The following is a 57,671-nucleotide window of genomic DNA, read 5'->3' on the forward strand; positions in this document are numbered from 1 at the left end:
TATTCCTTTAAGCTTGGTTGACACCGCTTTTGTTCATCTCATACCCCCTATAAAATTTATCGTAATATCATTTATTATAAAGAAATACACCCTGTACAATGCAGCAGCATTCATACCTTAGTGATCGAACGGGGCATGCTGTTAAAGAATATCAAAACAGATCAGGAAGATATTCCTATCAATAACATGAAGTTTCTTCAAGGAGATGTTCACAAGTTGATTTATGAGTTGTTAAGCATTAACAAAACTAAGCGTGTAAGGACGATTGACAGCTGGGATGAATGGAAGGAGAAGGGATATTTAAAGATTGCATATAAAGTAAACACAGGAATCCTTGCATTTGCTTTAATAGCTGTAATAGCCCATATAATATTTAAGGGGTTTGATTCAAGCCAACTGCTCTTCATGCTGCTGTTAATTCTGCAGATGTTTCTCTACCAGTTACAGATGAAGGGAAAATTAAAAACAACTGGAGGTAACAAAGTTTAGCAGTACGGCTTGCTAACGCTGCGCCATTCTGCTACACAAATACCGTTGGTAAAAATAGTAATTAATGATTCCCAAGAAGTTGTTAAAAGAAAAATGGTCCCTATTAGTACTAATTATATGGGTGCTAATATACTCTTTCGTCTTACCTCATGTTGTAAATTTCGAGGAGATAATTAATAACATGGTTAACAAAGATAATTGTGAAGAAGAACAAAAATTACAAAGAGAGTTTATTAATGGCGTTGTCACAGACAAATTTGAGGACAGTAGAGGTATAAGGTACTTTAGATATTACAACGGACAGGACACTTTATTGAGTCATTGGGCGCTTTTGAAGCCAACCTTTTATAACTACTTAGAGGTAGGAGATTCAGTAGTGAAAAAGGAAGGTAGCCTTATTTTCCAAATTAAGAGAGGAAGCATAGATACCACACAGGTTATTGACTTTGAATGTAAATAAAAAAGGAATGTTAAGTGTCAAGAAACTTAAATCCTTAAATAAATCACTTTGACCAACAACACCTAAACATTAGCTACGCCACAGACTTCGGCTGCACAAGTCCGTTAACTTAAACCAAACATCCATACCATACTACCGTTCTTGTACCAAACGAGGAAAAGTGTATGACAAACCACATTTATCCCTGCCTGTAGTTTGACGGACAAGCTCAGGAAGCCGCACCTTATGGTGCTTTCATGCAGATGAAAAAGTTCGCTCTCGAAAAGCTGAAACTGGCTTAAATGGCAATGAACGAGGAAGGCAATAGCCCCTCGCTACTGCCCAAAATTAATCTCCGTACTGTCGCCGATGTTGAGGCTGTGGCTGAAGCCCTTGAAAATGGCGTCGCTGCCGATGATGGAATCCTGCATCACGGCGTAGCGCAGCTCGGCATACGACCCGATAATGGAGTTGCTCAGAATACAGTTCTCGATGGTGGCGTTGTCGCCGATGGCCACGTTAGGACCGATAATGGAATTATAGATCGCGCAGTCGGTGCCGATGCTCACGGGTGGTATAATGATACAGCCTGGGTATGTGTTGCCTTTGTTCTGATCCTTAGATTTTTGCCGGTTCAACAGCGTGGCGTTTGCCTCCAGCAGCGTTTCTTTGCGGCCACAGTCAAACCAGTGGTCCACGCTCCAGGTCACCATCTTCTCCCCTCGCTTCACCATGTGCATCAGGGCATCGGTCAGTTGGTACTCGTCCTGGGTGCGGATGTCCTCTTCGATGATATAGCCGATAGACTCAATCAGTTTCTTCGGCTGCATTATTTTGTAGAGCCCTACCAGCGCGAAGTTAGATTTCGGGATCTTGGGCTTCTCCACCAGTTTGGTGATAAACTCGTCGTTGCCCACCTCCGTCACGCCAAAAAGCGAGGGCTTGGCCACCTTCTTCACGCCCAGCACCGAGTAAGGCGCTTTGATGATCGCCTGCAGGTCCACGTCCACAATCGCGTCGCCGAGTATAATCAGCACGCTCTCCTCCTGCTCAAAGGTATGGCGGGCCACCCACAGGGCATGGCCCAGTCCCTCACGCGGCTCCTGCACCACAAACTCGGCGTTTATCTGGGGGTACTTGGCGCGCACATAGCTTTCCACTTTCTCGCCGAGGTAGCCGATGATAAACACAAAATCCTGTATGCCCGCTTCCAGCAGTTTTTCGATGATGTGGCCAATAATCGTGTTATCGGCCACAGGCACCAGCGATTTAGGCTGCGTGTGCGTGTGTGGCCGGAGCCGTGAACCTACGCCTGCTACCGGGATGATTGCTTTCATACACTTTACATTTATGGCAATATATCAAAAGATGTCTGTAACTTCAACAGCTGCCGCCATATGCCGGGCAGTCATTTGGTGGCCTCTTCGCACCGCAAACATCCACCCTGCCGTAGCTCGGAGCCTTGTGCCGCACATTGCCTGCAGCAGCATCGATAAAGCAGGTATGGATTTGTTTTCATAACCACAGTTGCCGGACTTCAGATTCGTGGTATAGATAGTTTGCAGCCTAAAAGCTGAGTTTTATACATGCTCTTAACAGGAAACAGCGCGCAAATGTTAATTTCTGCCTGTTTTGCTGCGTTGCTTAACGTTGCTTTCTTAAATTCGTACTCATATCGCCTGCATTAGCGGAGCGCAACGTATAAAAAACCATACAACCCCCACTTATGAAAAGACTGTTTTTTTACCTGATCGGATTTGTAATACTGGCATCGCAATCGTCGTGCGGCTATAACACGATGGTGCAGAAAGACGAGTCGGTAGAGACGGCCTGGGCCAATGTGCAGAACGCTTACCAGCGGCGCGCCGACCTGGTGCCCAACCTGGTGAACACCGTGAAGGGGGCCGCCAACTTTGAGCAGGAGACCCTGACTCAGGTGATTGAGGCCCGCGCCAAGGCAACCAGCGTCAACATCAGCGCCGACAACCTGACGCCAGAGAACATTCAGAAGTTTCAGGCGGCGCAGGGGCAGCTGTCCGGGGCCTTGTCGCGGCTGTTAGCCACCGTAGAGGCCTACCCCGAGCTGAAGGCAAACCAGAACTTCCTGGAGTTGCAGGCGCAGCTGGAGGGCACGGAAAACCGCATTGCGGTGGAACGGCGCAAGTTCAACGAGGCCGTGCAGGACTATAACACCACGGTCCGCTCCTTCCCCAATAACCTGATGGCCGGCATCTTCGGATTCGAGCGCAAAGGCCACTTCGAGGCAGAGGCCGGCGCACAGACCGCTCCTACTGTACAGTTTTAAATTGTTGGTTGTTACTTGTTGATTATTTTGATAAACGCAGTCAACAAGTAACAACCAGCTATCAACAATCAGATTTATGCCCAAAGACACGATAACCCCAGCCGACGAGCAGCAGATTATGGCAGCCATTGCCGAAGCCGAGCAAAACACGTCGGGAGAGATACGGGTGCACGTAGAAACCAACTGTAGCGGCAACGTGCTGGACAGAGCCACCGAGGTGTTCGCGGACCTGCACATGCACAAGACCCAGCTGCGCAACGGCGTGCTGTTTTACGTGGCCATCGACGACCACCAGTTTGCCGTTTTGGGTGACGCTGGCATAAACGCTATCGTGCCCGAGCACTTCTGGGAGGACATTACCGCTGAAGTGGTCCGGCAGTTTAAGGAGAAGAAATACGCGGAGGGGCTGTCGAAAGGTATCCTGATGGCTGGCGAGCAACTAAAGTCCCACTTCCCTTACAACCCCAAAGGCGACATCAACGAACTGAGCGACGACATCTCGTTCGGCGACTAACCCATCCTTATGAAGCACTTCCTAGTACACTACCTTTTTTTGCTGAGCTTCGCGGCGTTGGCACAGAGCAATGACTTCCCTCCCAGGCCCAACCCGCCACGGCTCGTAAACGACCTGGCCGACATGTTGAGCGCCCAGGAGGAACAGGCACTGGAGCAGAAGCTGGTCAATTACAACGATACCACTTCAACCCAGATCGTGATCATCACCGTTACCTCCATTGGCGACTACGATGCCAACCAATATGCCGCGGAACTGGGCGAGCGCTGGGGAGTCGGCACCAAAGACAACGACAACGGCCTGATTATACTGGTAGCCAAGAACGAGCGCCGTGTCGCAATCCAGACGGGGTATGGTATGGAGGCCTACGTGCCGGACGCCATCGCCAAGCGGATCACGGAGAACACGCTTAAGCCCAACTTTAAGCAGGGCGCCTATTTCAAAGGGCTGAACGAGGCCACAAACCTGATTATTGGCCTGGCCAGCGGCGCCTACCAGTCTGACCCAACCGCTGATACCGGCGACGGCGAGGGAGGGCCTTCCCTGATGTTCATTGTGATTATCGTGATCATCGTACTTTTCATCATCTCCAGAAGAGGCGGTGGGGGTGGCCGCAAAGGCAACAGATACTCCCGAACGTTTGGCGGCCCTGTCATTGTACCCGGCGGTTTCGGCACTTTCCGCTCAGGCGGTGGTATGTTTGGCGGAGGCGGAGGCGGTGGAGGTTTTGGTGGCTTCGGCGGAGGCTCTTTCGGGGGCGGCGGAGCCAGCAGCAGCTGGTAGCCATACCCTACGGCGAGCCGGGAAGGCAGGCAGCACGCCTGAATTACTTTTGCAACGGAGCTATACACCAGAGGCGGCAGCATGGAAGGACCACGCTGCCGCCTCTGGTGTATAGCTTCGGCAACTGCCTCTCAGCGACTGGCCCTGCGCATGGCCAGAACTTAAAGCCGATCTGCAATCATTTCGGTTATTTTGGCGTTATAGGAACTTCGCAGCTTTTAAGGCACAGCACATTACGCATGAGGATATTCGGAGATAGCATAAAATCGAAAGTGATCGTGGGCTTTTTACTGGCGCTGGGCATTGTGCTGGCCGCCATATACCTCACTTATACCAGCTTCACCAAACTGCTTGGCTCCGTCGACGTGCTCTCCAGGCCAAACAGCAAACTGGCCGAGATGCAGTATACGCTGGCCACGATCTCCACAGCGGAAAGCTCGATAAGGGCCTATACCCTGACCACGAAGCAGGAGCACTTTAAAGATTACCTCGATCACCTCGGCTCTATTGAGAACCAGATTGGCTCGCTGCGCCAGATGATGCAGGACAACCCCCAGGAAATAGCCCAGCTTGACTCGATTGCGACGCTGCTGGACGCCAAGCAAAAAAGCCTGGAGCAGTACGTGGCCCTGAAGAAAGAACAGCAAAGCCTCGACTACTCGGGCAAGGCCATGCGCCAGATTGCCTCCACCGTGCAGGAGCAGCCGTTGTCCACCACCATCAAGCAGCATACCACCACCACCATCTCCGACAGGCTTACCATCAACCCGGAAGAAACCGAAGAGGAGGAGGCCTCCCCGCAGGAAGAGGAATCCACAAAATACGAAGAGCCCAAGCGCGGTTTTCTGAACAAGCTGTTTTCCAAAAAAGAAAAGGAAGACCGCAAGACCGCGCCGCCGCCTAAAGTAATTGTGCCGCAGCTGAACGTGACCCAAGAGATCAAGATCGATACCAGCGCCACAGCCACCCGGGTAGCCCCGCTGGCCAAAGTGCGCCGCATCCTGCATAACGTGCAACGGGAGTCTGATGAGAAAAAAGAGCTGCTGCAAGCCAAGGAGCTCACCCTGCTGCAGCAAGACAAGCACATCATGGACCAGGTGCGCAGCATGATGTATGCCCTGGAGCGCAACGAGCAGGAGCAGATGCTGCAGAACTCGCGGCAGGCAAGGGCTGTGGCCAAGGAAACCTCCGGGGTGCTGCTGCTGATCGGCGTGCTGGGGCTGGGTGCCGGGCTGGCCTTTATACTGGTCATCCTCCGCGACCTTACCCGCAGCAACAACTACAAAGCCAAGCTGATAAAGGCACAGAAGGACGCCGTGCAGCTGGCCAATGCCAAAGAGGCCTTTGTGGCCAACATGAGCCACGAGATGCGCACGCCCCTCAACGTTATCCTGGGTTTCTCGCAGCAGTTGCGCCATACCCCGCTGCTGCCGCAGCAGCAGGAGCACCTGCAAGCCGTGAATGGGGCAGGCGAGCACTTGCTGCACATCGTTAACGACGTGCTGGACCTCTCCAAGATCGAAGTCGGCAAGCTCCACATCCACCATTCCGTATTTAGCCTGAAACAGCTGCTAAAGCAGGTAGAGCATGCCTTTGCGCTGAAAGCCTCAAGCAAGCGCATTCATTTCCTGACGCGCACCGACGAGCTTATACCGGATGTGCTGCAAGGGGATGCGCTGCGCCTGAAGCAGGTGCTGTTTAACCTCGTGGACAACGCCATCAAATTCACGCACGAAGGGCAGGTGCTCGTGAGCGTGCGGCTCAAAACGATTCGGCGCACCAGGGCGGTGGTGAGTATTGCCGTGTCCGACACGGGCATCGGCATTTCAGAAGACCAGATACAGCATGTGTTCGGAGAGTTCAACCAGGCCGACGACTCCATCCTCCGGAAGTATGGCGGCACCGGGCTGGGCCTGTCCATCAGCAAGAAGCTGGTGGAGATGCAGGGAGGCACGCTAAACGTGCACAGCGAGCAGCATCAGGGCACAACCTTTACATTTGTGCTACCCCTGAAGGTGTCAAAGGAAGCCCTGCCTGTGCAGACCGACACCCTCACGCCGCAGTCCACGACTTTCCAGAACTTTACGGCCCTTGTGATCGACGACGACGCCTATAGCCGCAAGCTATGTGAACTCATCCTGACACGCTGGGGAATGCATGTGCACTTGGCAAACGATGGGCAGGAAGCGATGGACCACGTGCTCCGCCAACGGTTCGACGTGGTACTGACGGATATTCAGCTGCCTGGCATGAGCGGCAAAACCGTTGCCCGGAACATCCGGAAACACGACAAGAACGTTCCGATCCTGGCCCTGACCGCAAACATTCTGAGCAACGAGGAGGACTTCTTCAAAAACACGGCTATCTCCGGCCACCTCCTGAAGCCTTTTACCGAGGAAGAACTGCACCAGATACTGGCGACTGCATTACCAGCCATACCCGCTGCCCAGCCTGTTGCCACATCTGCACAGGGTATAAAGCAACAGGCTATGAAGAAAGAGACACCGCAGCTGGCTGCCGCCGCCCCGCCCACAGGCAAACTATACGATTTGAGTGAGATGCGCCTTTTCATTGGCCCGGACAACGAGACCCTGGCCGCAGTGCTGGAGGTGTTGGTGGCAGATCAGCGGCAAAACGTTCAGGAGTTGCAGGTTGAGGCCGCAGCGGGAAACTGGGTAAAAGCGGGAGAGATAGCGCACAAGATGCTGACGACTTTTAAGCACCTGAATGCCCACACGATTACCCCGGACCTACTGGAGCTAGAGCAAGTGCTGCATACCGGCAAGGTGGTGCCCGAGCAGTTAGAGGCAGCGGCGGCGAGAACAGCGCAGGGTGTGCAGCAGGCGCTGACAGCTATACAGCAGGAACTGGAAGTGCTGAGACCTGTGCCGCAGGAGGCTAATTAAGCGTCGATATCGTATAGTTTCAGCTTGTTGTAGAGGGTCTTGCGGTCAATGTTCAGCAGCCGCGCCGCCTTAGACTTGTTGTACTTCACACGCTCCAGCATTTGCAGGATCATTTCCCTCTCGTTGCGCTCATTGATGCTCTTGAGGTCTGTGCCGCCATACATGGCCGTATTGTCTATGGGAGCCAATGGCGGGTTTTCTTTGGCAAATGCAGCAGCGGGAGCGTTGGATACTATTTCGACAGGGAACTCCTGCATCGTAATCAGCTCGCCCTTTGCCAACAGCACGGCGCGCTTTACCACGTTCTTCAGCTCGCGCAGGTTGCCCGGCCAACTGTAGTTGAGCAGCACTTCCTCTGCCTCCATGCTAAAGCCGGCCACGCTTTTGTCCATCTCGCGGTTTGCCTGCTGCATAAAGTGTTTTGCAAACAAGGTCACATCGCCATCGCGCTCGCGTAGCGCCGGCACATTTATCTTAAACTCGTTGAGGCGATGGTATAAATCCTCCCGGAACTGCCCGTTGGCTACCGATTGTTGCAGGTCCTCGTTGGTGGCGGCCAGCACACGCACATCCACGTCTGTGTCTGAGGTGCTGCCGATTTTGCGCACCTTGCGCTCCTGCAACGCCCGCAGCAGCTTTACCTGCACCTCGTAGGGCAGGTTCCCGATCTCGTCCAGGAAGATGGTGCCGCCCTCAGCGGCCTCGAACTGCCCCAGTGTGTCTTTCATGGCTCCCGTGAACGCCCCCTTAAGATAGCCGAAAAGCTCGCTCCCGGCCAGTTCCTTCGACAGCGCCCCACAGTCTATGGCCACAAAGGGCATATGCTGGCGCTTGCTGCGCTCATGGATCATGCGGGCCACATACTCTTTGCCCGTTCCGCTCTCGCCTTCTATAATCACGGAGAGGTAGGTAGGGGCCACCAAAGAAATGAACTCTTCGATTTGGGCTGCTTCGCGGCTTTTGCCCATCACAAACTTCGGGCTATCCGGAACGCTTGCCGGTGCTGCCTCGTCGGTAGCCTCGGTTTTTTTGTGCAGGGCGTTCTGTATAACCAGCAGGGTCTCGTCCGGGATGATGGGTTTGGTGATGTACTCGAAAGCACCCATTTTAATGGCCCTGACCGCCGTGCGGATATCAGCATAATGGGTCATCAGGATAACGGGCACATCTTCTGCGAGCACTTTGATTTGAGGCAGCAGCTCCAGGCCATCTTTGTCTGGAAGGCGGAAGTCTGTCAGCACCAGGTTAAAAGAAGACAACTTGAGCAGGCGCAGGCCATCGTTGGCTGTAAAAGCCGTTTCCACCTCATAATCCTTGCGCTGCAAAAATGCCTTCAGCATCATGCAGAAAGCAGGGTCGTCATCAATTAATAATATTTTAGGCATAAATTCGTGTAACTAAAGTGCACGTGAATTACGTATGGGCACGAAGCAATTAAATAACGACAAAGGTACCCCGATTGTTCTATCGTCGCCCCTAAGTTCGCCATTCACCGCCAAAAACCACACTTCAGCTTGCAATAATGCACGTAGCACCTACCCTGGCATTTTTGTGTCGCTGTGCCCATAAACAGAAAAAGCCCCCGCGCCAACGGAAGCTTTCTCTCTGAGAAAGTCTCCGCGCCAACAGAAACAATCTCATAAATAACTTATAAATGAAGCTTTATAGCTTGACAACCAGCGGCTTGCCACCAGTTGGGGGTAGCTACGCTACCATGCTTGCCTCAGGGCCTGCTCGTTTTGCCTCGGTGTTCACATCCGTGAACGCTCCGGCGAAGGTGTAAGGTTTTGTCATCTGTTGTTTGGTTTAGGTTAGATTCTGTTATTAGTCTTTAGTCTGTCACGCTGTTTCCGTGTTCGTCGTAACGGGCAATGGCCCTGTTGTGCTCCGCGTTGATGAAGTACACTTCATATGTGGCTTTGCCATCATTAGCGTCTGCTATTCTGTATACATCGCTCACTTCCCACACGGTCAGCACATCGCTTTTGAGTGCTTTCCGGATACTCTTGGGCAGCTCCTCTTTCGAGATATGCTGCTTGGCAGGGGCCTCTTGCAGCCTCATGCTGGCTAATGGTGCCTGCGTTGAGGGCACGTAACTGTACTGAGCGTTGGCCTCCAGCGCACATGCGCCTGATAGTGTGAGTGCAAGAAGTAAAACAGCGGCTTTGTTCATTTCCCTTTTCAGGTTTCAGTATTGTGTGTTCTGCAAAGCCCATATGACATAACTGTGCCAAAAAGACCCTCATCTCCTAACAAACTACTCTCCAACGCCTTACGGCAAATAACTCCAACACCCGGGTTTTAGGTATGCCGTAAAAAAGTGTAGACATTTTCCACAGTTTGTAGAACCAGGCCACAGACTGTGCACGCTTCAGGTAGTCGGGCTGGGCCTGAGATAACGCATAGCCCACTTTTCTGCATAGCGAAGGGCCATGCAACTGGCGTGCCCACTGGCACCTATTGCCGAAAATTAAGTATCTTTATCCCATGAGCGAACCACGTAAAAAACTGTTTCTGCTAGATGCCATGGCCCTGATCTACCGTGCGCATTTTGCCTTTAGCAAGAACCCGCGCATCAACTCGAAGGGTATGAACACCGGGGCGGCCCTGGGCTTTACTAACACCTTGGTGGAGGTGCTGCAGAAAGAGCAGCCCACCCACATCGGCGTCGCCTTCGACTCGGCAGCCAAAACCTTCCGGCACGACAACTTTGCCGCTTACAAGGCCAATCGGCAGGCCATGCCAGAGGACATCTCTATTGCCATACCCTATTGCAAGAAGATTGTGGAGGCCTTTAACATCCCGGTGCTGATCCTGGATGGGTATGAGGCCGATGATATCATCGGAACCATGGCATGCCGGGCCGAGAAAGAGGAATTTGACGTGTACATGATGACACCCGACAAGGACTACTGCCAGCTGGTGACGGAGCATGTGTTTCTGTATAAGCCCGCCTTTTTGGGCAACGCCGTGGAGGTATGGGATGTGCAGAAAGTGCTGGATAAGTGGGAGATTGAACGCGTGGAGCAGGTGATCGACATCCTGGGCCTGCAGGGCGACGCCGTGGACAACATTCCGGGTATACCGGGCATCGGCGAGAAAACCGCCAAGGCGCTGATCCAGCGCTTTGGCTCTGTGGAGAACCTGATCGCGAATGCAGACCAGTTGAAAGGCAAGCAGAAAGAGAACGTGGTGAACTTCGCCGATCAGGGTATGCTGTCGAAAGAGCTGGCCACCATCCATTGCGACGTGCCCCTGCCGTTCAGCGCGGAGGCCCTGCATTATGACGGCCCGAACGAGGAGCAGATCACGGAGCTTTTTGCGGAGTTGGAATTCCGGCAACTGGCGCAGCGCGTGCTGGGGCAAACGCTCGCCTCGGCGATCACGGCACCGGCTGCCAGGCCAGCGCGCGGCCGCAAGGCCTCCGACCAGAGCCAGACCTCGCTGTTTGGCGCAAGCACCCCTGCAGAGGCAGTTGCTGTAGCCGAAGACGAAGCGCCGGCTACGCTCCATACCCTGAACACGACACTCACGAATTATCACCTCATCAACACGCCGGAGCTGCGCCAGAGCCTGCTGAAGTATCTGCTGAAGCAGGATGAGATATCCTTCGACACAGAGACGACGAGCATCGACGCCATCACGGCCCGGCTGGTGGGTATGTCGTTCTGCTACCGCCCCGGCGAGGCGTATTACGTGCCGGTGCCCGACAACGACCAGGAGGAGGCGAAGCGCATTGTGGCCGAGTTTAAGCCTGTGCTCGAGAACCCTAACATCGCCATGATCGGCCAGAACATCAAATACGACATCCTGGTGATGAAGAATTACGATGTGGAGGTGCAGGGCCCGATCTTCGACACCATGCTGGCGCACTACCTGCTGGAGCCCGAGATGCGCCACAACATGGACGTGCTGGCCGAAACATACCTGAACTATACCCCTGTGCCCATCACCGATCTGATCGGGCCGAAAGGCAAGAACCAGAAAACCATGGCCGACCTGGAGCCGGAGGATATAAAGGACTATGCCTGCGAGGATGCCGACGTAACGCTTCAGCTGAAGCAGTATTTTGAGCCGCTGCTGCAGGAGCAGGGCCTCACCAAGCTCTTCCGGGACGTGGAAACGCCGCTGGTGCAGGTGATCGCCGACATCGAGAAAGAGGGCATCAGCATCGACTCTGACGCGCTGGCTGATATCTCCATTCAGTTGGAGGCTGAGATCTCGGGGCTGGAGAAGCGCATTTTTGAGATTGCCGGGGAGCAGTTTAACATCGGCTCGCCCAAGCAGCTGGGCGAGATACTTTTCGACAAGCTGGAGCTACACGGAAAGTCGAAGATCAAGAAAACAAAGACCGGCCAGTATGCCACCGGCGAGGAGATTCTCTCGAAGATGGCGGGCGAGCACGAGATGGTGCGCCTGATCCTGGAGCACCGCGAACTATCTAAGCTGAAGTCTACCTACGTGGATGCGCTGCCACAGCTGGTTTGCAGCCTCGATGGCCGCGTGCATACCTCCTTTAACCAGGCCGTGACCGCCACAGGCCGCCTAAGCTCCACCAACCCGAACCTGCAGAACATCCCGATCCGGACGGAGCGCGGCCGCGAGATACGCAAGGCCTTTGTGCCCCGCAACAACAAGCACCTGATCATCTCGGCCGACTACTCCCAGATCGAGTTGCGCATCATGGCCGATTTCAGCGATGACCCTACGATGAAGGAGGCGTTCCGGAATGGCATCGACATTCACGCGTCCACGGCCAGCAAGGTGTTTCACGTGCCGCTGGAGCAGGTCGACAGCGAGATGCGCCGCAAGGCCAAGACGGTAAACTTCGGGATCATCTACGGCATCTCGGCCTTCGGCTTGGCAGAGCGCCTGGGAATCCCGCGCCGCGAGGCGGCCGATATCATCGAGGCGTACTTTCAGGAGTTCCCGGCGGTGAAGGAGTATATGGACACCACCATTGAGAAGGCGCGGGAGCTGGAGTATGCCGAAACGCTGCTGGGCCGCCGCCGCTACCTCCGCGACATCAACTCGCGCAACCAGACCGTCCGTGCCTTTGCCGAGCGCAACGCCATCAACGCCCCCATACAGGGCACCGCCGCCGACATCATCAAAATCGCGATGATCCATATACAGGACTACCTGAAGCAGGAGAAGCTGCAGACGCGCATGATCCTGCAGGTGCATGACGAACTGCTGTTTGATGTTCCGAAAGAGGAAGTGGAGATCGTGACCCCCAAAATCGTGGAGCTGATGACAAACGCCCTGCCGCTGAGCGTGCCGATGGAAGTAGGACTGGGCGTTGGCGAGAACTGGCTGGAAGCCCACTAGAGGGGTATGGATTTGCAGGATTAGTATCTTCTTTAATTACAGGCAGGATGTTTTCTGGGTATAAGGTTGAAGTTTATACCCAGAAAACATCCTGTTCATCATACAGCCTGCAAATCCTGATTCAGACACAAAAAAAGCACCTCTCTTGCGGGAGGTGCTTTTTACTTTTAGTTGCGTTTGCGTTAGGGCAGTAGCACGGCCCGATACTGCGTCTCGTCCACTAGAGGCACATTCGAGTTATACTTGGCGTTAATAGCCTGTATCATTTCGTTGGCCGCTATCGCATACCCTCTTGGGGTTAAATGCACGCCGTCCAGCGAGAACAGATTGCCCGTGATGAAGGCCGGAGAGTAGGCCGCGCCGTTTTTGCCGAAGCCAGTCTGGATGGTGTTGAAATAAGCGTTTGCATCCCACAGGGCAAGGCCTCTGGCCTCGGCCTGGGCTTTGATGATCGTGTTGAAGGCCGAAGTAGCGGCTTTCACGTTGTTCTGCTCGTTCACATCCAGCAGCAGCGCACTTGGCCACGGGTTGCCTCCGGAAAAGCCGAACATCTGCGTGGTGTCTATGCTATAGTTAAACAGCAGCTGAGCTAATGTGCCTTTTATGATCAATGGATCCTGGCTGGGGCTCACCTGCTTAGCCAGATCTCTCCAATACTTGCCAGTTGGCTGACCAAGCAGCGCGGCATACGAAGCACCCGTCAGGGTAAACAGGACCCCATTCTCAGAGGCATTAATCTGGGAGGTGAGGAACTGGACACGATCTTTACCTGCACCCGTGATCGCCACCATACCTGGCACGTTGTTATCGGTAAGCGTTTGCTTCACGCGGGGGCCGACAGTGGTAAAGAAAGGAATACCTGCCACATTCGGGATGGTGGCCAGGATGCCTTCCTGGCCGTTGGCCATAAGTGCACCGACCAGCTCCGCGTAGTTTGCGTCGAACGTGGTAACAGGGGTGATGGCATTGGAAGCTGCGGTTGATGCCCCTCCCGAGGTTGCATAGCTCAGCACATCGTTGTTTCCGAGCCAGAGGCTGAAGAAGGTATGATCCGTGGACTGCTGCACGCGCTGCAGGTATGTCTGGCCTGCCTGTGCATCCGGTGTAATCCGCTCGAAGTATGGGTTGCCTTGCGCACTTCCATACCCCTGCACCTTAATGTCGGCCACCTTCAGGCCCGGAACGCCCAGGTTCTGAACCGGGTCTGTAAACTTGGTAAACAGCACCGGGCTTGCGCTCCGGATGGCGCGGTTTTCGGTTACAGTTTCAGTGATTGGGCTGCCTGTGGCGGTAAACCCGGATAGCCTCAGGTAGCCAGAGCCGTTTTTCTGGGCCTCTGTGAAGAGCGGCTGCACAAAGCTGCCGCCTCCCACTTCCGCAAACTGATTCGCCATGAGGGCGGGATAAGAGCTGCGCTGCCCCTCCAGGTACAGGCCATTGTCCTGAAAGCCTGCTGTAAGAGAGTTGCCCACGGCCACGTACTTCGCGAAATCCGCCTCCCCTGAGCTTTTACTCGGCGCGTCAATCTCAGGGTCGCAGCTGGTAAGCAGCACGCCGGCAGAAAGGGCCAGCACACTGTATTTATAGAATATATTTTTCATCTTCGTGTAGGGAGTTAAAATTGGAAATTGACCGCCAGGCCAGGGATGTAGGCGATGGATTTATACGTGCCCGCGATACCTCTCGACTTGTCTGCCGCATCGGTGCGCTTGGCCTTGTTGATGTACAGGAAAGAGGCGTCCAGGCTAAAATTGTCGGAAACTTTATACCCCACCCCTACAGAAAGGCCGCGTGAGTCAGAGTCTGGGGTTTCAGGCGTCAGGTAGCCGTCCTGCACGGGCGTCTGGTCATAGTAGGCACCGGCACGCAAGGCCAGGGCCTCGTTCAGCTGGTACTCCCCGCCGATACGGTAGATCATGGCGTCCTCATACTTGCGGTCGCTCTCCGACACCGTGCTGCCTGCCACAGGCTGCGTAAAGTCGAAGCGCAGGTTCTCGTAAGCGCTCCACTGCACGCGGCTCACGTCCACCGCGAGGGTCAGCTGGTCCGTGGGCTTAAAGCCCACCCCCAACGATAGCGTGGATGGCATTGGCAGCGAGGCGGAGAACTCCGTCCCGTCCGGGAAGTTGCCCATCGCCGAAGCGGGTATATTCCTGAACGTCACGCTTCCGTCATTCACTTTGATGTCGACTTTTGAACGGTAGTTTATACCTATCGAGAGCTGCTCGGTCGGCTCGAAGTATACCCCGGCGTTAAAGCCATAGGCCGTCTCGGCGCCGCCGTCCAGCTCAATGCTGCCCTCCTGGCCATCCTGCCCCTGCACAGGCAACACGCGCTGCAGGTTCACACCACCAGTTGCCACCACAAAGCCAACCCCTATACCCAGCTGGTCCGTGATCTGGTAGCTCACCGTTGGCTGGAAGTAAACGGCCTTCAGGTCAATCTCATTCAGGCCATACTTGCCGTTCCACTCCTCGCCCCATCTCACGCCGCTGCCAAAAGGGGTATAAATCCCGAGGCCCACCTTGATTTTCTCATTTATCCCGAACACGCCATACACCTGGAACGGTGTGCCGAAGTCGTTGTCGGCCAGGGCGGTGGTGTTGGTTGGCTCCGGGGCGCGGTAAGCGATCCTGGAGTTGATCAGGCTGGCGCCGATGGTTACCCCGTTCTCGCGCATGAAACTCATGGCCCCCGGGTTAAAGAAAATACTGGCCGTGCCGGTTTGGATACCGGTGCCCGTATGGCCCATGCCCACCTGCCGCTGACTTGCCAGGTTTACCTGATACCCGCCTGCCATGGCTGAGGCGGAGAGAAGCGTGCCTCCCAATAGGGCTAAAATTCTGCGTTTCATATAAGCTATTTTAATAGATGTAGAGGTTGTACTGATGTAAACAAATATATTATATCCCAAGCGATGCGCAAGCCTGTTTTTCAAATATTTTTAAGTTTGAGTCGAAAAAAGAGGGCGGTCACGCACCTTCCGCTGCACCCTGTTGCGCTGCAAGTGCCCGGTGAGGTTCGTGAGGGCGTGATCCGGTCTCGCAGCCAGGCGCACGTGGGGGAGGCTGGCTCCCCAAGGCTAATTTATTCCCGATGCGGGCTACCTTATTCTGTGCTGCTACGTTTACATGTGCTCAGAAAAAGCAAGAGAGCTATGTATGATGTGATTGTGATAGGAGGCGGCCCGGCCGGTTTGAACGCGGCAATGATTTTGGGGCGCTCGAGGCGGAAAGTGATCGTGTTTGACGGGGGCCAGCCGCGCAACCGCTGGTCCGACAACATGAATGGCTTCCTGACCAGCGACGGTATGAATCCGCGGGATTTTATAAAGAAGGGCCGGGCCGAGCTGCAAAAGTACAGCATCGAGATGAAAGACATTGAGATAAGCTCTGCCACCTACAGCAAAGGGCAGTTTGTGGTGAACGACGCCGAGGGCACGGTATACCATACCCGCAAGCTGCTGCTGGCCACTGGCCTCAAAGACAACTGGCCCCAGCTGGAGCGCTTTGAGGAATTTTACGGCAAGAGCATCCACCATTGCCCCTACTGCGACGGCTGGGAGAGCCGCGACAAAGCCATTGCCGTGTATGGCAAAGGCCGTAGCGGTATCGGGCAGGCCCTGGCTATGAAAAACTGGAGCGCCGACGTGACGCTTTATACCGACGGCACCGACAAACTGCGCCGCTCCGACCTGGAATTGCTGGAGCTGAACGGGGTAAAGGTGGCCAGAGAGAAAATCACACAGCTAGAGGGAGAGGACGGCATGCTGCGGCACATAGTGGTGCAGGGCGGCGAAAAGCGGGCGCAGCAGGCCCTGTTCTTCTCCGAAGGCACCAAACAGCAATCCGCGCTGGGCAAGATGCTGGGCTGTGAGTTTACCAACAAAGGCGTGATCAAAACCCGCCGACTGCAGCAATCCAATATACCGGGGCTATACGTAGCCGGCGACGCCGCCCGCGACATGCAGATGGTGATTGTGGCTGCAGCCGAAGGCGCCAAAGCGGGTGTCGCCATCAACATGGACCTGCAGAAAGAAGACCGGAAAACAGTGGCTTAAGCATGCGGCCGGGATGGCCAAAAAGAGTGTGCTATTTTGTTTCTGGCAGCGCTTGCGGTGCAACGCGCTCTGCCCGGGGCACCGGCTGGAAGAGGTGCTCGCGCAGGCAGTAGCGGTAACCGTGCACCAGCAGGTGCATTTTCAGGTTCTCCACGGCAATCGGGTCATTTTCTTCCACAGTGCGGGTGTTGGAAAAACGTATCTGACTCCCGTCGATAATCGTTACCACGCCTGGCCCGAAGACCTCCACCTGATCCCCGGCTTTGATGATGATGCCGGTTTCCTCGCTCAGGCCGATGCCCACGTAGTCGGGGTCGTGGGCGATGGCGTGCGCGAGGCGGCCAAAGCGACCGCGTTCCGCAAAATGCGTGTCGATGTATACCCGCTTGATCAGGGAGCAGCCTTCAGCCGTTTTCATCTCGCCCTTGATAAGGGAATAGTGGCCATACCCATTGTAAATCATCCTGTCGGACATGATGGCAGCCCCAGCACTTGTGCCAGCAATAATGATGTCCTCGGTTTTATATCGGTGGCGCATCAGGTCCAGCAGCGCCGTGCCGTTCAGGAAGCCTGCCAGGCGCACCTGGTCGCCGCCAGTAAAAAAGATCACATCCGCCTGCTGTATGCGGGCCAGGTGGTCGGGGGTGTCGGCGGGGTGCAACTCATCGATGTGCATGAAATGCACCTGGCTGCAGCCCAGTTCCTCAAAAGCCTCTTTATACGCATTCCCCGACACGACCGCATCGGATGGCAGGGGTGTGGCCGTGGCAATCACTTCGATCCTCGAGGTGAGTTCACAGATATTCAACCGGATTAATTTTATCAGGCTTTCGTCGTCTCCTCCCCCCAGTGCAATCAGTCTTCCTTTCACTTGCTCCATATATACATTTACGGGTAAAGTTACGGGTTATACTTAATAGTGCGTGGCGAAGTTAAAATCCCTGCCCCCTGCTCCGGCTTATACCTCCTTAGTAAGCTTACTTAGAACCAGTTAGGGAACAAGCGTGGTGGGCGGGAGCTTGGCTTCGCGCTCGGGCACGGTGCCGTCTGGCAACTGCCAGGGCCGGGGCTGCGCAAAAGGCAGCAGAAACAGTTGCTTCACCGTCTGTTCCTTCGGGTCGCGGTAGGCAGGCGTGCCGATGGTAATCTCCTGCTGCGGCACGTTCAGGCGCAGCGAGCGGTGCAATCGGTCCCACCACGAGAAGATGACGGAGAAATTGCTGTTTGTCTCCTGGGCTACAATGGAGTGGTGTATGCCGTGCATCCGCGGCGTGACCATCACCCGGCAAAGCTGCCGCTCCACGTGGAAGGGCAGGCGCAGGTTAGTATGATGGAAGGCCGTGCAGCCCTCGAAGATAACCTCGTAAAACAGCACAAGCGGCGCGGGCACCCCAATAAGAACCACCGCTGCACCCCGGTAAGGCAGCGAGGCGATGTTCTCGCCGATATGGAACCGCCAGGCAGTGGACAGGTCCAGGTCCAGATCGATGTGGTGCACGTTGTGGAAACGCCACAGCAGGTCCGACTTGTGCAGCAGCACGTGCCACAGGTAGTTGGTATAGTCCAGGAGCAGGAACCCGGCCGCGTAGCGCGCCCATTTGGGCAACCCCAGCCGGGGCAGCAGGCCAAACCGGTGCCTGTTGGCGCGTTGCGCTACGGCATACATGCCGGGCAGCAGCACGAGGCGCAGGGCGGGCAGGGCGGCGGCAGCCACTCCCCCGTTCTCGAAGAGGCGCGTTAGTTTGGGGCGTGTTCGCTGGCGCAGCTTCCGCCTCGACTCTAGCACAAAAAGGGCCGCAGCCGCCACGCCCAGCAAGGGCATGCCTATGGTGTCAAACTTGGGGAACATGATTTTCATTTCCTTAGCTACCCCAAATGCCTTCTTTTAGTTACCGGTGCGAGACCGTTGCAAAACGGTGCGAGATCTTGTATTTATTCTTTTTTTGAAGTTTTTGTCGCTGCATTGGCTCTGAATCGCCTGAGACAGGCCCTTTTAGGGCTGTTTTTGCCCCTTGTTTTTCACGGCAGGACCTAATGATCCCGGGTGTGCGGTATAAGTTGTAAGCCATGGCCTCCATCAGGTACTGGGTATGGGTATGGGTCTTGGCCATCCCCCTGTAGCGGGCCTGACTGCTGTTGAACCCGCGGCGGATGCTGCCAAAGGTCCGCTCCACCTTATACCTGACTTTGCTGATGAGCTTGTTGAACTACCTCTCCTGCCCTGTGAGCGCTCTCCCCCGGGTCGCCTTCTTCTGGATGCGGTCCCTGAGCCGCTTTTCTTTCAGCAAGTCCCTGTTTGCCTGTGAGGCATAGCCCTTGTCGGCAAAGAAAGGGGTGTTCTTTGGCAGCCCCGCTTCCCTGAGCACCTCCTCCAGGTTGGCTATCTCATGGACGTTGGCCGCTGTTGTCACCACATGCAGCACCATGCCCTCTGTGTCTGTCACCGCATGCCTCTTGTAGCCGTAGAGCAGCTTGCCCGCTTTCTTTATCCAGCGCCCCTCTGTGTCCACGCCCGGCTTTGGCACCTTGAGTAGTCGCTGGCTCTCTCCCTCCTTCTCCGCCTGCTGCTCTCGTGGCTCCTGTGAACGGTCCGTTACCACTTCATATCTTGTTTTGCCTTTGGGCTTGAGGGGGGGGTGGGCGTGATGAAGGCGGTGGCGCCCTTGACGTAGTGCGCATTGATGAGCCGGGAAATCGGCTGCCAGTCCGTCACCTTGTTTATCTGGTTGAAGAACTCACGCTTGATCTTGCGCCGCTCAACGGCAAGGTCGGCAAAGCCTACGCGGAAGCTGCCTTTTTCATAAACCTAAGATAAGAAGTTCTGGCGCACGAAAGCACTAAAGTTTAACCCATCAATCAGCAGCGCCCCTGCAACAGCCTCAGTTGTTTAACACGACCAAAAACGGAATGGCTCGCTTGCTCCTGCTCTTTTGTTGCTGAGGTTTAGCACCGGGCGCGCAGCTTGTCGGGAAGTCCTCCGTTTTACCTGATAAAGCGCTGGTTTCACTCCAGCAGCTTCGCCTGTGCCCAGCACAGGTATGGGCTGCCTATATTTGTATATACTTGAAAAGAAGCGCGGCAATGGCTGCCCCGAGCAGTGGGCCAACTATAGGCACCCAACTATACGCCCAATCGCTATGGCCTTTGCCCCGGATCGGCAGCACCCAATGCGCCACGCGCGGCCCAAAATCCCTGGCCGGGTTGATGGCGTAGCCCGTGGTGCCGCCCAGCGAGAGCCCGATCCCCCACACAAGGAAGGCGACCGGTATGGCGCCCAAAGAGCCCAGCCCGACTGGCGTGCCCTGGTCGTCCTGGATGGCGGCGGGTGTGAAATACAAAAGGACGAAGATCAGCACAAAGGTACCAACCACCTCACACAAAACATTGGTCGGGTAGTTGCGGATAGCAGGGTTTGTGGCGAAAACCGCAAGCTTGAGACCCTGGTCCGGCGTCTGGTCGAAGTGGTCTTTGTGCATAAGCCATACCAGTGCGGCCCCGGTCATAGCCCCCATAAACTGCATGAGGACGTACCCCGGAACCTTACTCCATTCGAACTGACCTGCCAGCGCCAGCCCCAGACTCACCGCGGGGTTAAGGTGAGCCCCACTGTATGGCCCGGCGACCACTACGCCAATGAATACGCCCAGGGCCCAGGCGGTGCAGACCACCATCCAGCCGGCTCCTTCTCCTTTGGTTCCTTTCAGAAGAACGTTGGCCACTACGCCTGTTCCCATCAGGGTCAGCAGGGCCGTTCCGATATACTCTGCCATGAATGGGTGCATCGTTTATAGCTTAAGATTCTAACCAGTTTTTCGTTCGCTCCACGGCTTTTTTCCAGAGGTGCAGGTTGTGGGCCACGGTTTCCGCAGGCATGGCAGGCTCAAACACATGGTCTTCTTCCCACAGCGATTTCAACGCTTCTACATCCTTCCAGTAGCCTACCGCCAGCCCGGCCAGGTAGGCAGCACCCAACGCGGTGGTCTCCAGCATTTTGGGCCGTTTCACCGTACAGTTCAGAATGTCTGTCTGAAACTGAATGAGGAAGTTGTTTGCGGCGGCCCCGCCATCTACCCGGAGCTCCCGGATGTGGGCCCCGCTGTCCTTTTCCATGGCTTTGAGCACATCGTATACCTGGTAGGCTATCGCTTCGAGGGAGGCCCTGGCGAAGTGAGCGGGGGTGGTGCCGCGGGTGAGCCCAAAGAAAGCCCCGCGGGCGCCCTGGTCCCAGTAAGGCGCGCCCAGCCCGGTAAGCGCAGGCACAAAGTATACGCCTTCGTTGTCTGGCAGACTGTTGGCCAGTGCTTCGCTCTCTGTGGCTTTTCCGATGATCCCGATGCCGTCCCGGAGCCACTGGATAGCGGCGCCCCCGATAAACACGCTTCCTTCGAGGGCGTACGTCACGTGGCCGTCCAGCTTCCAGGCAATAGTGGTCAGCAGTTTGTTATTGGATTTCACCGGCGTGTCACCTGTGTTCATCACCAGAAAGCAGCCCGTGCCATAGGTTGTTTTAGCCATTCCTTTCTGGGTGCAAAGCTGCCCGAACAGCGCCGCCTGCTGGTCTCCGGCAACCCCGGCAATCGGGATCTTGGCCGAGAATATTTTCCCGGAGGTGGTGCAGAACACCTCACTGCTCGACCGCACCTCCGGCAGTATACTTCGGGGGATATCAAACAGGTCGAGCAGCTCCTGGTCCCATTGTTGGGCATGAATGTTAAAGAGCATGGTGCGGCTGGCATTGGTGATGTCGGTCAGGTGTTTGCTGCCGTTGGAGAGTTTCCAGATCAGCCAGCTGTCCACTGTCCCGAAACAGACCTCTCCTTTGGCCGCCTTTTCCCGCGCCCCGTCCACATGGTCTAATATCCACTTGATTTTGGTGGCGGAGAAATAGGCGTCAATGATCAGGCCTGTCTTGTCGCTGATCAGCTCGGAGTGGCCTTCCTCCTTCAGCGCGTTGCAGTAAGCCGAGGTTCTTCTGTCCTGCCATACGATCGCGTTGTAGAGGGCCTCGCCCGTTTTCCTGTCCCACAGGATGGTTGTTTCCCGCTGGTTGGTGATGCCGATCCCGGCGATCTGGTCGGCAGAAATGCGGGCTTTGGTGATCGCCTCCGCCGCCACCGCCGCCTGCGTCGACCAAATCTCCATCGGGTCATGCTCTACCCAGCCCGGACGGGGGAACTGTTGCTCGAAAAGGCGCTGTGCGTCCGAAACGATCTTGCCCTGCCGATTAAAAACGATGGCTCTGGAGCTGGTGGTGCCTTGGTCAAACGCCAGCAAGTACTGTTTTGGCTGCGTCATATGTGCTTCTGCTTAGTTTACGGATGGATAAAGTATCTTTTTGCCAGTTGCTCAAATTCGGCGATCTCACGCAGCCCCCAGTCTTCGCTTTCTCCCAGCTCCGCACGCATGATCTCCGCCACTGCAGGGGCCATTTCCTGCGCTGCCCGCGCATCCAGAAAGAGTATCCGCATCCGCCTGGCCAGCACGTCTTCCACCTTCAGGGCCATCTCCTGTCGCACCATCCATACCACCTCGGCCCCGGTGTGGGGGTAGCGCGGGTGTAGCGGCTTTGCAAGAGCAGGCACCTGCGCCATCAGCTCCCTTATGCCAAAGGCGTCGCTGCCGTAAATCGCGAGCGGCCCTTCCGGGGCGGAGGCCTCATAGCCATGCAGTTTGATTGAGGCGGAGGCGCTCCGGGGCAACTGCAGGTGCTGTAGCTTCACCAAGGCGTCCACGGTGTCTTCCCCCATCTTCCGGAAGGTGGTCCACTTGCCGCCGATGATGGAAATAAGCTGGCTTTTGGTGACGGTCACCTTGTGGCTGCGGGATATCTCCTTTGTCTTGGTGCCTGCTGCTTCGGCCGCGGCAAGGGGGCGCAGCCCGGCAAACACCGACAGCGCATCTTCCCGGGAAGGGGGATTGACAAGGTATCTGGCGCAGTTCTCCAGGATGAAATCAATCTCCTGCGCCAGCGGCCTGGGCTCCAGCTGCGGCTTTTTACGGACGGTGTCGGTGGTGCCCAGGAGCAGCTTGCCATGCCACGGTATACCAAAAAGCACGCGCCCATCCGAGGTCTTCGGGATCATAAGCGCATCCTGGCCGCCCAGAAAGGAGAGGTCGAACACCAAATGGGCTCCCTGGCTCGGCGTGATGGAGCGGGCCGTGTCGGGGGTATCCATTCTGAGAATATTGTCAGCAAACACGCCCGTTGCGTTTACCACCGCCTTCGCTTTAACGGTATAGTGGCTTTGGCTGATCTGGTCCGTCGCGTGGACGCCATCCAGCAGGCCTTTTTCATCCTTGGTTAGGCTGGTCACTTTCATGTAGTTCAGGACGCAGCCACCCATTTCCGTGCAGGTCTGGGCAATGTTCAGTGCCAGGCGGGCATCATCAAACTGGCCGTCGTAGTAGAGCACGCCCCCCTTCAGGCCCTGCTGCCGGATGGTGGGCAGCCGTTCCACCGTCCGGCGCTTCGAGAGCCACTGCGACTTTCCGATCCGCAAGCCGCCAGCCATCAGATCATATACTTTCAGCCCGATGCTATACTTCCATTTATCCCAGTAAGTATAAATAGGGATGACGAAGGCTTGTGTGTGCGACACGTGCGGGGCGTTTTTCATGATCCCTCCCCGCTCCTTCAGGGCCTCCAGCACTAAGCCCACATCGCCCTGCGCCAGGTAGCGCACGCCGCCATGAAGCAGTTTGGTGCTACGGCTGGAGGTGCCCTTGGCAAAGTCTGCTTTCTCGAGCAGCACCACCGACAAGCCTCTGGAGAGCGCATCCAGCGCAACCCCAAGGCCGGAGGCACCGCCACCAATCACGGCCACATCCCAGACGGGCGTGGTTTTTAGTTTGTTTAAACCTTCGGTTCTGTCCAATGCGGTGTTCTTATTGCTCTAGCGCCTCCCCAAGCTGGATGCAGGCGGTTGCTACATCCAATATAATAAATTAAAGATGATAAAGAAGAATTTATTACAGCGCATAGCAGCCATACCGCCTTGTCCTGATACAGGTTACCAAAAAAGCCAGCGAAATTGTATGGCAAAGCATTCGTATTGTAGCCGAGCACCTCACCTTTGGTGTGAGCTTCGGGAAGTGGCCAATATACATGGTGGTGATTCCCGCAGTCTGCACGGTTGGGTAAAAGAAAAGAGTAGTACGCGCGGATAAAAAACGGTTTGTCCTGAAAAGCCTCGCAAAAAACGGCTGTATTTTGATACGGACTCTCTTGCACTGCTGCGCTGTCTCCGGGCAGGTTTTGCGGAGATAATATCCATCAGCACCCAAAATGGCCTCATTATACCTGGGATGAAACAAACCTGTCCGATCTGCTTGGAACCACGCGTTTCGCTTTCCCCAAAACCTGCCAACTTCCAATTTTCCCCGCCAAATTTGCTACAAACGGGCTGCTTCTTCTGAAAGTTTATACGGACATCATTGAACTATATTGTTTAATAAAAGCAATATTTAGTATCTTAAGCGTATCGTTTACACTTGCGGCCATATAGGCCACTACTTCAACATGCCTGCTCCGCAAGGGCAGCAGAGGATTTACCAGCGTCAATTATACCCTGAAGTCTATATACAACAGCGTACTCCACATGAAAAAAACCTCAAAATCTTCTTTCCTTTCAAACAGAAGGAATCTTTATGCAGCGGCTCTGGTCCCTGTCTTCGTCCTTTCCGGGTATTGGATGCAACAGCCTGCCGACCAAAGCATAAAGACAATGGTGCCTGAAAAGGCGGCAGAACTGGCCCGCTCTATTGAGGCGCTGGTAAAGCCCGAGCTGGCCGACGGCCTCACCCTCCGGCTTTGGGGCGTAGACTCGCTGGTGGCCGACCCGATTTCCATCGACATCGACGACCACGGAAAGCTATACTATACCCGAACCAACCGGCAAAAAAACTCTGAGTTCGACATCAGGGGCCATCAGGACTGGGAAATCGGCTCGATCCAGCTAAAGACGGTGGAAGAAAAACGCGCTTTCCTGCACAGCGTCCTGTCGCCGGAGAACAGCAAAAAGAACACCTGGCTGAAAGACCTGAACGGCGACGGCTCCCACGACTGGCGCGACATGACCGTGGAGAAAGAGCACGTATACCGCCTCGAAGACCGGGACGGTGACGGCGTGGCCGACCTGTCGCAGCTGGTGGTAAACGATTTTAACGACGAGGTGACCGACGTGGCCGGGGCTATCCTGACCCAGGGCGACGACCTGTTTGTGGGCGTGGCCCCAGACCTCTGGCGCATGAAAGACACAAACGGCGACGGTATAGCCGACGAGAAAACCTCCATTTCGCATGGGTATGGCATCCACGTCGGGTTTAGCGGGCACGGCATGTCGGGCCTGGAGATGGGGCCGGACGGGAAGATTTACTGGGGCATCGGCGACATCGGCTTCAATGGCACAGGGCCCGACGGCCAGAAGTGGGAGTACCCGAACAGCGGCGTCATCGCCCGGTCTAACCCCGACGGCAGCGACTTTGAGATTTTTGCCGCTGGCCTCCGGAACACGCATGAGTTTGTTTTCGATGAGTATGGCAACATCATCAGCGAGGACAACGACGGCGACCACCCCGGCGAGAACGAGCGCCTGGTCTACATCGTGAACGGCTCTGACACCGGGTGGCGCACCAACTGGCAGTTTGGCAAGTACCGCGACCCGGAAAACAACACCTATAAGGTATGGATGGACGAGAAGATGTATAAACCCCGGCACGAGGGGCAGGCAGCCTACATCACACCCGCCATCGCCAACTTCGTGAGCGGCCCCACCGGCATGCTGTATAACCCGGGCACCGCCCTGAGCCCACGGTATAAAAACACGTTTTTCATTGCTGAGTTTGTGGGCAACCCCGCCAAGTCGGGCATCCACGCATTTACCCTGAAGCCCAAGGGAGCCACGTTTGAACTCGGCAAAAGCGAGAAGATCATGAGCGGCGTGCTGGCCACCGGCATCGACTTCGGTCCGGACGGGGCCATGTATGTGGCAGACTGGATTGAGGGCTGGGGCACCAAAGACCACGGCCGCATCTGGAAACTGGACGACCAAGAAGGAGCCAACTGGCCTGAGCGCCAGCAGACACAGCAATTGCTGGCAGCGGATTTCAGTGATCGGAAAGACAGCGACCTGGGCCTGCTGCTGCAGAACCCCGACATGCGCGTGCGGCAGAAAGCCCAGTTTGCCCTCGCCACCCGCGGACAAAACGGAGCCAGGGAGTTTCAGAAAAGCATCAACCAAACAGAGCACCAACTGGCCCGCGTGCACGGCATCTGGGGTATGAGCCAACTGGCGCGCCAAGACAAGAAGTACGCCACGCAGCTGGTGCCGCTTTTAAAGGACAAGGACCCGGAAATCAGGGCGCAGGCAGCCAAGTGGCTGGGCGACATCCGGTATAAGGAGGCAGGCAAAAAGCTGGTCCCGCTGCTGAAAGACGAGAATAGCCGCACCCGCTTCTTCGCCGCCGAGGCCCTGGGCCGCATCGCGTACGAACCGGCCGTCAAGCCCCTAATTAAATTGCTGCAAGCCAACAACGACGAAGATGCCTACATACGCCACGCCGGTAGCCTGGCCCTGGCCCGCATCGGCAAAGCCGACCCTATCATCGCGTTGGCCAGCCACCCATCGCCGGCGGTGCGTATGGCCGCCGTGGTGGCGTTGCGCCGTATGCGGAACCCCGCCATTGCGCGATTCCTACAAGACGAAGACGAGTATATCGTGACGGAAGCAGCACGCGCCATCAACGACGACCTCTCCATCCCGAAGGCAATGCCTGCTCTGGGCAACATACTGCAAACCAACCGCTTCACGAACGAGGCCCTGCTGCGCCGCGCCATCAACGCCAACCTGCAGGTCGGCACGCCACAGGCCATGCAGAACCTGATCGGCTATAGCCAGCAGGAAGGCGCCCCCGTAGCCATGCGGTCGGAAGCCGTGGCGGCACTCAGCACCTGGGCCAGGCCTTCTGTGCTGGACCGTGTGGACGGCCAGTACCTGGGGGTTGTGGAAAGAGACCCTTCCTTAGTGAGGAAGCAGGCCGCCCCCGCGCTGACACAGCTGCTCGGCCATACCGAGACACCGCTTCGGCTAAGCGCGGCCATGGCCATTGGCAAACTCCAGATAGCGGAGGCCTCGCCGCAGTTGGCAGACCACCTGAAAACCGACCAAGATGCCACCGTGCGGGTAGAGGCGCTTCGGGCGCTGGCCACGCTCAAGGGTGCCCCCTTAGGGAAAGCCGTGGGGCAGGCGCTCTCCGACCCCGAGAAAAGCGTGCGGGTGGCAGGCCTGGACATGCTCACGGAAATGGACATCCCCAAAGAACTGATGGTGACACTGCTGGCGGACGTGATTGATCAGAAGAGGACCCCGGAAGAGCAACAGGCGGCCCTGCTCACGCTCGGCACACTGCCAATAGCCAACACGCAACCGGTTTTCGACCAACTCCTTGCCAAGATGGAGCAGGGCAAACTCCCCACGGAAATCCACCTGGAGCTTGCCGAGGCGATAGACAGCACGCACTCCAGGCCGCTCATTGCCCGCCACAAAGCCATTAGCGCAAAGATGGCCCCGAAAACCCAGGCCTCCTCGTTTGAGGGTAGCCTGTATGGCGGCGACGCTTTGCGCGGCCGCAACATCTTCTTCAGCCACCAAACCGCGCAGTGCATCCGGTGCCACTCCTACGACGATTTGGGCGGCAACGCAGGCCCCCGTCTGAACGGCGTGTCGGGGAGGCTGAGCCGCCCGCAACTGCTGGAGGCCCTGGTTGACCCCGGCGCGCGCCTTGCCCCCGGGTATGGCGTGGTAACGGTGGAGCTGAAAAGCGGCAAATCGATTGGCGGCGTGTTACAGGGAGAGACAGACAACAGCCTGCAGCTAAAGGTGGGCGGGCAGCCGGACACACTGATCCGCAAAAGCGACATCGCGAAACGCATCAACGCCCCTTCGAGCATGCCCAACATGCAGTACCTCCTCACGAAAAAGGAGATCCGGGACGTGGTAAGCTTCCTGGCTACCTTAAAGGAGAATGAGTAACTGCGGGCAGCAAGTATAAACTTGTTTTACAACCTGCCGGTACAGCCGTAAAAAAGAGAGAGGTTGATTGTTCTGTTTCCAGACAATCAACCTCTCTCTTTTTTTATGGAAATCCTCCTTTGTTTCGAGGAGGGATTCCGCAGGCGGGGTATTCTGTTTCAAGCAGGGGCCTCATACCTCTGGCAAAAAAATTTTCCGCTTTTGATTTTGCTTCTGCAGTACCGGTACAAATCAACCCATTTTCATTCCCTCTCAACAAGCCCACTTCGGAACTTTACTGCAGGCTATACATCGCAGATCACGATGCTGTTTCTGAGGGAGGTCAGCGGCTCTGCGGATTTAGGTATGAACTCCTGCGCCACGTAGCCCTTAAAGCCAGTATCGAGGATTGCCTGCATGATGGCCGGGTAGTACAGCTCCTGCGTGTTGTCGATCTCGTTGCGGCCCGGCACGCCCCCGGTATGGTAATGCGATATGTAGGGATGGTACTCCTGAATCGTCCGGATCACGTCTCCTTCCATGATCTGCATATGGTAGATGTCATAGAGAAGCCTGAAACGGTCAGAACCCACCATCTTCACCAGGTCAACGCCCCATTTAGTATGGTCGCACATGTAGTCTTTGTGGTTTACTTTGCTGTTGAGCAGTTCCATCGAGAGGGTCACCTTGTGCTTCTCCGCCGTGCCCATCAGCCTTTTCAAGCCTTTGGCGCAGTTCTTCATGCCTTCTTCGTCGCTCATCCCGTTGCGGTTGCCCGAAAAGCAGATCAGGTTATCCAATCCGGCGTTGGCCACCTTCGGGATCATGGCCTCGTAGCGGGCAACCAGTTCGTCATGGTACTGAGGGTCATTAAATCCTTCGGTCAGGCTTTTCTCCGCGCCCCAGGCCATGGCGCAGGTCAGACCGTACTTCTTCAGCATCGGCCACTCATCGGGGCCCAGCAGCTCGATAGAGGAAAGCCCGATGCCTTTGGCCGCCTTGCACAGCTCCTCCAGCGGGATGTCCTTGTAGCACCATTTGCAGACGGAGTGCTTGATGCGGCCTTTCAGCTTTGTCGCTTTGTGGTCTGCGGCTTTAAGGGATTCCGGTAACAGCATGGCCGAGGCGAACACCGCTGCCCCGCCTGCCATGTGCTTCAGCGCGGTGCGCCGGTTGTTCTGGTCTTTCATTTTGCTATGTTCTTTTGAAATACGATCAATACTTTTTTACAGGACGCACAGCCATGGCCTGGAGCCTGTTTAAAACCCATCCGTTGCTGCTGCCTAACAAAGTGCAAACAGGCGCTATACATGCAATAGCCACTCTTATTTTTTCAGGCGAGCCTCAGCAATGCTTGAACCGGCCCAGAGGAATTCACGATTATACCTGCTGTGCTGTATGCTGGTGTCGCGCAACTCGGTATGGCAGCACACTTTGGCAGTTTACCATCTTTAAATATTGCAGATTCTGCAGTAGTAAACAATAAAAAACGAACTTAAAACATGCCCTGGCATGGAGGTGCTGTCACAAAATATGCGGGGAACCACTGTTGAGGGCTGCTCTCCTGCAGGTGCGCTTGCCCGGAGTTGATAGAGTGGAGTACATTTCGTTTTTGTAAGCAAGTATGCCATGTTGCGAAAGCAACCCATGCCTGGCATCATACGGAAGCGTCTTTACATTTCACAGTGCGACAGGCCTGCTATACCTCGCCTTGGCCGAAATAAAGTTATTACTCACTTTTCATCTTTTTTACTTGCATATCTCATTTTTTATAACAATTTTTATATGCTTCCGAATTTTCAAAGCCCCGTTCATACTGCTTCATTTGATTGCAGAGAGAAAGGTATGGGGCTTATGAAATGCCGTCAATCTAATCACCCTTAAAACGCTTTTTAATAAGCAGCTGGAATGATCCGACTAAAACATTTTAGCATATTTTGCCTCGGCATAAGTGCCCTGGTGCTTGCACCCTATACCGCCTTTTCGCAGCAAAACCCAGCGGAAGGGTATACGCAGCGTATTTCGGGCACAGACCTGGCCTTTGAGATGGTGCCCATACCCAGCGGCGACTTTAAGATGGGAAGTCCGGACGGGGAGCAGGGCAGGGACAAAGACGAGGGGCCGCAACATCTGGTCAGGCTTAACCCGTTCTGGATGGGCAAGTATGAAGTGACTTGGGATATTTTTGAGCCCTTTGTTTACAAGGACTTTGAGATCACGCAGAGCAACGGAACAGTCAGTGCCGAGGTGGACGCCGTGACGCGCCCCACCAAGCCCTACCTCGACATGACCTTTGGCATGGGCAAGGAAAACCACCCTGCCGTAGGCATGACCCAGTACGCCGCCATCCAGTTTTGCAAGTGGCTATACACCCGAACCGGCGTTTTTTACCGTCTGCCCACAGAAGCCGAGTGGGAGTATGCCAGCCGCGCAGGCACCACCACGGCCTATGCCTTCGGCGATGCCCCTTCCGAGCTAGGCGAGCATGCGTGGTATCAGGCCAACAGCAACAAGGAAACACACCCTGTTGGCAGCAAGAAGCCGAATGCGTGGGGCCTGTACGACATGCACGGCAACGTGGCCGAATGGACCCAGGACCAATATATCCCGGATTTCTACGGAAAGCTGAAAGGCAAACCCGTTGCCAACCCCATCGCCGTCCCTGAAAAGCTATACCCCCATGTGGTACGGGGAGGCTCTTTTATGGAAGGCGCCGAGGCATTGCGCGCGGCTAACCGCGAGGGCTCCGACCCTAGCTGGAAACGGATAGACCCCCAGATACCGAAAAGCAACTGGTGGTTCCCCGAGGCCCCGTTTGTGGGCTTTCGGCTCGTGCGCCCGGCAACCCCGCCCTCCAAAGCAGACATCGACACCTATTACAACCAACCACCTACCCCTGACTATTAGCCGCATGCCACACCGCAAAGCACTAGCAGTGCATTGTGGCCCTAGCACCACTCCGCTACCTATTCAATAGCCCGCACCCTGCTCGTTTCCTTTATCTTATAACCGCTAAAACATTATCCTCTATGAATGATTTTGACTTGAATAAGCGAAGAGAGTTTCTGAAGGCCTCCGCCCTGCTGGCGGGGGGCGCCATGCTAAGTAGCCTGCCGCTGGCCGGGGCATACGCCGCAGGCAAAGGCACCATCAAGATTGCCCTGATCGGGTGCGGCGGCAGAGGCACCGGGGCCGCTTTCCAGGCGCTGGAAACCAAGCACGACATTAAGCTGGTGGCCATGGCCGACGCATTCCGCGACCGGCTGGACGACAGCTATAAAAACCTGTTCGGCAAGTATGGGAAAGCGAAAATAGCCGTTCCGGAGAACAAAAAATTTGTCGGGTTCGATGGGTATAAGCAGGCCATTGCCGAGGCGGATGTCGTCCTGCTCGCCACCCCGCCCGGTTTCCGTCCCATCCACTTTGAAGAAGCGGTAAGGCAAAACAAGCACGTCTTCATGGAGAAGCCCGTTGCCACCGACTCACCGGGTATCCGGAGGGTGCTGGCCGCCGCCGAAGAGGCCAAGCAAAAGAAACTGAACGTGGTCGTGGGCTTGCAGCGCCGCTACCAGAACAACTACCGCGAAACCATCAAGCGCATCGAGGACGGGGCGATTGGCGATGTGGTGTCCGGGCAGGTATACTGGAACAGCGGCGGGGTATGGGTGCGCCCACGGCAGGCCAACCAAACGGAGATGGAGTACCAGATGCGCAACTGGTATTACTTTAACTGGCTCTGTGGCGACCATATCACCGAGCAGCACGTGCACAACATCGACGTGGCCAACTGGGTGAAAAACAGCTACCCGGTTTCGGCGCAGGGCACCGGCAGCCGTTTTCTGCGAACAGGCAAAGAGTATGGCGAGATCTTCGACAACCATACCGTGGAGTTTCTGTATGCCGACGGCTCCGTGATCCAAAGCCAGTGCCGCCATTTCGAAGGGACGAAGAACCGGGTGGATGAGAGCTTTCAGGGCACCAAAGGCAAAGTATACCTGTCGGCCAATAACGACGGGAAACTCTGGGACTATAAAGGCAACTCCCTGTACGACCATGCCGGCAAAAACGACCCCAACCCCTATCAGGCCGAGCACAACGAACTCTTTGAGGCGATAGCGGCCGGGCAGTATAAATTCGCGGATGCGGAGCGGGCGGCCAAAAGCACCATGACCTCGCTGCTGGGCCGGTACGCCACCTACTCGGGGCAAGAGATTAAGTGGGAGGATGCCCTCAACTCCGACATCAACCTGATGCCCGACACTTATGCCTGGGATGCCCTGCCGAAGATCCTCCCCGGCCCCGATGGCTTATACCCGGTTGCCCTGCCCGGCAAGACAAAAGTGATCTAGCCTCAACCTATTTGCAGCGAAGACTGCCCCAACCTGCGCTACGCAGTGGGGTAGTCTTCGCTGCTTTATAGTTCGGTGCTCGTGTTTGCCACAGGCCGGGGCAGGTATAAAAACCAGCCCTCTGCCCAGACAGCGCCCTACCTGTTCTCCACAACGCACCCTAGCCTGCCATGCGATTCCTGTTGCTGTTCCTGTTCGCCTCTTTGCCGCCTCTCGCCAGGAAGCCTCCGCTTACTCCTTTCCATATCCGGGGCTTTGCGCAAGGCACCTCGTATCAAATCACGTACTATGCCGAAGACAGCCTGATTTCCAAAGCACAGGTGGCCTACATCTTCGCGCAACTGGACAGCTCGCTCTCGCTGTACAAACCATACTCGCTGATCAGCCAGTTCAATCGCTCAGAAAATGGCCTGCCCGTAGACAGGCACCTCAGCAAAGTTGTCCGGAAAGCCCAACAGGTGTCTGAAAAGACGGTAGGGACCTTCGACATTACTGTGGCGCCACTTGTGCAGGCCTGGGGATTTGGGGCAAGCCCACCAGCCACGGGGCTTCCTGACTCAGTGGCTATAAAGGCGCTGCTGGCCTGTGTGGGAACGGATAAAATACGCCTGCGCCACGGATATCTGCACAAAGACAAGCCATGCGTGCGCATCGATGTGAACGGCATTGCGCAGGGCTATACCGTGGATGTGCTGGCCGGGCTGCTGGAACAGCGCGGCATCCAGAATTACCTGGTAGAAGTGGGGGGAGAAGTCCGGGTGAAGGGCACAAAACAGCCGGGCGGGCAACCTATGGCCATCGGCATCGAAGGCCCCGCCAGCGGTAGCCCAGACGATCCGTATCCCATCCGAAAGATTATCCGGCTCTCAAAAGGGGCCGTCACGACCTCGGGCAATTACCGCAAGTTTTACCAAAGCGGCAACCAGAGAATATCCCACCTCATAGACCCCAAAACAGGCTATCCCCTCAAGAATGAACTCATCAGCGTGACGGTATGGGCCAAGGACGCGATGACGGCCGATGCCTACGATAACGCCCTGATGGGTATGGGGCTGGAGAAGGCCCTTCGGTTTGCAAGCCGACAGCACAGTCTGGAGGCTTATTTTATATACCAAACGCCAAACGGTTCTGTGGCCGATACTGCTACATCTGGCTTTTATCGCCTGATGCAGTAGCCTGTTTAACAACTGGCCGGAGGGTATAAACTCCGCGCAGCATGGCACACCATCATATTTAAAGCATGTTTAAATTTCCTCTTTGGAAGCAAAATTTAAACATGCTCTTACCCTTTCAGGCACTATAAACAGGGCAGTATTATGCCGGCAGGAAATCATCTACCTCTCTGTAAGCGCGGATCAGGGCCATTTCGCCTTCCTTTTCCTTTCGTGACACGCCATGCTCCATCCCAACAATGCCTTTATAGCCTTTCTCGTGGATGTGTTTGAATACGTTTTTGTAATTGATCTCACCTGTGGTAGGCTCATTCCGGCCCGGGTTATCGCCAACCTGAATGTAGGCGATCTCCTCCCAGGTCAGGTCGAGGTTGCGGATCAGGTGCCCCTCGTTTTTCTGCATGTGGTAGATATCGTACAGCAACTTGCAGGAAGGGCTGTTCACGGCTTTACAGATCATGTACGTCTGGTCTGAGGTGCGCAGGTAAAGGTTGGGTGAATCGCTGAGCGGCTCGAGCACCATAACAATTCCGTGCGGCTCCAGTATCTCGGCTCCCCGGCGCAGGGCTTCGATCACGTTTGCGGTTTGCAGACCAATCGGCAGGTTGCGCTCAAAGTCGCCAGGTACCACGGTTACCCATTTTGCATTCACGCGCCTGGCCACATCCACGGCCCGCCTGCATCCGTCCAGAAAGATATCCACATATTCCTTCTTGCCCGCAGCCAGCGAATTTTGGGAATTGCCCCCTTTATCCACCACAAACACGCCCATGGTCATACCGAGGCGAGTGAGTTCTTTGCCTATGCGCTCTTGCTCGCTCACAGGGCGGCCCATCATACCATTGTCCTCCAGCGCCATGAAGCCCTGCTCCCGCATAAAGTTTAGCTGTTTGATCAGGTCGTCGCCAGCCGAGTTCTTGAACATGCCAAAGTGAGGCGCATATTTCAGGTGAAAGGGCTTGGCTTCTTTCTTCCCGGATGGCAGGGTCTCTGCCATGGCTGATGCACCGCTTGTAAGGGCAAGAGCGCCGAGCAGGCTACTTTTTATAAATTCATCTCTTCTCATCATCTTATACAAGGGGCTAGTGCGGCGATGGCTGCTATTATCCTTTAAATCGACCTACCTATACGGCACCATCGCAGCGTACCAAAGCTTTTCAGGCGTAGTCTGGATCAGGACAAAATGCCCTGATTGCTTGCCTTAAAACCAAGTTGGCCCCAAAGCTTAAATCTATCTTAAATATAAATAAATATTTATATCTACCAAATGAAACACTAAGTTTTATGATATAGCAAGCCTTCAGATTTCATATTTTGCACGCTCTACTGCTGCCTAACCGTTGTGTGTATGCCCGCCACGGGCAGGGTTTTATCTGGCAACTGGCTTAAGTTTGTATGCCCTGAGTGCCTGCTGGTTAATGCCGAACACAAAAGTGTTGTTTACCTCCAGTATGCTCCGCACATCGCCCTGCAGCTTTAAGCCCGATTTGGCCTGTGGTATATAGGTAAACCCGCCTTTCCCGTCGCCTTGCAGCAAGGCCCCATAATTTGCGTCATATTTGCCGAAGCGCAGCCGGGCCTGGTTAATGTTACCCGCCAGCAGCAAATCCGGATGGCCGTCGCCGTTGTAATCTGTGGTAGCCATGGCGTGTATGGGGGCATACTGCACTTCTTTTGGCAGAGGCTTTTCCTGAAACTTGCCCTGCGCATTTTGCTCAAAATACGTTGTCTGCAAGTGGCTGGCCGATAAGTGGCCAGCGTCTTTCAGGTTGTCGGCCGAGAAAATATCCTGCAAGGTGGCGTCGGCATAGCTTTTATAGTCGGTGAAGCGGGTGCGCATCACACTCATCTGGTCCAGCAGCTCGTCCCGGGTCACGTAGGGGTAGCTTTTGCCCTGCATGTAAAACGTCAGGATGGGGTCTACGGAGCCGTTGTCGTCAAAGTCTTTGTAATACATCTCTACCGGCTGCCCGGCTGATGCCTTCATCTGCGCGTTGAGCCCCAGGTTGCCGATCACGAGGTCGGGTTTGCCATCCTGGTTAAAGTCTCCTGTGAGTAGTTTATTCCACCATCCGGTATACTTCCGGGTAAAGTACTTTTCCGTGACATCCTGTAGTTTGCCTCCGGCTATTTCATACACCGTTACCGGCATCCACTCCCCCACCAGCACCAGTTCCGGCTTCTGGTCTCCGTTCAGGTCCTGCCAGGCGGCATCGGTCACCATCCCCAGCTGCTGCAAAGCGGGGGCCACAAGGGCTGTTTTGTCCTTAAACTGCCCTTCCCCGTTGTTGAGCAGCACGTAGCTTCGCGGCGTTTCCGGGTAGCGGCCGGGTACCACACGGCCTCCGACAAACAGATCCAAAAAACCGTCGCCGTTGATGTCGGCCGCCCGTGCGCAACTGGTGCTCACGCGCATGGGCGGCAGGGCCCTGGCACTCCGGGTATAGTTGCCCTTGCCATCGTTGAGGTAGAGCCTGTCCTGCAGCAGGGCGTCTTCCGGGGCGAAGTCGTGATAGCCGCCGCTCACCACATACAGGTCCGGGTACTTGTCGTTGTTGGCATCAAAAAACACGGCCTCCACGTCGTCGCTCATCCTATCGGTTTCAAAAGCGGCCCCTGGCTGCGCCACAAAACGGCCGTTCTTTTGCTGCAGGTAGAGCTGGGCTGCCTGCCCTTTGCCACCTCCCACAAACACATCCTCCCGGCCATCGCCGTTCACATCCGCCTTCGCCAGGCAAGGCCCGGCAAACGACATTGGGTTTACCAGCAAGGGCTGCCGCTTAAAGTCATTCAGATTGGTTTTTTGGTGGGCAAACGCAAAAGGCGGATTCACTTCTTCAAACACAGGGGCTATACCTTTGGCGGGCTTATACACTTCCTGCGCATCGCTTTCGGACAGGGCAAGCTGCTGGTTTGCCTTCACACCGCGCAGTACCTGCTGCTTGCCGCTTTGCCACACAATGCGCAGCGAGTCAACCGCCTCTGCTTGCCCGAGCCCGAAGTGCAGCACCGGCGACACACTGGACTGGTAGCCCCGCGCCAGCATCTGCTCCTGGTACTGCTGCCTGCCCTGGGTATAAAGCGTCACTTTCGCCCCAATCCCGGCGGTATTCTGCCCCGCGCCCTTCAGCCTGAGTTGCAGGTAACGGTGATTCAGCAGGGTATTGGCCTGGTTCTGGTAGACAAAGGCGGGCTCGTTGATGTTGTTGACGATCAAGTCCAGGTCGCCGTCATTGTCCAGGTCGGCGTAGGCGGCCCCATTGCTGTTGGAGGGCCGGTCGATCCCCCATGCGGCACCCTTGCTCGCAAAAGCTGCCCCCGCCTCGTTCTGGAAGATATAGTTCGTAACGTTGGATGAGGGCATCTTCCTGACCAGCTCCAGCACGTGCGCCCGGCCCATGTTCTCTCCCTTTTGCTGCACAAAGCTGCTCATGTACTTGATGAAGTCCATGTTGGTATAGTCGCGCTGGTAGCCGTTGGTAACGAAGATGTCTTTCCAGCCGTCGTTGTCATAGTCCGCCACGAGCGGGGCCCAGCTCCAGTCGGTGTTCGAGAGACCGGCCATTTGCCCGGCCTCGCTGAACGTGCCGTTGCCGTTGTTCAGCTGCAGCATGTTCCGCATGTACTGGTAATGGAAGCCCGACTTCAGACTGAGGTCAAACTTCTCATAATTGTCCGGGGCGAACAGCAGCTTCTGCCGGCGGTTGTCCTCGGGCAGCATGTCTAGCGTGAAGATATCCGGTAAGCCGTCGTTGTTAATGTCTGCCACATCGTTGCCCATCGAGAAGTGAGAGGTATGGCCCATGCCTGTTTTGAGCTGATCGGTGAAAGTGCCGTTGCGGTTGTTGATGTACAGGAAATCCGGGATATCATAATCATTGGACACATAGATATCCGGCCAGCCGTCGCCGTTGATGTCGGCCACTCCGGCCCCCAGGCCATAGGACAATGACGAAGACTGAATGCCGGCCTCTTTAGTGATGTCCTGGAAATGGCCCTTGTCGTTTCTAAAAAGCCGCGCCCCGCGCTGGTCATCCGCTGTTTTGAGGATGGCCGCTGTCGTCACCTCATCCAGCAAGGGCAACGACTCCGGGCTGTGGTTGAGCAGGAACATATCCAGGTCGCTGTCCCGGTCGAAGTCAAAGAAAACAGCCTGCGTGCTGTTTGAGGGAATCGCCAGGCCATACCGGGCTGCCCGCTCCGAAAAACGGGGCACCCCACTGGCATCCGGCCCCTCGTTGATAAACAGCTGGTTTTCCCGGTTTTCGGGCCGCACCTTCCCCGAGTAGCAGACATACAGATCCAACAGCCCGTCGCCGTTCACATCGGCCATTGTTACCCCCGTGGCCCACGGGGTGCTGCGCCCGGCCACACCTGCGCTGGCCGTAATGTCCTCGAACTGCATGTTGCCTTTGTTGAGGTATAGCTGGTTGGGCACCATGTTCCCTGTAAAGTAAATATCGGGCAGCCCATCGCCATTTACGTCGCCTACTGCCACTCCGCCGCCGTTGTAGAAGTACTCATACATCAGCACATTGGTGTTTAGTCCCTCCGTCAGGTTATTGGAGAAACTGATGCCTGTTTTGCTGGCTGGCAGCAGCGTAAAAAGCGGGTTGGAGACAACAGGGGCGGTGGCTTCCTGCTTCTCGTCTGGCACTGGCTTTTCCTGGCACCCGGAGAAAGCAACAAGGGTAAAAAACAGGAATGCAGGTAGTATGGGGGTAAGCTTGGGCATAGACAAGGGCAATAGGGTGGTATAAAAGCAAATGCTGATATGAGGGTAAGCGAGTAGCGCCGCTTTAAACAAACCTATACCTGGGGTATGGCTTGAAAAGCTTTGCCGCGACACGCCTAAACGCTTATCACTTTTGATTTTACAGAACTTTTAGCAGAAAATAAAGCTGATGCTACTTTTAGCGACGGACTTGCCTCAAAGCGCATGCTTAAAATTGATCTTTTAGGCCGCAAATTTTCCAGAAATGAGCCTGACTTTAGATTTTTGCTCCCAAAAAAGAAATTCATACCGATATAAGAGATTTTGCGCATTTAAAAGGGTTTGTGAGGTAGCAGCTAAAAAAACCCACCCCTACCCCTCCCAAGAGGGGAATTTTTCCCATGTACCTGTAGGGGGTATGTGTATTATTGGATATTGGTGTTATCGAGAAATTGTAATGCGCAAAAATCATCTCATTATGGTATAACATTAGTGTCAGCCAGGCGATAAAAAAAATCTATGCCAGCACAAAGCGGCCGGCATAGATAGTAAGGAAACAAAGATATTTTTAGTACCCCGGGTTCTGAACCAGCTTGTCGTTTCGGTTCATCTCATCGCGGTGAATCGGCAGGTAGAACATTTTGCCATCCCAGGCCCGATTCTCAATTCCTTTACCCAGCTCTATCGGGTTATAGCTATAGGTATAGTTCTCGGGGTTATACTGATAAAGCGTTACCTGTTTGCCAGGCTTCAGGCTTCCTTTGATGTCGATGATGCGGGGCTGTTTGCCCATTACCTCTGAGGCGATCATCCAGCGACGCACGTCGTGGTAGCGCTGCTCTTCGTAGGCCATCTCTACCCTGCGCTCGTTGCGGTACCGTTCCATCAGCGCGTCGCCTCCCTCCGTTATGGCGGGCATACCAGCACGGAAGCGCACCTTGTTCAGCCATTCCAGAGCCACGGCATCCTCGCCCAGTTCGATGCTGGCCTCCACGTAGTTCAGCACGGCTTCGGTGTACCGGAAGAACGCCCATGGCACCTGCTGCCACATGTTCATGTCCACAAGGTTCGGGTTCGGATCAACAAACTTGCGCATGTAGTAGCCGGTACGGGTGCCATTCCAGTCCTCGATGGAGCTCTGCCGGGAATCCAGGCCAAAGTGAATTGTTTTTATTCCTTTGTCATCAAGCACCTCATACTGCCCTGTCTGAATCTGGTTGGCGGGATCATTGGTAGTGAAGCGCGGCTTCCAGTTTGCGCCGTCATACAGCACGGTAGCCTCCAGGCGTGGGTCGCGGTTGTCGTATGGTGCGGCACGATGATTGGGATCGCTCCAGCTGAACTCGCTGCCGTCCATCATCTCATAGTCGTCTACCAAATCCTGCAGGGGCGTATTGCCTGCCCAGTTGCGGTATCCGTTCGGGCCGTTAAACAAACCAATCCGTCCGCCGCCTTCGTTCTTCGACTGGATAAAGTATCGGCCAAAGATCATCTCCTGCTCGCCACCGCCACGAGACAAAGCCACGTTCATGTAGTTGGTCTTGCCTTCCTCCCGTGACACCGGTGCCGACAGGCCCAGCGCATACCCAAGGCCGGGCAAATCCAGTACGGCTTTGGCGGCCGCCTGAGCCTTTCGCCAACGCTCCGTCTGGTCTCCGCTTGTGTAGCCGATCAGCTCTTTCTGCGCGTAGCCGGCAATGACCGCCGACTTTGCACTGGCCGTCGGGATGTCGTGCAGGTCGCTGGCGGCATACAGCAGCACCCGCGACTTCAGGGCCAGCGCCGCAGCGGTGGAGCTTCGCCCTTTCGCCAGAGATTTGCCTTCGAGCAGCTGCGCGGCCTCGTCTGCGTCTTTCACAATAAAGTCGATGCATTCCGCAAACGTGTTCCGGGAGATGGAATAATCGGCCTCGCCCAGTACATAGGACCTGTCCACGAGCGGTACGCCACCATAGTAGCGCACGAGCTGGTGGTATAGGTAAGCCCGCATAAACAGGGCTTCGCCCAAGAGCCGTTCTGCCATGGCAGGGTTATCGAACTTGGGGTCCCGCAGGTTTTCGATGGCCAAATTCGCCGCCCGTATCCTGCGATACATATCCGGCCAGTTCAGGGTAGAGTTGATCCAGCCTGGTTCTGCCGGGTTCGAGCGGGCCTCAGTAATGGTGTTGATGCCCCGGCCCGGGTGCGTAAACAATGCCTCATCCGTGAGCGATGCCTGCATCTGCTCGTCAAAGCCGCCATTGCCCAGGGCAGTGTATATGTCTGTCACGAATGCCTCTGCAAGGCCCGCGTCTGTCCATACCACCTCGGATGGAATTTTGGTCAAAGGCTTTGTGTCCAGGAAGTCGTCGTTACAGCCGGTAGAGAGCACCAGTGCCGTAAAAAGCCCCCAGGACAGTGATTTTAATTTATGTATGTTCTTCATGTCGATTGCGCTTAAAATGTTGCTGTTACACCGGTGTTAATAATTTTCGACTGCGGATAGTACTGGCCATTGGCATTCACGTTCTCCGGGTCATATACTTTCAACTTGTCCCAGGTAACCAGGTTCAGGGCGTTTACATATACCCGCAGCGCATTCAGGCCCACTTTGCCGCCAAGCACAGACGGCAGGGTATAGCCCAGTTCAATGTTCTTCAGCCGGATATAGTTGGTGCTCCGCATCCAGTAAGTGTTACCGCCAGAGTAGTACTGGTTCCCGCGGTCAGCGATGCGCGGGTGTTCGGAGCTTGGGTTCGCCACGGTCCAGCGGTTCACATATATGTCCTCCAGGAAATTACCGATACTGCCCATCTCGCCTGTGCCCAGCGTCATCACGGCTCCGGCCGACCCTTGGAAAAGCACGCTAAAGTCAAAGTTTTTGTAGCTCGCGTTCGCGTTCAGGCCGCCCTGGAAAGTAGGGATGTCATTGCGCGGGTCTCTTGTTCTGTCGTCCGGTGTGATCTTGCCATCCGGCACGCCATTGGGGCCTGAGATGTCTTTGTACTTCATATCTCCGGGGCGCAAAGTGCCCACAATGGCGCTATAGTCAAGCGGATTGGCATCTATGTCAGCCTGGTCAACAAACACCCCGTCATATTCATAGCGGAGCGCCGTCCCCATAGGGCTGCCCGTAGACCGCTGGTGTGCCGGGGCTCCCGAGGCCTCATCCCAAAACAGGATTTCGTTCTTGGCATATCCCCCGTTGGCACTAACACGGAATACGACCTCGCCAATCTGGCCATTGTAACCTATCAGGGCATCCCATCCACGGTTCGTCACCTCTCCAATGTTTTCGCGAGGAGGAATCAAGCCAGTAGTCTGAGGCAATGATCCATTCCGGAAGGCCAGGATGTTGGTGCGCTTGTTGTAAAACACATCAAATTCGAAGTTAATCCTGCCTTGTAGTAATTGACCATCCACACCAATGTTGGCATTATTTGCCACCTCCCAGGTAACATTTGGGTTAGGTGCCAGGTTCTCGCGCAGCGTGGACACTTCCTGCCCTCCTATTATATAGGTATTGAAGGAGTTGGTCGATAAATAGTTATACTGATTACCTTCCGGACCCAGGTTGTCATTACCCATCTGCCCCCACGATCCGCGCAGCTTCAGGTAATTGACAAAAGATACGTTATCCTTGAAGAAATTTTCTTCTGAAATCTGCCAGGCGGCCAGCACCCCAGGAAAGAATCCGTATCGGGTATCGCTCGGGAAGATGTCGGAGGCGTCGTAGCGCCACAGAAACTCTGCCATGTACTTCTCCTGATAGTTATAGGCAACACGGCCGAAGTGGCTCAAGCGCGCCCGCTCAGAGGCATCGCCACCATTATTTCGCTCCAGGTTCCCACCTACACCGATTTGGTCTACGGCCGGAGAAATGAAATACCTGCGGAATGCAGTGAAACGGTCCCAATCGATGGTCTCCCGGTTAGTACCCGCCAACACTGTGATGGCATGGTTTCCAAACGACCGCTCATACGTCAGGATACCACCCAGCAAAATGTTCAGCTGGTCTTCACTGGCCAGTTCTAAGTTCGGGTCGGCAGGGCCTCTTCTGCCAGACTTAAGCAATGGGGTAACACCGTCTGCTTCATAGGATGTCTTGTCCCAGGAGTACAGGTACCACGGAATCTGCCATCTTTTCTCGCGGCGTGTAAATTTATCCACCGCAGCTGTACCAGTAAGTTTCAGGCCTTCAATCCAGGGGTTGGTAATCTCCACCGAGCCGTTTGTCTGCAGGTAGTTGCGGGTGTCGCGGTCATAGCCTGTTTCGTTGGTGGTGATAACCACGGGGTTTTGCCCGTTCTCAATGTCAGGGCCAGGTCTTCCGTCAGGCCAACGGGCCGGGGAGGTTGGGATGCCCCGCATCTGCATCCTGAAGATAGCAGGCGCACCAACCGTCGGGAAAAAGCGGTTCTCCTGGCGCCCCAGCATACCCACACTGGCTTTAATGTATTTGCTGATGGTTGCGTCCAGGTTCACGCGCAGGTCATACTGCTTGTACCCTGTCGCGGAGTTTTTGTAGAACGCATCCTGATTTATATACCCCAGGGAGGTCAGGAACTGGATATTGTCGCTTCCGCCCCGCAGCTGCAGGTTGTGCTGCGACTGCGGAGACCAATCTTTCAGTGTTGCCTTGTACCAGTCCGTGTTGGGGTGCGTCCAGGGGTTAGACCCATCTCTGAACTTCTGAAAATCCTCTGGCCCGTAGTGCGAATTGACAACAGAGCCGTCTGGCAGGGTGTAGCTGCCTGTTTTTGCGAACGCATCCGTAGCTTCCTGCCACAGGTGGACCGGCACGCGGTTGTAAATCTCCAGGTCGTTGCGCATCTCGGCAAACTGGGTGGCGTCGGCCAGATCAGGAATTACAGTTGGCCGGGCGAAGCCCTGGTTGAAGGAGTAAGATAATTCCGGCTTCCCGGATTTGCCCCGCTTGGTGGTAACCAGGATAACGCCGTTGGCTGCCCGCGACCCGTAAATGGCTGCGGAGGCATCTTTCAGTACGGATATGCTCGCAATATCGGCCGGGTTGAGGCGCTCTATACCCCCGGCACGAGCCGGCACGCCGTCAATCACGACAAGTGCCCCGTTCTCGCCCAGGGTATTGGAGCCCCTAATGCGGATAATGGAATTATCATAGCCCGGCTCGCCGCTTCTGTTCACAGCCACAACGCCCGGCATGCGGCCCGCAATGGAGTTCGTCAGGTTAAGCGCCGGCGACTTCTCCAGCTCCTCGCCTTTCACGGCAGCCACCGAACCGGTAACTGTTTCCTTTTTCTGCGTGCCATACCCTACCACCACTACTTCTTCCAGCGCTTTCGCATCCGTTGAAAGTGACACGTTTATGGTGGAGCGGTTGTTGATGGGCACACTCTGGGGCGCATACCCGATAAAGGTAAACACCAGCGTGCCGTTGCCGTTTGGCACGTTTAGCGTGTAGGACCCGTCTACGCTTGTCGGGGCGGCGGTGGTCGTCCCTTTCAGGAGCACCGTTACGCCAGGAAGCCCCATTCCCTGATCGTCAGTAACCTTTCCCTGCACCGTGATGCCCTGCGCATACGCCACTACAAAGGAGAAAAAGATAAGCGGCAATACAAACAAGTATTTAAGCTCTTTAGGTAAATAGTGTTGCATAGGTTTCCATGTTATAGTTATAAATATGAAAATAATCAGACTACATTTTCATTTCCCCGAAGGGAAGCCGGTGTTCAAGCGGTGCGGTGTTACCACCAATTTATTGTGCTTTGTACACTTATTTATAAACGCGTAATTTTTTATCTTCCTCTTAGAAGCTGTTTTAAAACCTATTCAAGCGGGAAAGTAGAAATCCTTAAAAGTGGTTAAATGCCGCAGAAATGGCCTTTATGATTATAGTCTCTGTTTCTAAAATAGCTCTCGAATAGGTTTTAAAACAGCTTCTTAGCATTCGGCCCCGGTAAGGGAGCAAAACCTAAATGATCTAAAGCCTAATTGCTTGTCGCAACAATAACTTTTAACAAAATATTTCTGAAAACCGATAATGCTCCAGCTGCTTCGCTGTTCTTGCATTATTCATATACAGGCTAACGCCTTAGTACTTGTATTTATAAACTGACTCAGCTTTAAAATACGACCATACAGCATTTCCCTAAAGGATAGGCAACCATATTGACCGCAGAGGGAACACCCCCAAAGGCATCTCTTTCGCGATCACTTTTTAGAACGCCAGATTTCTCCAGCGTGTCTTATTTTGATTTATATAGCTAAATATAAGCAGTGTATAACACACAAAAAAACTTTTAAGCGAAAAAGTGATCGCTTACTTTAAAATCACTTTTTGTGCCCTGTAGCTATTTTTGACAAACAACCAAGTGTTCGGCACAACGATAAAAATTACATAGGAAGGCGTATGGCTAAAGGCGAAACTGGCAAATCTAGATAGCATCGCTAAGATGGCACAATTTAAGAATTGAACAATATCACTACAGCACGGCGAAGAGGGTATTCTTCAGTACTTGAATTTGCTTTCAAAGTAAAATCGCACCCATATTTAGTGCAATAAACAGTACCTGCATTTCCGGGATATACTACATAGGGGTGATTCTATAATAGATCAGGGGCTGGGAAAAACTACGCTACTATAGCCAGCCCTTGCACACCCCTGATTCTTCCTCCCACAAACCCCAATAGCTCCCGATGCTGATGGAAAACTCCCGATTCCGCTACTTATTTAGCAGCAGCTTTACGGTCTTCATGCCAGTGTCTGTCTGGAGGCGGGCCAGGTAGATACCTTGCGCCAGAGTAGCCCCGTCTACATCTACTATAACATTAGTTTTAGCCGCGGCCGTGCCTTTCTGTAGCTGCCGGATGCGCGTGCCTTTCATGTCATACAGGTCGATAGCGTAACTGCCGCCGTGCTCCAGCGCAAAGTTGATGGTGGTTTTGTCGGAAAAGGGGTTCGGGTAAGCCACGAGCTCGGGCAGTGGGCCGTTGCCCTCCAGCGCCTGCTGCAGGTACTGGGCAAACAGTGGGTCTGGCTGCTTGTGGTTGATGAGAACCTGCCCTCCGCCGATACCTGGCAATTGCTGCACCAGGCTGAGGCGTTGGCTAGCGGCAGAGTTGTCGTACACCAGTTTGCCGTAGGCATTTAAGTCCCATACCTGCAGGCGCAGCTGGTCAGCGGCATCATTCAGTCCTGCTCCTCCGCCGTCTTCCATGGTGGCCACAAACTTGAAGCGGCCCTTTCCATTTACCGTACCGATACCCTGCAGGGCCGCACGGTTATCTTTGATGACCAGCCAGTCGAGGGATTTACTGAAGAGGATATGGCTACTGTTGAGCACAAAAAGGGCCGCTCCCGAGGGCTTTGCAAAGGCGTCATTTGTTGTATACCGTGCGGCAAAGGCAAACGCCGACGTACCCATGGCTGGCGACTCTGCCGGCACGCGAAGCAGCCCCGCACCCGACACGTTGCCCGCCGCCGGATCAAAGATCACCATCTCCTGGCGGTAATCGTCTGAAACAGGTTGCAGGCAACTTTGCGAGACGTCGAGCCCAATTGTATAGATGCCCGCCGCCGTATACCGGTGCTGCCCGGTGATGCGCGGGTTGTCAGGGAGGGTGTAGGAGATGGAGGTGCTATTGTCTCCCCAACTCCACCTTACGCCAGCCTCAGTCAGTGCTATATAGGTCCCGAAATCAGCGGTAGTGCGCACCTGTTCCCCCGCTTTCATGGCAAAAGGCGGTAGGCTTAGCTTTACGCGCACCGGTATGTGGCAGGCCTCTGCTGTTTTGTATTTCCACACAAACGCCTGACGATCGCCTTTCCCACCCATTGCGCCTGTGATGTACAGGTTCCCGGATACATCGAACAACAGATCGTTCCCTCCTGCGACTTGCTGCTCCCAAAGCAAACTGCCATCCGGCGCATATAGCCGTGTCACGGGCACAGTCGGCTCCTCATACACCCAGCCCAGAAACGAGGTATGGCCCAGCACCTTGCGGCCTGCCTCTGCTATAACAGCAATATTCCCTGCCTTGTCCAGCGCCAAAGCCTCCGGTTGCACAACCGCAACCGTGTCGTTTACATTAGGCATCATAACCGTGTCGCCGGTCACTGTGTTGAAGGTTTTGGACCATAGCCGCTTTCCTTCCCCGCTGACCCTGACCATACCATAGTTGGGCGGGCGCCGGTAAAGGGCCTCCATTGTCAGCACCACCACGCTGCCATCCGGGGCAAAGGCGGCATCGCGGTACAGGGCCATGCTCTCATCTACTCCTCCGAGCGGCCACTTCTTGCCTATGCCTGTTTGCCAAAGTTTGTTGCCTTGCCGGTCTGTTTTCATCAGCACCACATCATATACATAGGGGTAGGGCGAGGAATTTGACACCACCAAGATTTCGCCAGCCGGGGAAATGTGCAGGTCGGCAGGTGTATCATACCCGTTGTGAACAGAAGAGCCGTTTTTGAAGAGGTAGTTATAGTTTCTGTCGAAGTGAAGGCTCCCGGTGCTGGCCTCGTAGCTCAGCAGCAACACGTTAGACAACTCTGCGCTGGATGGCAGGTATACATCCTTTGACCCGGCCAGCACGATGCGCTGCGTCCCATCGGCGGCAAGCTTAACTCCGAAGCCACCATTGTATACCTGCTCCCACATCACCTGCCCTGCTAAATCAAGTTTGCGGAGTAGGATTTTCGGGTTGCGGTTGTCCCCACCATTGCCTGCCACATATATATCGTTTTCAGTCAGCAGCAAATCTGCCATCGAGTTCATGTCTGCCGTAGCCCCTTCCCTGGCGGCAGCCCACAGCAAATCCCCATCCGATGAGAACTTGGCCAGTGTGCCTCCTACATCTGTGTCGTTTTCCCGCAGCTGGATCAGCACATAGGCATTGCCTGCAGCATCCAGCGCCAGTACACGCGGTTTTTCCTCCAGGCCGGACTGAAGGGTGGCTTGCCACAACACATTGCCCGCCGCGTTCAACTTTTGCAGCTGCATCTTCTCTGCGGCACCGTTGGCCTCTCTGCTCGCCAGCACCAGCAGATTGCCCTGGTGGTCTGCTTTGGTATGTATGATTTTTACGTTTTCCCCTGCTCCGCTTGCTCTGATAGGTGTTTTCCATTGCTCCGTAAGTTGCGCAAACAACAGCTGCGGAAAGATAAAGAGCAGCATGCCTAGCACCAGAAAATAGCAGGTATGGCCACGTAGAACCTGTGCTTTGTAAAGATGAGAGAAGTTGCCTGAGTCCTGTAAATGTGGTTTCATAGTTATGTAGGTTTATTAGGTTTCCCGGATATGGTCGAAAGGCGAAAAGCTTAACTCGCCAGTACACGGCCCTTGGAATGCATGCATGTAGCCACAGGTAGTATTGTTGCCTACGCCCAGCAAAGGGCACATTCCACTGAGCATACTTATTTCAATATAAAATTGTTCTGAATAAAGTATAATTATATTGAGAACGGCAAGAAGCGCCCTGTTTATAGATTAGCTTTCAGCTACACATGCCTCCAGAAGGTGAGTTAATCATACATTATGGTTCATTTTTTCGAAGAACTGGTATGCATTTTTCGCGCTATGGCACAAGCGGACGCTTGCGCCAGTGTTTGTAGATTCCAAAATCACAAACTTCCTGAACACTGCGGTATACCCTTGCATTTCTGGCAGAGCAGTTAGAAGCAGGGAAGCTGTTGGAAAAGTTGATTGGATATAGCCTGATGGGGCGGAGATTGGGTATGGCAGTTTGCAGTACCTACTGCCCGAAAAGACTCCGATACACAAAACCCATTCGAGTAGGGTATACCGATGAGGTGCCCATTAAAAAAGTCCTTCAGCCGGGTGCGGACATTAGGGTATCCGCACCCGGCTGAAGGACTTCGTGTATGTATAAACGCGCTGCCAGATCACGGCAACGCTCATTTTTCAAAATTTATACCTAGCGCTGTCCCTAGCGAGCTTCTTGAACGTTCGTCAGGCCAAGCACCTCGCTGGTGTGCTCCCGCACCTGCTCCAGCAGCTGTGGGTTGCTCGCCAGCGACTCTCCGTAAGAGGGGATCATCAGCCTGAGCTTTTCCTGCCACTCCGTTGAGTTCAGCCTATCTTTGAAGCAGCGCTCCAGCAGCCCCAGCATAATCGAGACGGCAGTAGAGGCTCCCGGCGAGGCCCCTAGAAGGGCCGCGATTGAACCGTCGGAGGCGCTTACCACCTCGGTGCCGAACTCCAGCACTCCGCCATGCTTCGGGTCTTTCTTGATCACCTGCACCCGCTGACCGGCCATCTCCAGTTCCCAGTCCTCTCGTCGGGCGTTCGGGAAATACTCGCGCAGCGCGTACATGCGGTCCTCGGGCGACTGCCGCACCTGGTTGATCAGGTACTTAGTAAGCGGGATGTTCTTGATGCCTGCCACCATCATCGGCCGCAGGTTGTTTACCTTAATGGAGCGAGGAAGATCGAAGTAGGAACCGCTTTTCAGGAACTTCGTGGAGAAACCGGCATACGGCCCGAAGAGCAACTCGCGCTTGCCATTGATCATGCGCGTGTCCAGGTGCGGCACCGACATGGGCGGCGAGCCCACGGCAGCCTTGCCATACACTTTGGCCTGATGATCCTGGATAACTTCCGGGTTGGTGCATTTCAGCCACTGCCCGCTCACCGGGAAGCCGCCATACCCCTTGCCTTCCGGTATGCCTGATTTCTCGAGCAGGTACAGCGAGCCGCCGCCAGCCCCGATAAACACAAAGCGCGTTTTCACCTTTTTCTTGTTTCCTGAGGCTCTGTCTTTCACTTTCACCTGCCAGCTGCCATCGTCCTGCCGCTTGAGCTTGCGCACCTCGTGGTTAAAGTGCATCGTCACGCCGTCCATACCCTTCAGCAGGTCGAACATGCAGCGCGTCAGCTCCCCAAAGTTCACGTCTGTGCCGATGTCCATGCGGGTGGCCGCTACTTTCTGGGCTTTGCTGCGCCCCTGCATAATCAGGGGCATCCACTCGTCTAGCTGGTCGGGGTCCTCTGAGTACTGCATCCCCTGAAAGAGGCTGCATGCCGTAAGGGCCTTATGGCGCTTGTCCAGGAAGTTGACGTTGGCGTCGCCCCACACAAAGCTCATGTGCGGAATGCTCCGGATAAAGTTTTCGGGTATCGTGATGAGGTTCTGCTGGATGAGGTAGGCCCAGAACTGCTTCGACTCCTCGAATGACTCGGCTATTTTAACGGCTTTGCCGGTTTCGATGGACCCGTCGGCAAGCTCGGGGGTATAATTAAGCTCGCAAAAAGCCGAGTGGCCCGTCCCGGCGTTGTTCCAGGCGTCAGAGCTCTCCGCGGCGGCCACATCCAGCCGCTCATATATATCGATGGTCAGGTCGGGCTGCAGCTCTTTCAGCAGCACACCCAGTGTGGCGCTCATGATGCCGGCACCAATCAACACCACATCAGGACCTGAAGAAGTAGTATTCTTGTTCATTGTAAATAACTATGGTAAAAGAACATTCGGTTAATAAAAGTGTTTGCGGCCTGCTTCAAATTTGGCTCTCGGGCTACAGACCGTCGCTTCTGGTCCCGTATCCTTGTCTTGATTTCAAAGCACTTGCGCTCCTTGCCACCATACCACTAACACTGCATGTATTTGCTCAGAATGCAAATATATACCCTATCTGGTGCCGATGCAGCTATATACTTCCTTAATTTACTGCTGAAACGGCAAAATGCGGCAGACAAGGCCAAAGCCCGCTTTGCAGCCCCGCACCGGGCATACCCATACCCCGCACGGGCTGAAGCAGGGGTAGGAAGAAGCCTTCAGTACTACGCACATTCGCCGGGAAAGGCTAGCGGGAATGTTTCCTGCCCCAGGCACCTTAACTCAACCTTTTCGCGCTGAAGCAGTAAATAGCTATCGTGGCAATATTGTCATATAACCAGATAGCGATGCTTTGCCGCATACAGCAAAAATTAACCAATCAGAATCTAACGTTTAGAAAATGAAAAACATAAAGTCATACCTTATGCCAATGCTCGTGCTGCTGATGCTGACGCTGAGCAGTTGTGAAATTGTTGGAGATATATTTAAGGCCGGTGCCTATACCGCCATCATCGTGATTGTGCTGGTGGTCGTGCTTATTTTCTGGCTTTTCAGAAAGCTGCGAAGATAGCATCTGCAGTAGACGCAAAAAGAAAGGGAGCCCGAAACGGCTCCCTTTCTTTTTGCGGTGTTTACCTCGTGCGCTTGGGCATGGTGCCCAGCACATAGTCCCAGAGCGGCGACGATACGCCATACGCTACGTTCGGGTCTTTGTAGTGGTGAATGCTGTGGTGAACCCAAAGCGTTTTCAGGAAGTTTTTGGGCGGAGCGTAGGCATGCACGGCATAATGCACAAACAGGTACATGGCGTAGCCGAAAAGCAGCCCGGCCAGTATGCCGAACACGAAGTTGCCGAACACCAGCTTAAACACGAAAAACAGCAGCGAGGAGATAAACACGCTCACGATGGGCGGCATGGCCAGCCGGTCCTTGTCTTTCGGGAAGTCGTGGTGGTTTCCGTGGAAGGTATACTGAATCTTCGCTTTGGTGGGCGTGTCCGTTTCCATATGGAAAATGAAGCGGTGTGCCGCATACTCCAGCAGCGAAAACAGCAGCCAGCCGGCCACAAACAGGCCTAAAGCCTCTATCACCCCGATAAAGCTGTGTGTGATGCCATAATACACTAATCCTGTGGCGATGGCAACAAAGATGGAGATAGGGTAGGCAATATGCGTTCTGGTCAGTCTTTCAAGCACAGGATTTTTGAAGATCTGCGCGCGCCCTTTATGGTTCGGTTTCATTGAAATATTTTGCTTGATATTGAGGTTGCAAAAATACTTATTTTTTGATTTCTTGATGCATTGCAATGGCAAGTATACCCATTTAACGGTCATGCCTGGTTATTGTTGAGCAACTGCTCTAACTGGGCACTGGTTATACCTGCTCCCTGCACCGTGGCATCGGCACGTTGGTAAAACTGCCTGCGGTGGTTTAATGTTTCGACGAGGAATAACATCACCTCCTCTTCCGTCTTCCCGGCCAGTAGGGGCCGCACCTGCAAGTCGGAGGCAGACAGCCTTTTACAGATCTCCGCAACAGGCACATCCAGAAAAAAAGTTTTCCCGTGGCGGCTCATATACTCCATGTTATCGAAGAAGCAGGGAGCGCCGCCACCCGTAGAGACCACGGCCTGGGCATGCTCCCGCACCACCGCCTCCAGCGCCTGGCGCTCTAATGCCCGGAAGCGCTCCTGCCCCTCCTGCGCAAACAGCTGGGCAATGGTGCGCCCCTCCCGTTGCTCCAGAAACGTGTCCAGATCCACGAAGGGGTGCTGCAGTTGGGCCGCCAGTTGTCTGCCAAGGGTCGTTTTCCCGCTGCCCATCATACCGACTAAGAAGATGATCATTCTTCTAAATTAAAAATTAGAAATTAAAAAATTAGATGTGTTACCCTGGCTGCCAGCGTCTATCGTTCGCACAACCCGGAACCCGTGATTCGGAATTCATTACTCGAGCTTCACCCGCGGGTCCAGCAGGGCATAGAGCACGTCTACAAAGATGTTGATGAGCACAAACAGGAAGGCGACAAAAAGCGTGGCCCCCATCACCAGCGGGAAGTCAAGGTTCTGCACCGCCTGTAGGGTTACAGCTCCCAGTCCTTTCCAGTTGAAGATGTACTCAATAAAAAAGGCACCCGCCATCAGCGACGCCAGCCACCCCGACACAGCCGTCACCACGGGGTTCAGGGCGTTCTTCAGGGCGTGGTCCGCTATTACCCGGTAGCGGCTAAGCCCTTTGGCCCGCGCCGTCCGGATGTAATCCTGCCCCATCACGTCGAGCATAGAGCTGCGGGTAAGCTGCACCACAATGGCCAGTGGCCGGATGCCCAGGGCAACGGCAGGCAGCAGCAGGTTGTGCAGCATCAACTGCCGCCCCGCAAAGGCATCTATCTCATAGAGCTGCCCCGTCAGGCTCAGGCCTGTCCAGTCGCTCCAGTAAAAGCCAAAGGTGATCGCAATCAGGATGGCGGCCACAAAGGAGGGCACCGAGATGCCCAGCACCGATGTGGTAATCAGGGTATGGTCGAGCCAGCTATGCGGCCGCAGCGAGGCCAGCACCCCAAACAGGATGCCGAACACGGTGGCGATAAGCATGGCGGCAGCGGCCAGCCAGAGGGTGCCGGTAAAGTGGTCGAGCAGAATGTCGGTCACGCTTTTGTTGCTCTGGAATGAGCGGCGCAGGTATGGTGTCTTCCACACCAGCACATCCGCCCCAAAATCCACCAGCGGCGTGTAGGCATATTTCTCCTGGTTTGCTGCTTTGTCCTCATGCACCGAGAGCGGCGACACGTCGTTCAGGTAGTAGAGCAGTTGCTGGGGCAGGGGCTTGTCCAGGCCCAGATCTTTGGTGATGGCTTCGCGGGTGGCCAGGTCGGAGCGCTGCCCCGCCAGCAGCGCCACGGGGTCGCCGGGCAGCACGTTGAACAGGAAGAACACCGCCACCAGCACGCCCAGCATAATCAGCAGGCCATGCCCCAAGCGGCTCAGTATATATCCCAGGAATTTCATTTGCTTCGTTTAGCGTGTTTCGTTATCCGTTTTTCGATGTTACCCATTCAGCCCTTCGTTGACAGCTTTTCTCCTATATAATCATAACGATTTATCTTCAGCGAAACACGAGCAACGAGCAACGATTATCGATTATCGATCAACGATGCGACCTCCTCTATGTCCGGTGTGTCGTTGTTGTGCCATTTGCCTTTCACCACGCCGTCCTGCAGCAGCAGGATACCGGGGTTGGAACGGATAATGGTTTTCAGCACCGTGCCGTCGCCATAATAATATGGAACGGCTAAGTTCATCTCGTGCCGAAACACCTCAAACTCTTGCCCGCTGCTGTTGGTCACCACTATCGGTGCGATGCCCTGCTTCTCCGCTGCTTTCACCAGCTTTTTGATCTTGTCGAAGTTGCCTGTCTCGGCCTTGTCCACGCGCTGCACAATAATCAGCAGTTTCTTGCCCGTTAGCACCTCCTGCGTAAAGTCGCCCTCATCGTTCCATACATTAAAGTCGGTGATCTTGGGGCCGTCTTCCGGGTTTATCGCCACCATCTCCTTAAAGGTATAGGTGGTATCGGTAGGGTATGTCTCAAACTCCTGCTGCTGCCCGCCCTTTGCCATGATGTATTTGTAGCGCAGCGGTGCCAACGGCTGCATGAGCCGGGGGATGTCGTTGCCCACTTTGTAGGCGCGGAAGTCGATGTAGGGCAGGTGCTCGTAGGCATACCAGCCCACCATGATGGAGATAGCTGCTGTGATGATGGTGATAACCGCCCCGGAGGCAGGCCGCATGAATGGCTTCAGGTAGTGTTGCGTAAACACCAGCACCAGGATCATCGCGAGCAGCACCACGTCTTTCGTAAACGACTCCCAAGGCGTCAGCTTGATGGCGTCGCCGAAGCATCCGCAATCCGTTACTTTATTGAAATAGGCCGAGTAAAAGGTCAGGAACGTGAAGAACACGATCATCAGCAGCAAAGCCCCCAGGATTATCTTCAGCCTCCAGCGCACGAGCAGCGCCACGCCCAGCACAATCTCCGCCGCACTCAGGAACACCGACAGAAACAGCGCGTATGGCTCAAACGATTTAAACACGGGAGAAATGTCCGTAGCGAACACCTCAAAATACTCTTCTAGCTTGATGGCGGTGCCTACCGGGTCGTTGATCTTGATCAGGCCCGAAAATATGAAAAGCACCCCCACAAACAGCCAGCAGAATTTGCTTATATACTTCATTGGTTACGTTTAGATTCAGTTTTGAATGTTGCAATTCCGGGTCTAACCACCCCTAACCCCTCCTTATCTTTTTCGAGGGCCCCTACCCCCAGGAGGGGAGTTGGAGTTACTGCTTGGGAAGGTTTTCAGGACAGCTTTAGTAGTTGAAAGTATTATAAAATGCCTAAGCCACGAAGCGAAGAGAGGCAAAGAACCGATAAAGACTCCCCTCCTTAGACAAGGAGGGGGCAGGGGGTGGTTGGATATTACTTCCCCGCAAACCCCGACTTAATCAGCGCGAAGACAGCGTAGTTGATCATGTCGCGGTAGTTCGCCTCCACGCCCTCCGAGATCAGCGTGTGGCCTTCGTTATCTTCTATCTGCTTGGTGCGGTATAGTTTCATCAGGATGATGTCGGTGATGGAGCTCACGCGCATGTCGCGCCAGGCCTCGCCGTAATCGTGGTTTTTGGCGTTCAACAGCTTTACATTCTCCTCGATGTGGTGCGTATACTGCCGCTCCACTTCCTCGGCGGGCAGGTTCATGTCGGCGTCGGCGGGCAGGTGGAGCTGCATCAGCGCAATCACGCAGTAGTTGATAATGCCCACAAACTCGCCGTTGATGTCGTCGTCTACCAGTTGCCTGCCCTTCTCCTGAATAGACCGGATGCGCTGGGCTTTGATGAAGATCTGATCCGTGATGGACGGCAGCCGCAGGATGCGCCAGGCGGTGCCGTAGTCCTTTGTTTTCTTCACGAAGGTGTCTTTGCAGCGCTGCACTACCTGATCATATTCCTGAAGTGTTTGATTAATCAACTTTTTAGCTTTAATTTTAAAATCATACAGACGTACATGCCAAACATTGGAAGCGAAAGATACGCTTTTTAGCACAAAAACCACACTGAACTGCCGCGGAAAGCTCCTCTCTCTGGATGCCCCGCTGGTGATGGGCATCTTGAATGTCACCCCTGATTCTTTCTTTGCCGGCAGCCGCCTCCACTCTTCGGAAGAGGTGCTGCAAAAGGCCCAGGCCATGCTGGCCGATGGCGCCGACATACTGGATGTCGGGGGCTACTCCTCGCGCCCCGGCGCCACAGACATCTCCGTGCAGGAAGAACTGGACCGGGTTGTGCCGGCCATCGAGGCAATCGCCGCTAATTTTCCGGACGCGGTTATCTCCGTAGACACCTTCAGGGCACCAGTGGCCGAGGCGGCCGTGAGGGCGGGAGCCGCCATCGTGAACGACATTGCGGGGGGCACTCTGGACGCAAGCATGTTTGAGACGGTGGCCAACCTGCAGGTACCCTACACACTTATGCACATGCGTGGAACGCCCCAGACCATGACCACGTTGGCTAAGTACAGCGATGTGGTGGTGGAGGTGGTAGATGAGCTGCAGGCGCAGGTTGCGCGGCTAAAGCAACTGGGCGTGAAGGACATTATACTGGACCCCGGCTTCGGGTTTGCCAAAACGGCGGACCATAACTTCGAAATGCTGCGCCGCCTCGACGAATTCCGTATTTTCGGGGTGCCTGTGCTGGCGGGGCTATCCCGCAAATCGATGGTGTATAAAACACTGGCCATTGCGCAGGCCGATGCGCTTACCGGTACAATAGCCCTCAACATGGTGGCGTTGATGAAAGGTGCAGCCATTTTGCGGGTGCACGACGTAAAAGAGACGAAGCAAACGATACAACTTTACAAGAAAACAACACTTTGATATTTTTATTCAGTATAGGTTTTTTAGAGATAGAGCTGCTCGATGTCATTGACATCCTGCTCGTGACGGTGCTGCTCTACCAACTGTACAAGCTCCTGACGGGCAGCGTGGCGCTGAAGATTTTTTTGGGGCTGCTCTCTGTTTACCTGCTGTACCTGGTGGTGCGCGCCGCCGGTATGGAGCTGCTCACCATTATACTGGGGCAGTTTATGGGCGTGGGGGTGCTGGCCGCCATCATCGTGTTCCAGCCCGAGATACGGCGCTTCCTGCTGCTGATCGGCAAGACCACCGCCTTCAACAACGACCGCTTCTTCCGGAGCTTCCCGTGGCGGCGCGAGCAAAGCGAAAAACTTAGCCTGACGCCCTTTATCGAAGCCTCCAAAACACTGGCCGGCAAAAACACGGGTGCCCTGATCGTTTTCGCGAAAAGCTCTGAGTTGAAGTACTACGCGGAGTCCGGCGATTTGATCGATGCCGTGATCTCGAAGCGCCTGCTCATGTCGATCTTCAACAAAAACAGCCCCCTGCACGATGGCGCGGTTATTATTTCCGGCAACCGCATCAAGGCGGCCCGCTGCATCCTGCCTGTTTCCGAAAACCAGGACATACCGGCCTCGATGGGACTTCGCCACCGCGCGGCCATCGGCTTGACAGAGATCACGGACAGCATTGTGCTGGTAGTGTCAGAGGAGACGGGGCAGATCGCACTAGTCCGCAACGGCGAGGCCTACCGCAACCTTTCTTCCGCTGACCTGCGCATCAAGCTCAACCAGTTCCTCTTCGACACAGACCAACGCGCCACGCCAGCCGCCACACCAGAAAAATCCGCGAGCGCCGCGTAGGCAATTTATACCTGGCAAGCGCTTGTAATTGTAGAGTGCAGCTAATTCAATCAGGTTTTTTTTTACAGAATGGGAGGTAGTGCTTCGCCAAATTAAGAATTAGAAATGAGTCATAAAAGTCGTTTCTATTCATCTAAAAACAAACGCTACTTCTGGTAATTAAATTGGTCGAGCACTAGGTCTGTTCCTCGTTTAGGCAGGATGAAACTGATGCCATTATCAAACAGAATTTGCTCATTTGAGAATATTCGTGCAGCAGTAGCACAAATAACCGGCCACTCCGCGCAGGGGAATTTCGGAGAACGGACAACAGCGGGAATGCTGCACACGGCCTGCTCAGATTAACCTTTTCTGTACCGGGTATACCAGTATGCGGCTGACCCTAGCACTGGCACGATCCACAGCACCACCATCCAGGTGAGGCGCTGCCCCACGGTATAGTGCGTCCGAAAAATGAGGTGCACCAGCGACACAATCACCAGGGCATAGTTCAGTGCAATCAGTAAGGAAATAAAAGGGTTGTATGCGAGTATGTCCATGGTGCGGCAGGCTGCTTGGGGAGTTAAAACAGCTTTTCACTCACGAACCACAGCAGATAGAGCAGGGCGGGGGCACAGAGCAGCAAAATCATACCGAAGTTTATGCGCGTCCACTGCGGGTTTAGCAGCACACTGCTAAACGCCTCCACCGACAACAGCAGCGAGAAGTAGAAGGCAATTTGCAACAGCGTGCCGATGACGTGTGTCTCGCCGCGCAAGCCTGCCGTGGAGTATGCCAGAAACGATACCACCAGCCACGACAGCACGGTGCCTACTAACACCTGCCCTGGCCTGATCTTTATGTTGTTCATCGCTGCGCTGATTTTTTGCCTGTTCAAGATATAAAATAGCAACGCCACTCCCAAATCCGGGAGTGGCGTTGCCTCGTGTTTCAGGAAAAGTATACCTATTGCAGCACACCCAGCTCTTTGCCCACTTCCACGAAAGCGGCAAGGCACTTGTCGATGTGCGCTTTGTCGTGCACGGCAGAGAGTTGCACCCGGATACGCGCCTGTCCTTTGGGCACCACCGGGTAGTAGAAGCCGATTACGTAAATGCCTTTGTCGAGCATGCGGGTGGCAAACTCCTGCGCCAGCGGTGCGTCATACAGCATCACCGGCACGATCGGGTGATCGCCGGGCTTGATGTCGAAGCCTGCCTCCGTGATTTTCTCCCGGAAATACTTCGTGTTCGACTCCAGCTTGTCACGCAGCTCGGTGGTGGAGCTCAGCAAGTCCAGCACCGCGATAGAAGCCC

Annotated in this window: 42 protein-coding genes (1 of these 42 running past the window's edge); 15 read left to right on the forward strand and 27 right to left on the reverse strand. The window is 54.9% G+C overall.

What is annotated here, in order from left to right; translation table 11 throughout:
* Positions 1 to 186: 186 nt before the first annotated feature.
* Both MKJ04_RS20155 and MKJ04_RS20160 read left to right on the forward strand, forming a co-directional pair.
* Complete coding sequence (locus MKJ04_RS20155) at positions 187 to 489, forward strand: hypothetical protein (protein ID WP_241643609.1); 303 nt, start codon at positions 187 to 189, stop codon at positions 487 to 489.
* A 181-nt stretch (positions 490 to 670) separates the two neighbouring features.
* Positions 671 to 949 carry a hypothetical protein gene (locus MKJ04_RS20160; RefSeq protein ID WP_241643611.1) on the forward strand — a complete coding sequence of 93 codons (279 nt, stop codon included), beginning with the start codon at positions 671 to 673 and terminating at the stop codon, positions 947 to 949.
* A 314-nt stretch (positions 950 to 1,263) separates the two neighbouring features.
* Here MKJ04_RS20160 and MKJ04_RS20165 read toward each other — a convergent pair whose 3' ends face one another.
* Entirely contained in the window at positions 1,264 to 2,265 is a 1,002-nt protein-coding gene (locus MKJ04_RS20165; protein ID WP_241643613.1) for a sugar nucleotidyltransferase, read from the reverse strand.
* Positions 2,266 to 2,654: 389 nt separating this feature from the next.
* Here MKJ04_RS20165 and MKJ04_RS20170 point away from each other — a divergent pair, with 389 nt between their 5' ends.
* The 4 genes from MKJ04_RS20170 (at position 2,655) to MKJ04_RS20185 (ending at position 7,436) form a co-directional block, all read left to right on the forward strand.
* Positions 2,655 to 3,233, forward strand: a complete 579-nt coding sequence (locus tag MKJ04_RS20170) for a LemA family protein (protein WP_241643615.1) — start codon at positions 2,655 to 2,657, stop codon at positions 3,231 to 3,233.
* Positions 3,234 to 3,309: 76 nt separating this feature from the next.
* The gene (locus MKJ04_RS20175; RefSeq protein WP_241643617.1) at positions 3,310 to 3,747 is read left to right on the forward strand and encodes a TPM domain-containing protein; all 438 of its coding nucleotides are present in this window, start codon (positions 3,310 to 3,312) and stop codon (positions 3,745 to 3,747) included.
* A gap of 9 nt (positions 3,748 to 3,756) precedes the next feature.
* Entirely contained in the window at positions 3,757 to 4,530 is a 774-nt protein-coding gene (locus MKJ04_RS20180; protein ID WP_241643619.1) for a TPM domain-containing protein, read from the forward strand.
* Between the two features lie 239 nt (positions 4,531 to 4,769).
* Positions 4,770 to 7,436 carry an ATP-binding protein gene (locus MKJ04_RS20185; protein ID WP_241643621.1) on the forward strand — a complete coding sequence of 889 codons (2,667 nt, stop codon included), beginning with the start codon at positions 4,770 to 4,772 and terminating at the stop codon, positions 7,434 to 7,436.
* Here the strand turns inward: MKJ04_RS20185 and MKJ04_RS20190 are convergent.
* Positions 7,433 to 8,821 (reverse strand): sigma-54-dependent transcriptional regulator, encoded by a 1,389-nt coding sequence (locus MKJ04_RS20190; protein WP_241643622.1) that lies wholly within the window; start codon positions 8,819 to 8,821, stop codon positions 7,433 to 7,435. The genes MKJ04_RS20185 and MKJ04_RS20190 overlap by 4 nt on opposite strands.
* A gap of 446 nt (positions 8,822 to 9,267) precedes the next feature.
* The gene (locus MKJ04_RS20195) at positions 9,268 to 9,498 is read right to left on the reverse strand and encodes a hypothetical protein (RefSeq protein ID WP_241643624.1); all 231 of its coding nucleotides are present in this window, start codon (positions 9,496 to 9,498) and stop codon (positions 9,268 to 9,270) included.
* A gap of 425 nt (positions 9,499 to 9,923) precedes the next feature.
* Here MKJ04_RS20195 and polA point away from each other — a divergent pair, with 425 nt between their 5' ends.
* Positions 9,924 to 12,767, forward strand: a complete 2,844-nt coding sequence (gene polA / locus MKJ04_RS20200) for a DNA polymerase I (protein ID WP_241643626.1) — start codon at positions 9,924 to 9,926, stop codon at positions 12,765 to 12,767.
* A 182-nt stretch (positions 12,768 to 12,949) separates the two neighbouring features.
* Here the strand turns inward: polA and MKJ04_RS20205 are convergent, their stop codons facing one another.
* Both MKJ04_RS20205 and MKJ04_RS20210 read right to left on the reverse strand, forming a co-directional pair.
* Complete coding sequence (locus tag MKJ04_RS20205; protein WP_241643628.1) at positions 12,950 to 14,368, reverse strand: SGNH/GDSL hydrolase family protein; 1,419 nt, start codon at positions 14,366 to 14,368, stop codon at positions 12,950 to 12,952.
* A gap of 14 nt (positions 14,369 to 14,382) precedes the next feature.
* Entirely contained in the window at positions 14,383 to 15,621 is a 1,239-nt protein-coding gene (locus MKJ04_RS20210) for an OmpP1/FadL family transporter (protein ID WP_241643630.1), read from the reverse strand.
* A gap of 96 nt (positions 15,622 to 15,717) precedes the next feature.
* Here MKJ04_RS20210 and MKJ04_RS20215 point away from each other — a divergent pair, with 96 nt between their 5' ends.
* On the forward strand, positions 15,718 to 16,827 hold the full coding sequence (locus MKJ04_RS20215) for an NAD(P)/FAD-dependent oxidoreductase (RefSeq protein WP_241643632.1): 1,110 nt from the start codon (positions 15,718 to 15,720) through the stop codon (positions 16,825 to 16,827).
* A gap of 31 nt (positions 16,828 to 16,858) precedes the next feature.
* Here MKJ04_RS20215 and MKJ04_RS20220 read toward each other — a convergent pair whose 3' ends face one another.
* The 7 genes from MKJ04_RS20220 to MKJ04_RS20245 all read right to left on the reverse strand — a co-directional run bounded on the left by MKJ04_RS20220 (position 16,859) and on the right by MKJ04_RS20245 (position 23,702).
* Positions 16,859 to 17,707: a cyanophycinase gene (locus MKJ04_RS20220; protein WP_241643634.1), complete on the reverse strand. Its 849-nt coding sequence runs from the start codon at positions 17,705 to 17,707 to the stop codon at positions 16,859 to 16,861.
* Between the two features lie 111 nt (positions 17,708 to 17,818).
* Positions 17,819 to 18,676, reverse strand: a complete 858-nt coding sequence (locus MKJ04_RS20225) for a sterol desaturase family protein (RefSeq protein ID WP_241643635.1) — start codon at positions 18,674 to 18,676, stop codon at positions 17,819 to 17,821.
* 40 nt (positions 18,677 to 18,716) lie between these two features.
* Positions 18,717 to 19,022 (reverse strand): transposase, encoded by a 306-nt coding sequence (locus MKJ04_RS22985; RefSeq protein WP_410896840.1) that lies wholly within the window; start codon positions 19,020 to 19,022, stop codon positions 18,717 to 18,719.
* 12 nt (positions 19,023 to 19,034) lie between these two features.
* On the reverse strand, positions 19,035 to 19,427 hold the full coding sequence (locus MKJ04_RS22990; protein WP_410896839.1) for a transposase: 393 nt from the start codon (positions 19,425 to 19,427) through the stop codon (positions 19,035 to 19,037).
* Between the two features lie 447 nt (positions 19,428 to 19,874).
* Positions 19,875 to 20,609 carry an MIP/aquaporin family protein gene (locus MKJ04_RS20235; protein ID WP_241643637.1) on the reverse strand — a complete coding sequence of 245 codons (735 nt, stop codon included), beginning with the start codon at positions 20,607 to 20,609 and terminating at the stop codon, positions 19,875 to 19,877.
* A gap of 10 nt (positions 20,610 to 20,619) precedes the next feature.
* The gene (glpK, locus tag MKJ04_RS20240; protein WP_241643639.1) at positions 20,620 to 22,122 is read right to left on the reverse strand and encodes a glycerol kinase GlpK; all 1,503 of its coding nucleotides are present in this window, start codon (positions 22,120 to 22,122) and stop codon (positions 20,620 to 20,622) included.
* Between the two features lie 17 nt (positions 22,123 to 22,139).
* On the reverse strand, positions 22,140 to 23,702 hold the full coding sequence (locus tag MKJ04_RS20245) for a glycerol-3-phosphate dehydrogenase/oxidase (protein WP_241643641.1): 1,563 nt from the start codon (positions 23,700 to 23,702) through the stop codon (positions 22,140 to 22,142).
* 723 nt (positions 23,703 to 24,425) lie between these two features.
* Here MKJ04_RS20245 and MKJ04_RS20250 point away from each other — a divergent pair.
* Entirely contained in the window at positions 24,426 to 27,857 is a 3,432-nt protein-coding gene (locus MKJ04_RS20250; RefSeq protein ID WP_241643643.1) for a HEAT repeat domain-containing protein, read from the forward strand.
* A 284-nt stretch (positions 27,858 to 28,141) separates the two neighbouring features.
* Here the strand turns inward: MKJ04_RS20250 and MKJ04_RS20255 are convergent, their stop codons facing one another.
* Entirely contained in the window at positions 28,142 to 29,026 is an 885-nt protein-coding gene (locus MKJ04_RS20255; RefSeq protein ID WP_241643645.1) for a hydroxypyruvate isomerase family protein, read from the reverse strand.
* Positions 29,027 to 29,744: 718 nt separating this feature from the next.
* Here MKJ04_RS20255 and MKJ04_RS20260 point away from each other — a divergent pair.
* The 3 genes from MKJ04_RS20260 (at position 29,745) to MKJ04_RS20270 (ending at position 33,360) form a co-directional block, all read left to right on the forward strand.
* Complete coding sequence (locus MKJ04_RS20260; RefSeq protein WP_241643648.1) at positions 29,745 to 30,743, forward strand: formylglycine-generating enzyme family protein; 999 nt, start codon at positions 29,745 to 29,747, stop codon at positions 30,741 to 30,743.
* Positions 30,744 to 30,865: 122 nt separating this feature from the next.
* Positions 30,866 to 32,185: a Gfo/Idh/MocA family protein gene (locus tag MKJ04_RS20265; protein WP_241643650.1), complete on the forward strand. Its 1,320-nt coding sequence runs from the start codon at positions 30,866 to 30,868 to the stop codon at positions 32,183 to 32,185.
* Between the two features lie 170 nt (positions 32,186 to 32,355).
* A complete protein-coding gene (locus MKJ04_RS20270; RefSeq protein WP_241643652.1) occupies positions 32,356 to 33,360 on the forward strand; it encodes an FAD:protein FMN transferase in 1,005 nt (334 codons plus the stop codon).
* 139 nt (positions 33,361 to 33,499) lie between these two features.
* Here MKJ04_RS20270 and MKJ04_RS20275 read toward each other — a convergent pair whose 3' ends face one another.
* The 6 genes from MKJ04_RS20275 to MKJ04_RS20300 all read right to left on the reverse strand — a co-directional run bounded on the left by MKJ04_RS20275 (position 33,500) and on the right by MKJ04_RS20300 (position 49,489).
* Positions 33,500 to 34,426, reverse strand: coding sequence for a hydroxypyruvate isomerase family protein (locus MKJ04_RS20275; protein ID WP_241643654.1), 927 nt, complete (start codon positions 34,424 to 34,426; stop codon positions 33,500 to 33,502).
* A 300-nt stretch (positions 34,427 to 34,726) separates the two neighbouring features.
* Complete coding sequence (locus tag MKJ04_RS20280) at positions 34,727 to 38,092, reverse strand: VCBS repeat-containing protein (protein ID WP_241643656.1); 3,366 nt, start codon at positions 38,090 to 38,092, stop codon at positions 34,727 to 34,729.
* Positions 38,093 to 38,639: 547 nt separating this feature from the next.
* A complete protein-coding gene (locus MKJ04_RS20285) occupies positions 38,640 to 40,496 on the reverse strand; it encodes a RagB/SusD family nutrient uptake outer membrane protein (RefSeq protein ID WP_241643658.1) in 1,857 nt (618 codons plus the stop codon).
* 11 nt (positions 40,497 to 40,507) lie between these two features.
* Positions 40,508 to 43,687 (reverse strand): SusC/RagA family TonB-linked outer membrane protein, encoded by a 3,180-nt coding sequence (locus MKJ04_RS20290; RefSeq protein WP_241643659.1) that lies wholly within the window; start codon positions 43,685 to 43,687, stop codon positions 40,508 to 40,510.
* Between the two features lie 1,067 nt (positions 43,688 to 44,754).
* Positions 44,755 to 47,298, reverse strand: a complete 2,544-nt coding sequence (locus MKJ04_RS20295) for a T9SS type A sorting domain-containing protein (RefSeq protein WP_241643661.1) — start codon at positions 47,296 to 47,298, stop codon at positions 44,755 to 44,757.
* 679 nt (positions 47,299 to 47,977) lie between these two features.
* Positions 47,978 to 49,489, reverse strand: a complete 1,512-nt coding sequence (locus MKJ04_RS20300; RefSeq protein ID WP_241643663.1) for a malate:quinone oxidoreductase — start codon at positions 49,487 to 49,489, stop codon at positions 47,978 to 47,980.
* Positions 49,490 to 50,003: 514 nt separating this feature from the next.
* Between MKJ04_RS20300 and MKJ04_RS20305 the strand changes: the two genes are divergently transcribed.
* Positions 50,004 to 50,174: a hypothetical protein gene (locus MKJ04_RS20305; RefSeq protein WP_241643665.1), complete on the forward strand. Its 171-nt coding sequence runs from the start codon at positions 50,004 to 50,006 to the stop codon at positions 50,172 to 50,174.
* 61 nt (positions 50,175 to 50,235) lie between these two features.
* Here MKJ04_RS20305 and MKJ04_RS20310 read toward each other — a convergent pair whose 3' ends face one another.
* The 5 genes from MKJ04_RS20310 to MKJ04_RS20330 all read right to left on the reverse strand — a co-directional run bounded on the left by MKJ04_RS20310 (position 50,236) and on the right by MKJ04_RS20330 (position 54,630).
* Positions 50,236 to 50,844, reverse strand: coding sequence for a sterol desaturase family protein (locus tag MKJ04_RS20310; protein ID WP_241643667.1), 609 nt, complete (start codon positions 50,842 to 50,844; stop codon positions 50,236 to 50,238).
* A gap of 89 nt (positions 50,845 to 50,933) precedes the next feature.
* Positions 50,934 to 51,449, reverse strand: a complete 516-nt coding sequence (locus MKJ04_RS20315) for a shikimate kinase (RefSeq protein ID WP_241643669.1) — start codon at positions 51,447 to 51,449, stop codon at positions 50,934 to 50,936.
* 99 nt (positions 51,450 to 51,548) lie between these two features.
* Complete coding sequence (locus MKJ04_RS20320; protein ID WP_241643671.1) at positions 51,549 to 52,610, reverse strand: ABC transporter permease; 1,062 nt, start codon at positions 52,608 to 52,610, stop codon at positions 51,549 to 51,551.
* 125 nt (positions 52,611 to 52,735) lie between these two features.
* Entirely contained in the window at positions 52,736 to 53,836 is a 1,101-nt protein-coding gene (locus MKJ04_RS20325; RefSeq protein WP_241643673.1) for a BT_3928 family protein, read from the reverse strand.
* 245 nt (positions 53,837 to 54,081) lie between these two features.
* A complete protein-coding gene (locus tag MKJ04_RS20330; RefSeq protein ID WP_241643675.1) occupies positions 54,082 to 54,630 on the reverse strand; it encodes a DUF1599 domain-containing protein in 549 nt (182 codons plus the stop codon).
* Between the two features lie 46 nt (positions 54,631 to 54,676).
* On the opposite strand from MKJ04_RS20330, the gene folP reads away from it, so the two are divergent.
* Together folP and cdaA are read left to right on the forward strand one after the other, a co-directional pair.
* Positions 54,677 to 55,534 (forward strand): dihydropteroate synthase, encoded by an 858-nt coding sequence (gene folP, locus MKJ04_RS20335; RefSeq protein WP_241643677.1) that lies wholly within the window; start codon positions 54,677 to 54,679, stop codon positions 55,532 to 55,534.
* A complete protein-coding gene (cdaA, locus tag MKJ04_RS20340; protein WP_241643680.1) occupies positions 55,531 to 56,376 on the forward strand; it encodes a diadenylate cyclase CdaA in 846 nt (281 codons plus the stop codon). Before folP ends, cdaA begins: the two co-directional genes overlap by 4 nt.
* Positions 56,377 to 56,717: 341 nt before the next feature.
* On the opposite strand, the gene MKJ04_RS20345 is transcribed toward cdaA, so the two are convergent.
* From MKJ04_RS20345 to kbl, 3 genes are all read right to left on the reverse strand, one after another.
* Entirely contained in the window at positions 56,718 to 56,915 is a 198-nt protein-coding gene (locus tag MKJ04_RS20345) for a PLDc N-terminal domain-containing protein (RefSeq protein ID WP_241643683.1), read from the reverse strand.
* Positions 56,916 to 56,938: 23 nt separating this feature from the next.
* Positions 56,939 to 57,226 carry a hypothetical protein gene (locus MKJ04_RS20350; protein WP_241643685.1) on the reverse strand — a complete coding sequence of 96 codons (288 nt, stop codon included), beginning with the start codon at positions 57,224 to 57,226 and terminating at the stop codon, positions 56,939 to 56,941.
* Between the two features lie 95 nt (positions 57,227 to 57,321).
* Positions 57,322 to 57,671: the 3' portion of a glycine C-acetyltransferase gene (kbl, locus tag MKJ04_RS20355; protein WP_241643687.1), read on the reverse strand. 841 nt of this gene lie beyond the right edge of the window; the window shows 350 of its 1,191 coding nt (coding positions 842-1,191); its start codon lies beyond the right edge, outside the window — the gene reads right to left on this strand; it ends in the stop codon at positions 57,322 to 57,324.

It is taken from the genome of Pontibacter sp. E15-1, assembly GCF_022601975.1.
Lineage (GTDB): Bacteria > Bacteroidota > Bacteroidia > Cytophagales > Hymenobacteraceae > Pontibacter.

What these genes read in the sequence shown, in the direction of transcription:
- MKJ04_RS20300 (WP_241643663.1), bottom strand. Translation starts at nt 49,489, where the DNA reads ATGAACAAGAATACTACTTCTTCAGGTCCTGATGTGGTGTTGATTGGT.
- MKJ04_RS20260 (WP_241643648.1), top strand. Translation starts at nt 29,745, where the DNA reads ATGATCCGACTAAAACATTTTAGCATATTTTGCCTCGGCATAAGTGCC.
- MKJ04_RS20295 (WP_241643661.1), bottom strand. Translation starts at nt 47,298, where the DNA reads ATGAAACCACATTTACAGGACTCAGGCAACTTCTCTCATCTTTACAAA.
- MKJ04_RS20270 (WP_241643652.1), top strand. Translation starts at nt 32,356, where the DNA reads ATGCGATTCCTGTTGCTGTTCCTGTTCGCCTCTTTGCCGCCTCTCGCC.
- MKJ04_RS20205 (WP_241643628.1), bottom strand. Translation starts at nt 14,368, where the DNA reads ATGAAAAATATATTCTATAAATACAGTGTGCTGGCCCTTTCTGCCGGC.
- MKJ04_RS20220 (WP_241643634.1), bottom strand. Translation starts at nt 17,707, where the DNA reads ATGGAGCAAGTGAAAGGAAGACTGATTGCACTGGGGGGAGGAGACGAC.
- MKJ04_RS20195 (WP_241643624.1), bottom strand. Translation starts at nt 9,498, where the DNA reads ATGAGGCTGCAAGAGGCCCCTGCCAAGCAGCATATCTCGAAAGAGGAG.
- MKJ04_RS20280 (WP_241643656.1), bottom strand. Translation starts at nt 38,092, where the DNA reads ATGCCCAAGCTTACCCCCATACTACCTGCATTCCTGTTTTTTACCCTT.
- MKJ04_RS20275 (WP_241643654.1), bottom strand. Translation starts at nt 34,426, where the DNA reads ATGATGAGAAGAGATGAATTTATAAAAAGTAGCCTGCTCGGCGCTCTT.
- MKJ04_RS20325 (WP_241643673.1), bottom strand. Translation starts at nt 53,836, where the DNA reads ATGAAGTATATAAGCAAATTCTGCTGGCTGTTTGTGGGGGTGCTTTTC.
- MKJ04_RS20285 (WP_241643658.1), bottom strand. Translation starts at nt 40,496, where the DNA reads ATGAAGAACATACATAAATTAAAATCACTGTCCTGGGGGCTTTTTACG.
- MKJ04_RS20155 (WP_241643609.1), top strand. Translation starts at nt 187, where the DNA reads ATGAAGTTTCTTCAAGGAGATGTTCACAAGTTGATTTATGAGTTGTTA.
- MKJ04_RS20310 (WP_241643667.1), bottom strand. Translation starts at nt 50,844, where the DNA reads ATGAAACCGAACCATAAAGGGCGCGCGCAGATCTTCAAAAATCCTGTG.
- MKJ04_RS20225 (WP_241643635.1), bottom strand. Translation starts at nt 18,676, where the DNA reads ATGTTCCCCAAGTTTGACACCATAGGCATGCCCTTGCTGGGCGTGGCG.
- MKJ04_RS20180 (WP_241643619.1), top strand. Translation starts at nt 3,757, where the DNA reads ATGAAGCACTTCCTAGTACACTACCTTTTTTTGCTGAGCTTCGCGGCG.
- MKJ04_RS20265 (WP_241643650.1), top strand. Translation starts at nt 30,866, where the DNA reads ATGAATGATTTTGACTTGAATAAGCGAAGAGAGTTTCTGAAGGCCTCC.
- MKJ04_RS20350 (WP_241643685.1), bottom strand. Translation starts at nt 57,226, where the DNA reads ATGAACAACATAAAGATCAGGCCAGGGCAGGTGTTAGTAGGCACCGTG.
- MKJ04_RS20290 (WP_241643659.1), bottom strand. Translation starts at nt 43,687, where the DNA reads ATGCAACACTATTTACCTAAAGAGCTTAAATACTTGTTTGTATTGCCG.
- MKJ04_RS20170 (WP_241643615.1), top strand. Translation starts at nt 2,655, where the DNA reads ATGAAAAGACTGTTTTTTTACCTGATCGGATTTGTAATACTGGCATCG.
- polA (WP_241643626.1), top strand. Translation starts at nt 9,924, where the DNA reads ATGAGCGAACCACGTAAAAAACTGTTTCTGCTAGATGCCATGGCCCTG.
- MKJ04_RS20165 (WP_241643613.1), bottom strand. Translation starts at nt 2,265, where the DNA reads ATGAAAGCAATCATCCCGGTAGCAGGCGTAGGTTCACGGCTCCGGCCA.
- MKJ04_RS20320 (WP_241643671.1), bottom strand. Translation starts at nt 52,610, where the DNA reads ATGAAATTCCTGGGATATATACTGAGCCGCTTGGGGCATGGCCTGCTG.
- MKJ04_RS20345 (WP_241643683.1), bottom strand. Translation starts at nt 56,915, where the DNA reads ATGGACATACTCGCATACAACCCTTTTATTTCCTTACTGATTGCACTG.
- MKJ04_RS20255 (WP_241643645.1), bottom strand. Translation starts at nt 29,026, where the DNA reads ATGAAAGACCAGAACAACCGGCGCACCGCGCTGAAGCACATGGCAGGC.
- MKJ04_RS20160 (WP_241643611.1), top strand. Translation starts at nt 671, where the DNA reads ATGGTTAACAAAGATAATTGTGAAGAAGAACAAAAATTACAAAGAGAG.
- MKJ04_RS20210 (WP_241643630.1), bottom strand. Translation starts at nt 15,621, where the DNA reads ATGAAACGCAGAATTTTAGCCCTATTGGGAGGCACGCTTCTCTCCGCC.
- MKJ04_RS20305 (WP_241643665.1), top strand. Translation starts at nt 50,004, where the DNA reads ATGAAAAACATAAAGTCATACCTTATGCCAATGCTCGTGCTGCTGATG.
- MKJ04_RS20315 (WP_241643669.1), bottom strand. Translation starts at nt 51,449, where the DNA reads ATGATCATCTTCTTAGTCGGTATGATGGGCAGCGGGAAAACGACCCTT.
- MKJ04_RS20190 (WP_241643622.1), bottom strand. Translation starts at nt 8,821, where the DNA reads ATGCCTAAAATATTATTAATTGATGACGACCCTGCTTTCTGCATGATG.
- MKJ04_RS20235 (WP_241643637.1), bottom strand. Translation starts at nt 20,609, where the DNA reads ATGCACCCATTCATGGCAGAGTATATCGGAACGGCCCTGCTGACCCTG.
- MKJ04_RS20175 (WP_241643617.1), top strand. Translation starts at nt 3,310, where the DNA reads ATGCCCAAAGACACGATAACCCCAGCCGACGAGCAGCAGATTATGGCA.
- MKJ04_RS20250 (WP_241643643.1), top strand. Translation starts at nt 24,426, where the DNA reads ATGAAAAAAACCTCAAAATCTTCTTTCCTTTCAAACAGAAGGAATCTT.
- glpK (WP_241643639.1), bottom strand. Translation starts at nt 22,122, where the DNA reads ATGACGCAGCCAAAACAGTACTTGCTGGCGTTTGACCAAGGCACCACC.
- MKJ04_RS20185 (WP_241643621.1), top strand. Translation starts at nt 4,770, where the DNA reads ATGAGGATATTCGGAGATAGCATAAAATCGAAAGTGATCGTGGGCTTT.